The following is a 44,277-nucleotide window of genomic DNA, read 5'->3' as shown; positions in this document are numbered from 1 at the left end:
GCTCGCACTGGTCTCCACGGATGCATCAACATCCGTTTGCATATCGGTGAGGGACATTTTGCTCTCCTATCGCATGAACAGAAAGAGGAGCAGGATGATTGGAATCGGAACTCCGAGTAACCAAAGAAGAATGCCGCGGCCCATGAAAACCTCCTGTAGATTGCTTTTTGTCGTTACAATATTGCGGAGGACGCAAGGATGTCGTTTGGCCCGCCGCAATTCATAAAGGTTAGACAGGACAAATTGGTTCCCTTCGAAATGAACGCAGGGAGATGGAGTGATTGATTCCGCGTTCTTCCGCCGGGATGCTGAAGCGGTGGCTCGGGATTTGATTGGCACGTCGATGTTTGTCGAAAGCGTTGGTGGAAGCATCGGCGAGACTGAAGCTTGTTGTTAAGGCGACCCGTCATCTCACAGTTTCCGAGGCCTGGACCCTCAAAACAAGAGCATGTTCTTGTCGAACTGCTCCAGTTATCCGGCTTGCCGTCGCGGACGTTCGATCGGCGGTTCAGGAAAGCCTCTGGTTTTTCGCCGCTCGAGTATTCAATGGCTTCGGATCAAGGAAGCCAAACAGATGCTGGAACTCGAAAACACCCCGATCTAGGACATCGCGTTTGAGGTGGGATAGTCTGACCTTGCGTCTTTTCGTCGTCTATTCCGGAGGCTCGGGATTGACGCCGGGTGAGTATCGCAGATGCTTCAGGTCTCCAAGGTCATGAGTCCTGTTGAGAAAGACCTGCGGAACCAAGCATCATTCAACAAAAAGTTGAAAACGCATACAAGATTGGTGCAGCTATCAATAGCGCTGTCATTAGCAAACAACGCTGAAAGAGCCGCGTTCGCCGTTGGCCCGGTAAAACGATAGTCTAGAACATCAAGCCGACGCTCACGTCTGTATGTGTGCAACATCGTCCCACTTCCGTAAGTTCGTTGCGATTCGGTAATTTTGCGTGCTTGGTACAAATCGCGCAAGCACATAGATAGACCTAGTCGGGAACCCGACTGTGAAAAGGTCTCGCTGGGGGGTATTGTCAAAATCTCATGTTTGAATTGTTGATTGTAGGTTTTCTCATTGTACTTAATGGTGTTTTCGCGCTTTCTGAATTGGCCGTGGTCTCCGCCCGAAAAGCCCGATTGGAGATGTTGGCGGATAGGGGCGTTGCGGGTGCGCGTGCAGCGATGGCTCTTTCGGAGAATCCCGGAAAGTTCCTGTCGACGGTCCAAATCGGCATTACGCTTGTCGGCATTGTTGCCGGTGCGTTTTCCGGGGCGACCCTCGGATCGCGTATGAGCGTGTACCTGGCCAGTGCGGGCGTGCGTGCAGACATCGCAGAGGTCGGCGGTTATATTCTTGTCATCGGCATCATCACCTATCTCTCCGTGATCATCGGCGAACTCGTGCCCAAACACTTGGCGCTGAAGAATCCGGAGCGGATTGCCTGCTTTATCGCACGCCCGATGAACATTCTGTCGCGGGTTGCCGCCCCTGCCGTTTGGCTGCTCGATGCATCAACCAGGGGAGTGTTTAAACTGTTTGGTATTTCCACGGCCTCCGAAAGCGCAATTACCGATGAAGAAATCCTGACGATCATTGCCGAGGCCGGCAGTACCGGAGTGATCGAAGAAGCCGAACGCTCGATGATCTCGGGTGTCATCCGCCTTGGCGACCGCAGTGTCCGCGCCGTGATGACACCACGTACCGAAGTCGAAATGGTCAAGGTCAACGAAGATATCGCTTCTCTCAAGCGAAAGCTGGTCGCCAGCAATCATTCATGCCTGCCCGTCTTTGACGATGACCGTGACAACGTCATCGGTGTCATCATGCTAAGGGACATGATCGAGCCGTTGCTCTCGGCTTCGCAGGTTCTGATACGCGACCACATACGCAGTGCTCCCGTGGTTCCCGATACACTCGATGCGCTGGCAGCCCTGAAAGTCTTGCGCGACTCCGATGTGCCGATGGCGCTCGTTCATGATGAATATGGCCACTTCGAAGGTCTGCTGACGCCCGCTGACATCCTTGACGCGATAGCTGGTGCTTTCCGTTCGGACGAGGATCAGTCAGAACCGGAGGCCGTTCGACGTGATGATGGATCTTGGTTGCTCGCGGGGTGGATGCCAGCGGACGAAATGGCTGACCTGTTGGGCATCGACCTACCGAAGACCCGTCATTACGAAACCGTTGCTGGCTTCATCATCGATCGATTGGAACGAATTCCGGAAACGGGTGAGGCAATCGATTTCGACGATTGGCGCTTCGAAGTCGTCGACCTTGATCATCGGCGTGTCGATAAGGTTCTGGCGTCCCGCTTGCCATAGCGCGCTTGATTGAAGCGGCGATAAAGTCAGCGATGACCGCTTCGGATAGGGCGGGCTTGAAGTCTAATAAATCGCTCGGGTTTGGCACAAATTTGAGAGGCGGTTGGTTCTAGAACGTCAGTATCAAAACATGGAATGCTGATGTCTGGTTTTGGCGGCGCGAAGCCGACGGTCAAGCATAATAAGCTAGACGTTCTTGCTGCAGGTCGGCGATTGTTAACTTTTTTGGAACTAATCGGATTCGACTAGAAATCGGTATTATCGGCATTTTCAAACGAAGGGTTTCTCGGCCAGTTCCTGATTGAACAAAGATTTGCGGGTGCTGGCGAGTTCTTCTCGCTCATGCCGTTGATCAATTGCATCCTTATGGAGAGCCTGCTCCGCTGTGGCGGAAAGGATGCGGAACGGGGCAAGGGCGGTGCTGCTCAATCCAAGAACCTGACCGCAGCTGTTCGGTGACGTCTGTATCGCGTGCTCCGGATTCGATTACGTTGCGTCAGCCGCCGCTGACGTTCGAGACAGGAAGCGCTCATAAAAGTATTGGCGTGGGGCACAACAGGAGTATGGCTGACTTCTCCCCGATTTCTTGTCAGTCTCCATCGCGTAACCGGTCAAAAACCACTTCGGCGGTAACCTGGTCATGAATTGAGATTAGTTTCACAATCATAACTTTAGCCCTGATGCTGTAATTGACATACCATGGTAGTTGTCCGCTAACTGCCCACATGAAGGAACGTCCATTCCATATTACTGTGACCATCGAGCCCAAACTCGGCAGATTCCGCTACGTCAGATCCGCTGATGAGGCGCGCCGGGTACTGTTGCAGGAATGGAACGCGGTGAGGGGGCCGAAGTATTTCGCCGCTCTGGCCGCGCCCAAGGATAGTCTTTCAGGAAAGAAGACACCGTCTCACGCTAGGCGGGCATTCATTGCTGCTGCGATCGAGGCTCGGATACTGGCTAATGATATTGTTACGCCGATCGCTGATGCGCGGTTGACATTCATGTTCCGGCCTGCTGCCGAGTGATATAGCGGGGCCGCCGTCATTTGGGGCATGGTCGACAATGACCGGCATGCGGTGATTGGGATTGAGCTTGAGAAATTCAGGGGTGAATTGGTCGCCGCGCCCGATGTTCACCGGTACCAGTCTGTATGGTGTCTCGGTCTCCTCAAGGAAAATCGAAACCTTCTTGCCGTTTGGTGTCGGCCAATAATGAAGATCAATCATGTGCGATCCGTTCGTTTGGGTGTTCGGATTGGGCGCCATTTGTCATCGGACCTGCCCATTCCGGCGTGCCAGACGGGAAAAAATCCTGCCCGGCGGAGGTCCGGTGCAATGTATCAAGGGAGGAGACGCGCACGGACCTCGTTGCCTCCACGGGCTCACTCGCGTGGCAATGCATGCTCGCGCGACAGAGAAGTCCATTCAAAGAAGATTTTTATCTTTTGCCCGCCGATGGAGAAATAAAAAACTCGGCCGGCGCATTAAGCAGACAGTGGCGGGTATTCCAAAGGAGGACTGCGACACCTCGTTCAGGAGGTTAAGCAATGGCGCACTAAGGCAAGACACGTTCGAGGCGGATTATCTGTCGGCCAGGATTGTATGGAATTCGCTAGCCTTCTTTCGCGAATTCACTGCACAAGCGAATAGTTTTTCCCTGGTGTTTCACCGATTGAAACATTCGATCTCGAATACACGACTGGATCAGTAGACCATAACTTCCAGTACGAGCGGCTGTATTGTCGGTCCCTAGGAGTTTTCCATGACACAAAAGCCTCGCCAAATTCACCTCAATGCGTTTTTGCGAAATGTGGGTCAGCATGAAGCCGCCTGGCGACTTCCGGAAACCAGTGTCGCTGCCGTGACCGATATCGAGCACTATCGCAACCTAGCTCGCATTGCGGAGCGGGGCAAACTGGATGCGATTTTCTTCGCTGACCATCCCGTCTTGAAAGACAGATCGCAAGATCGCCCTTGGGATTCGCTCGATCCTTTTACCCTTGTCACTGCCCTATCGGGAGTGACAACCAGGATCGGATTGGTCGCCACGGCCTCGACGACGTACAATGATCCCTACGGTGTTGCAAGGCGCTACGCTACGCTCGACCATGTTAGCCAAGGGCGCGCCGGGTGGAACGTTGTGACAACGGCGAATGCCGAAGCTGCAGCTAATTTTGGGTTTGAGCACCATCCCGATCCAGATGCCCGGTATGCCCGGGCAGCGGAATTCCTTGATGTGACGCTCGCACTCTGGGACAGTTGGGAAGATAATGCCATCATCGGTGACAAGGAGGGTGGGGTCTTTGTTGACCCCGATGCGATCCGCCGCATCGATCACACCGGAAAGCACTTCAATGTCGCGGGTCCACTCGAGATTCCTCGTTCCCCGCAGGGCCGACCGGTTATATTCCAAGCGGGATCGTCTGAGCCCGGGAAAGATCTCGCGGCGCGCTACGCCGAAGCGATTTTTACCGCGCAGCCGATTATTGAAGACGCGCAGGCTTTCTATGCGGACGTCAAGAACAGGGTGAAAACCTACGGCCGCGATCCTGGGCGGGTCCTGATCCTTCCAGGCCTGTCGTTCTTCATTGGCGGTTCGGAAGAAGAGGCGCAAACCCTGCGCAACACGTTCGAAGATCTCACGCTTCCAACCTATGGTCTTGCCCAGCTCGCCAGGGTGACCGGCATCGACTATTCGGTACACGAGCTAGACAGCCTGGTGAAAGTGCCGGCGCGTGCGGAGCTCGAAGGCAATCTAAAGAGTCGTCATGATCTTGTGCATCGTCTGACAGCCACGGAGGATCTGACCCTACGTCAGCTTCTGCGCCGCCTGAGCGCGGGGCGGGGGCACCGGATTGCGACGGGAACGCCCGAGCAAGTCGCGGCAACCATTATCGAGTGGTTCGAAAATGGCGCCGCGGACGGGTTTAATCTCATTCCACCGGCCTTGCCGACATCGTTGGCCACATTCGTCGATCAAGTCATCCCGATCCTGCGATCTCGTGGTCTGTTCCGCGAGGACTATGAGGGCACGACACTCCGTGAGCATTTGGGATTGGACCGCCCCAAAGTGACGCGCGCCACGCGCTCGCCCTTCCACGCGGCGGCGGCAGAGTGAAGCTCTCGCTTGCTCTAGAACCAGCGACAGGAGATAACGCGTGACGCTGCTATCATTTTCAACACCTGGCGATTTCCTGCGTCACCGCACGAAGTCTGCTGAGACCGCCAAGGCTGTCAACCTTCTCCCCAAGCCACCCTTCCCGGCACAACGTCTCCTTGGTCCGGCCCTGGTACTCGTCCTTTGGTATGTCGCATCGGAGGCAGGGTGGATATCTGCGGCGAAGATGCCAGGACCCGACGCCGTCGTGACATCTCTTATAGAGATGGTCTCAAGCGGCACCCTGGCTACAGATATCGAGGCTTCGCTTCAACGGGCCGTTCTTGGACTGGCCATCGGCGTCGTTGCCGGCTTCGTTCTGGCCGTCGTTGCCGGACTGACGCGGCTTGGTGATGCTCTCATTGATGGCAACGTGCAGGTCAAACGATCAATCCCAAATCTTGCATTGATACCCCTGTTCATCATCTGGCTTGGTATCGGCGAGTCCATGAAGATCAGCATCATAGCGCTCGGAACAATGATCCCGATCTACATTAACACCCATGCTGCACTAAAGGGAATTGATCGGCGCTTTGTCGAACTCGGACAGACCGTTTCGCTTTCGCGCTACCGGTTCCTGCGCCATATCGTTTTTCCCGCGAGCCTCCCAGGTTTTTTCACAGGCCTGCGGATGGCTGTCACGCATTCCTGGACTGCACTCGTCGTGGTCGAAACAATCAATGCCACAAGTGGTATCGGTTTCATGATCACGCAGGCCCGTATCTACGGCCAGACTGATGTGGTGCTGGTTGGGCTTCTGCTTTATGGCGTGCTGGGCTTCGGATCCGACGCTCTTGTCCGCCTTCTGGAAAGGAGAGCTCTGTCGTGGCGCCAGTCTCTCGCCCAGTGAGCCAAGTGAAAGCCCCGGTCGTTCGTATTTCAGGACTTCGGCGCTCCTTTGGCGACAACGTCGTCCTCAATGGTGTCGATATCGAAATCGGCAAAGGTGAGTTCGTAGCGCTGCTTGGGCGAAGCGGTTCAGGCAAAAGCACGATCTTGCGGGCGGTTGCCGGTCTCGACAGTGATGCAGATGGCCAAGGTGTGATAGACGTACCGGAACGAAGATCCGTTCTCTTCCAGGATTCCAGGCTGCTGCCTTGGGCGAGTGTCATCGACAACGTTGTACTCGGTGCCTATGACGCCGACGCTCGGCAACGGGCAAAAGCAGCGCTCCGTGAGGTCGAACTTTCCGGCAAGGAAGACAGCTGGCCGAAGACCTTGTCTGGCGGCGAACAGCAGCGCGTTGCGCTTGCGCGATCCGTCGTTCGTGATCCCGCATTTCTTCTTGCTGATGAGCCCTTCAGTGCGCTCGATGCACTGACAAGAATACGGATGCAGAGACTTCTGCAACGCCTTTGCCAGCGTCATCATCCGGCAGTCTTGTTCGTCACCCACGATGTAGAGGAGGCGCTCCGGCTTGCCGACCGCATCATAATCATCGCGGATGGTCGGGTCTCGTACAACGAGCCCATTGCCGGCGTTACCGCTTCACCAACGCTTTTCGAAACCGCGCGAAACGACATTCTGGAGCGCCTCGGCGTTTCGAAAAGCTAGTTTCCCTAAAAAGGCAAAAGAACAATGTTTAAAAATCGATTGACGCCTCGTATCGCTGCCCTGGCTCTTATCTCCACCTTGCTGGTCGGCACGGCTAGCGCCGCAGACCAGGAGTTGGCGACGCAGGTACCTGAAGGCGTGAAGATAGTCCTCGCAGACGACGCCAACAATGTGGCCTCCTTACTAAAGTTATCTGGCGAACAAGTGAAGCTTGCCGCCGACATCTCATTCGCAAATTTCAGCAGTGGCCCTCTTCGGCTCGAAGCTATCAGGGCGGGAGCTGCTCAGGTTGGTGCTGTCGGTGATGTTCCCCCAATCCTGGCGCAATTCTCCGACGCAAATGTCGTGATTGTCGGTGCTGTCATCACCTCGGGAGCAAGCACCATATTTGCCACGGCACCTGGCTCCGGGATCACGCAACTTTCGGATATGAAGGGCAAACGCATTGGTATTAACGTGGGGACCTCGCAGCAGGCGACGGTGCTGCGCAACCTGCGCGCTTCGGGCCTCACGCTTGGCGACGTCCAGCCCGTCAATCTAGGCCTGGCTGAATTTGCTGATGCGTTGCGCGCCGACCAGATCGACGCTGCTGTGCTGAAACAGCCAGATCGCGCTCGCTATCTCAAGTCTGTTGTGGGTACGAGCGCAAAGGAAATTGCCGACGCACCGGGTGCCAGCACCAACCTGAAATATCTCTATGCCAGCAAAACGGCCCTTGCGGATCCCGCTCATGCTGCCGCTATCCGTGATCTCGTCGTCCACTGGTACCGCGCCCATCTTTGGAAAAATACAAACAGGGAAGTCTGGATCAGCGAGTACCTGATCAAGGATCAGCGTTTAAACGAAGCAGACGCCAAGGTGGTTGCCGACAGCGACGGTAGCAACAGCCGCATTCCTGGTCTGACCGCAGAGCTTCTGGCAACCCAGCAGGACACAATCGATCTCCTTCAGTCTGCAGGTCAATTCAAAGGCAAAGCGTTGCCCGCGGACGGCGAATTCGATCTGCGGTTTGCTGATCTCAATGAGAGGTCTCGCTCCGCCAAAGAGCTCGAAAACTAAGCATGAAGGACGTCGGCGACTTGATATGCGCTGTTTGTTTAAAGGATACTTCCAATGCCTAATCCGACCGTCGTCGGCCTTTCCGGTAATTTCCAGCGCCCCTCGAAAACGAGATCACTTGTCGCCAATGCGGTCGGCAGGATCAGCCATCAATATGGGCTTGCCTCTGACGTTTTCGATCTGGTGGATTTCGGTAACCTTGGCGCCGCCCGCTACGCCAAGGATCTTGACGCCCGCTCAGCGCAAATCGTTGAAAGGATCCTGGCGGCTGACGTTCTTGTGGTCGGAACTCCGACCTATAAAGGCAGCTACACGGGGCTTTTCAAGCACCTCATAGATTTGCTCGACCCGCTGGCCTTGCAGGGCAAGCCAATTCTCCTGACGGCCACGGGAGGGAGTGACCGGCATGCGTTGATTATCGAGCACCAGATGCGTCCGCTCTTCGGTTTCTTCGTGGCCCACACATTGCCGACAGGTGTCTTTGCCGTCGACCGTGACTTTCTGGACTATGAAATTGTAACCCCTCATATCAACGCACGGATCAGCCAGGCCGTGGCAGAAGTTCGGCCGTTTGTGGCGGCGGAAAGGTCCGTTCTTACTAGCGCAGCGGAATAACGGAACAGATCTCAGCATGCGTCATACGAGTATGAATAAGCTGGGGCATTCTATCCAGCGAAGCGGCGTGGAACCGGAATGTCGTAGAAACGTTTTTAGCGCATGATCAATTCATTCCGGCCGGTCACCATCGAAGCCGCCTGGCTGGGCAAGCCGACGAATATCTGTTCCGTCACGCAAGCAGCCGAGTTTCTGCTGACTAAATGGCCGAGACATGACGGACCCAAGTTAAAAATTGCCCGCCAGATATGTTTTGAAGCACTGGAAGGCAAAGCGAGTGCTGCCGACACGCACTCAGCATTATCGGCCCCAGTCTTGCTAGGCCGGAGGCTGCGCAAGCTCGTCGTGTTGGAGTTGCTCACGGCCGTTCTCACAACCGTGGTCCGCTGGGAGAGCCGGAAACATTCGGATCCCTTGCGGTCATGGGTAAGGGAAATTCGTACCCTTGGCTTACTCATTTTCACTGTCGCAAATTATATCCCGCTCAGCGTCCTTAGCTGCAAAACCCTTCCCGCCGCCAATTCGTTGAGGCGCACGATGAGGGATCACGATTTCCAGGTGGCAATGAGCTCCGGCTCGCCTCGCGACGGATGAGATAGCACTTGGACGACAGTGATTGCTTCAGGCGACATCTTCACCATGTGCAATGCGCCTGACTTCACCGGCGGCTGCGTCGAGAACTCCTCGCGATAAATCCTCTTCCTTAATGAGGCGCGATAGCGTGACAGCACCCACCATCAGAGACAATATCGCCATTGCCTTGCCGCTGGGACGGGAGCTCTTGACGTCGTCCACCAGCTCATTCAGGACCTCAAAATGAGCTCGGATCCCGTCCTCAAATGGACGTCTGACCTCTTCACGTTGCCGCGCCGCGTCGGCTCCCAACGCCACCAAAGGGCAACCGTCGGCCTTTTCCCCGACATGTCCCGGTGAGAGGTAGAACTCCATGACTGCTTCGAGGGGATTCGAGCTTGTCGCTGCAGCTGTCGACCATCTGCCCGTGGCGCTTTCCATTGCCCGCCTGGAGGCCTGCGCAGCTAGGTCGTCCTTGGACGCGAACTGCTTGTAGAACGCGCCTTGCGTCAGGCCGGCACCCTTCATCAGATCCTTCAGGCCGATCCCATCGAAGCCATGCTCTCGAAAGAGACGGCTCGCTACGTTGATCACCGTTTCGCGATTTTCCTCGGCCTGTGCGCGGCTCACTCTCATGTCGACCTCCGATTAGATTTCATTTGACATCTATAGCGTAATTAGATTTAGATCGCAATCTAATTCGTACAGATCGCTCGTCAAAGAGAGAATGTAAAATGAAGCGCAAATACGTCCTGACTTTTGTGGGTCTCCTTGGAGTGGCGGCCCCCGCCGGTTTTTTCCTCATTTCCGAAACCACTGAACGGAAAGCCGAAGCCGCAGATCCGAGGACGGTTGCACCGCTCGTAAGGGTGGCAGAGGCGAAAAAGACTGGAACGGCGGAACGGTCGTTCACCGGGAATGTCGCTTCGCGTGTGCAGAGCAATCTCGGGTTCCGGGTTCCGGGCAAGATCGTCCAGCGGATGGTCGATGTGGGTCAGCAGGTGAGACAAGGCCAGGCCCTCATGCGCATCGATGAAACCGATCTCCAACTCGCGCTTACAGCGAAGCGCAATACGGTCATCGCAGCGCGGGCTGTCCTGATCCAGGTACAAGCAGATGAGAAACGCTATGCGGCGCTGGTGAAGAATGGATTGGCTGCAACTCCACAGCGATATGAACAGGCGAAAGCGGCCCTCGACACGGCCTCGGCCCAGCTTGCTGCGGCTGAGGCTGACGCCAAGGTCGCAGAAAATGCGGCCACCTATACGGTTCTTCTTGCAGATTCGGATGGAACAGTCGTCGAGACGCTTGGAGACCCCGGACAGGTGGTGGCAGCAGGCCAGACGGTCGTTCAACTCGCGCAGGCTGGTCCGCGTGAAGCCGTTGTTTGGCTCTCTGAGACTTTGCGGCCCGATATAGGATCCGAAGCGCTGGCAAGTGTCTACGGAGGCGATGGTCTCAGCGGAAAGGCCCGCTTGCGACAGATCTCCGATGCCGCCGATCCGCAAACCCGTACTTACGAGGCGCGCTATGTTCTCGATGGGGGCGCCGCCTCTGCCCCGCTCGGTTCGACGGTGACGATTAAAATCCTGGACGCGAACAGGCAGTCGGAGGTCGCCGTTCCGGTAGGTGCCATCCTGGACGACGGTAGCCGGACAGGCGTGTGGGTTGTCAACGCTGCCACGTCCACTGTGAAGTTTACTCCAGTCGAGATCAAACGGATCGGTGAGGAGACGGCATTTGTCACCGGTATTGGCATTGGTGAGAAGGTTGTCGCTCTGGGCGCACATCTTCTGGAAAATGGCGCAGCCGTCAGATTTGCCTCGCAGCAAGAGGCGACAAAATAATGAGTTTCAATCTCTCAGCTCTCGCGGTTCGCGAACGCGCCGTTACCTTATTCTTTATCGTTCTGTTGGCGGCTGCAGGCGTCTACGCCTTCGTCAAGCTGGGACGAGCCGAGGATCCCTCCTTCACCATCAAGACTCTGACGGTTACTTCCGTTTGGCCGGGTGCCACTGCGCGTGAAGTGCAGGATCTTGTCGCCGAGCCACTTGAGAAGCGCATCCAGGAACTCACCTGGTATGACCGTGTCGAGACAACGACCCGACCTGGCTACGCCTTCCTTACCGTGACTTTGAAGGATAGCATGCCGCCGGCCGCCGTCGAAGAGGAGTTCTATCAGGCTCGCAAGAAGCTTAGCGACGAAGCCCGAAATCTCCCTCCCGGCGTCATGGGCCCCTTTGTCAACGATGAATATTCTGATGTCAGCTTCGGCCTTTACGCATTGAAGGCGAAGGGGATGCCGATGCGCGACCTCGTACGGCAGGCGGAGGTCGTCCGTCAGGATCTCCTGCATGTCCCAGGCGTCAAGAAGATCAACATCCTCGGGGAGCGCCCCGAGCAGATATTCGTCGAATTTTCCTATGCCAAGCTCGCAACCCTCGGAATATCAGCAACGGATATCGCCGCAGCGTTGCAGAGACAGAATACCGTCACGCCCGCCGGCTCCATCGATACGCGTGGGCCACAGGTCTTCATCCGTTTCGATGGAGCCTACAACAGCGTGCAGGCGATTGCTAATACGCCGATCGTAGCGGCTGGGCGCACGCTAAAACTTTCTGACTTGGCGGATATTCGGCGCGGGTATGAAGATCCGGCGACCTACATCATCCGCCATGAGGGCGAGCCGACAATCATGCTGGGTGCCGTGATGCAACAGGGCTGGAATGGTCTTGATCTCGGCAAGGCGCTTGAAGAAAGATCTGCTGCGATCGCGCAGACACTCCCGCTGGGCATGACGCTTACCAAAGTCAGCGATCAGGCCGTCAACATTGAGGAGGCGGTCGGCGAATTTATGCTCAAGTTCGCAATGGCGCTTGGCGTCGTGCTCTTCGTAAGCCTGGTTGCCCTCGGCTGGCGCGTTGGCATTGTTGTCGCGCTTGCCGTACCGCTGACGCTCGCCGTAGTCTTCCTCATCATGCTGGAAACCGGCCGGTTCTTCGATCGTATCACGCTCGGCGCGTTGATCCTTGCGCTGGGCCTCCTCGTGGACGACGCCATCATTGCCATTGAGGTGATGGTGGTGAAGATGGAGGAGGGCATGGACCGCATCAAGGCGGTCGCCTACGCCTGGAGCCATACGGCAGCGCCAATGCTGTCGGGCACCCTCGTCACAATCATTGGTCTGATGCCCGTGGGCTTTGCAAGATCGACTGCAGGTGAATATGCCGGCAACATTTTCTGGGTCGTCGGCTTTGCGCTGATCGTTTCGTGGTTTGTTGCAGTGATCTTTACCCCATACCTCGGCGTCAAGATGTTGCCGGACATCAAGCCGGTCGAAGGTGGGCATCAGGCCATCTATGATACTCCGAACTACCGCCGCCTGCGCTCCGTCATCGAATTAGCGGTTCGCCATAAATTTATGACGTGCGCAGTGGTTGGCATCACGATGGCCGTTTCGGTCGTTGGGATGGGAAGCGTAAAACAGCAGTTCTTCCCGACATCGGATCGGCCCGAGGTGCTGGTCGAAGTTCGTATGCCCGAGGGTACGAGCATCGAAACCACGACAGCCGCAGTGGAGAAAGTCGAAGGCTGGCTGCAAACCCAGCCGGAAACAAAAATCGTCACCAGCTATGTAGGGCAGGGTGCGCCGCGCTTCTTCTTTGCCATGGCGCCCGAATTGCCCGACCCTGCCTTCGCCAAAGTCGTTGTGCTGACGCCCGATGCGCATGCGCGCGAGGCGTTGAAGCATCGTCTGCGAACCGCCGTTTCGGAAGGGCTTGTTCCTGAGGCATCTGTGCGCGTAACGCAGCTAGTCTTCGGGCCCTATACGCCATTTCCGGTCGAGTTTCGGATCATGGGACCGGATCCGGATGAACTTTACAAAATCTCCGAGCAGGCCCTGGCAATTATCAAAAGTGTGCCCGATGTCCGGCAGGCCAATCGCGATTGGGGCAACCGAACTCCAGTGCTGCGGTTTGTCCCCGATCAAGATCGGCTCAATCTGATCGGTCTCTCACCCTCTGAGGCAGCCCAGCAGATGCAGTTGCTGCTTAGCGGCATCCCTGTCACCCAGGTGCGCGACAACATCCGCAACGTGCCCGTTGTCGCCCGTAGCGCAGGTGACAACCGGCTTGATCCTTCAAGGCTTGGCGATTTCTCGCTTATGAGCAGGGATGGCCGTCAGGTCCCTCTTGATCAGATCGGGCGTTCCGAGATCCAATTTGAGGAGCCGATCCTGAAACGCCGCGACCGCACGCCGGTGATCACGATACGCTCTGACATCAACGAGGCGACGCAGCCCCCGGAGGTCTCACAGCAGGTCATGAAAGCGCTTCAGCCGCTGATCGCATCGCTCCCCGTCGGATACCGCATCGAGATGGGCGGCAACATCGAGGAATCCCTCAAGGCCAATGTCGCACTTGTCAAGATATTCCCGGCCATGATTGCAGCCATGCTGATCGTCATCATCCTCCAGGTTCGCAGTCTGTCGACAATGACGATGGTCATGTTGACTGCGCCACTCGGACTTGCCGGGGTGGTCCCCACGTTGCTTTTCTTCAATCAGCCTTTCGGCTTCAACGCCATTCTCGGATTGATAGGATTGGCAGGTATCCTCATGCGCAACACGTTGATCTTGACGGAACAAATCAAGGAAAACAAAGCTGCCGGTCTCGATGACTATCACGCCGTTATTGAAGCGACGGTGCAGCGGACGCGCCCTGTCATCCTGACTGCACTGGCTGCCATTCTCGCCTTCATACCCTTAACTCATTCGGTGTTCTGGGGATCGATGGCCTATACGTTGATTGGCGGAACGGCTGCAGGCACCGTCATGATCCTGCTCTTCCTACCAGCTCTGTATGCTGTGTGGTTCCGGATCAAGCCAACGAAAGAAGACAGCCACGGGGAAACGATTGAAGAACTGACACCACCGACGGCAATGGCCGCGGAGTAGGGCTCCCTCCGGTTTTGAGTAGTTTTCTCATGCCTACCGACGTTTGCAGAGCTTTCACCGGCTATTGTGTTCGCTGCACCGCTGATCGCAATGCGACGAGGCTTTAGCTCCTCGGGAATTTCCTTTGTTAGCTCGACGATCAGTAAGCCATTGTCGAGACGCGCATCCGTACGCTCACATGGTCCGCAAGCTCGAAGCAGTGGGTAAATGGCCGAAGCGCCAAGCGGTGGCGGGACGCAACCAGACGGGCTAAATTCGTAGGGCCAGACGACGAAAGAGCACTGAAGGTCTCGTTCTTCTGGCCCTTTCATGGCGGCTATAAGCAAGAGCAAGCGGGACGATGACGCAGACCGCCATCATCAATCCCACCATTGCCAGCGAGACGTTCATCGCACCTCCAGCTTAGGTTGCCCCACCTTACATGGCACCGACGCTCCGGCACCAGTCTCCAAGTACAACCTCAATCTCAGCAGTAGGATCACCGTCGCGCTTGAACGCCCACCAGATAAGGGCTCCCTGCCATATGCTGGCCATTTGCCAGCCCATCCGCTCGGCAAGCACAGCTTCTTTGGTCAACCGCCTGCCCAAGGACTGAGCAAGATATGTACCCCAGGCGGACCCACGTGCCCGAAGCGTCGGAGATGGCGCATGGCCAAGATTCTCGGGTACATCGCAACCAGCCTCGACGGCTTCATTGCTACAGACGAAGACAGTCTTGACTGGCTGTTCATGTATAACGACCTTGAGCTTGGAGAGTACGATTACCGCCAGTTCATCAAGCGCATCAGGACGGTTGTTATGGGTCGAGGCACCTATGACTTTCTGGAAAAAGACGGCTCTCCCTGGGCCTACGGCGAGCAGCGCGTTCTGGTTGTCACTTCTAGGCCAATTGCCGCACCGACCATTGCGGAAAATATCACGCTGGCGCCCAGGACCGTAAAAAAATTAGACAAAGGCGCTGCGTTGAAACTTGCTCAGGCAGCTCTCGCCCAAGTGGGACTGGCTGAAAAAGCGGACAATTATCCGGAACAGCTTTCGGGTGGCCAACAACAACGTGCGGCCATTGCGCGTTCGCTCGCCATGCAACCGCAGGTGATGCTGTTTGACGAAGTGACCTCGGCACTGGATCCAGAACTCACGGGAGAGGTCTTGCGCGCCATTGAGGGGCTGGCCGCAGATGGCATGACGATGATCATGGTCACGCATGAAATGAGCTTTGCACGCAAGATCGCAGACAAGGTGATCTTCATGCATCAAGGAAGAGTTCGAGAGGAAGGACCATCAGACATTTTGGTCAATCCATCAACGCCTGAACTGAAGCAATTCATTGGCAACGAACTCTAACAAGTTAATTGAACTGAGACATCAAAAAGGGAGGAGTAAAGTATGAAACTGTTGAAAATTATCGCATGGACTACCAGCATGTTAATTCTGTCCAGCGCCACTATGGCATATGCCGATGCTTACAAGGATATAATGGCCGCCAAAAAAATCCGCATATCGACGGATCTGGCGATCCCACCATCGGGCATGCTGGACACCGCTATGAAGCCTACAGGTTCCGACGTGGAGACCGCGCAACAGCTTGCCAAGGATTGGGGGCTAGAGCTGGAATTCGTCCAGACGACGGGTGCAACCCGTATACCAAACCTTCAGACCAACAAGGCTGACATTGTGATCTCGACCTTGTCCGTCACGCCGCAGCGAGCAGAAGTTATCGATTTCAGCAAGGCTTACGCGGCGTTGCAATCCGTTGTAGGTGCTCCCTCTGCTTCCGGCATAGCGAGTTGGGAAGACACCAAGGCAAATCCATATCCGTGACCCGAGGCACAACTCAGGACACCGAACTGACAGCCATGGCTGCCGAGAAGGGTTTCAAGGTGGTGCGCTATGATGACGACGCCACTCTTGTAACCGCTGCAGTCAGCGGCCAGGCTGAAATGGTTGCGACGTCGGCAACAATTGTCGGTCAGATTGCCAAGCGTAATCCGACTCTCGATTTCAAACCAAAATTCGTGATCCGCACTTTCGATCTCGCAATCGGCGTTCGCAAAGGTGAACCGGAACTACTCGGCAAGCTAAACGAATGGGTGGAAGCGAATTTGAAGAACGGCAAGCTGAATGAGATATACACGAAGTTCCATGGGACGTCTCTTCCAGAGAAGATGTTGAAGTGATCAACATAGGTGGGTGCGATTAGTGCCCACCTATGCCTCTACACCGCCGCCACAAGTGGCCGCAAACGTGCCCCTATCGCAAAATCTTGCTGTTCAACGACCACAATCGTAAGAAAGTAAAGAGAAAACGCAGGTACTTTCGATGCCTTACCCGGATTCGGAGGGCAGGGACCACAATGTTAAGGCGCGGAGCCGAGAGAGACCTGACAAACTGCACCGCAACGAATTCAATGAATTGCCTCTTTTCAAATATGCCCAGAGATCATGTTCTCGATTTGTGCTTTGAATATCGCATAATGTCTCCAATGAAAGAACTCAGGGGGCAAAACACCTCCAATGGGCGGCTTTTCCTTGGGTTCGGTTCTGTTTTTGACCGGCATTGGTGCCGACCGGTGTAATTCTTCCTTGCGCGCGACAGGCATCTGTCGTTCGGTACGCAAACCATTCTCTATCCGTGACCCTGATGCCATCCTGGCTTCGGTCACATAGTGGCGTTCGGCTTCCGGCTTCCCATTCTCCTTCAAGAGCGCGTGCGGCGCTCCAATAGGAGCAGAAAGGGGAGGGACGTTCTCGGGCGTCGTGGCCCTGAAGCGGAAATCCGCATGAGGAGCAACAAAGCCGCCATCCAAGAACCCGAGTTCGGGTAACTGTCTTGGTGTCGTTGGCATCGTGCGTGCATCAAGGGCAAGACTGTATCGGCTTGGGCGCGATCAAGCGATGCGATGCTTGCGAAACGGTCGTAAAGCCCATTCTGAGCACATCCGGTTTTGTTCTGAACACGTGTGCGAGCGGTTAGGCCTGTTTCCGTGTCAAACAGAGATCCACTGCACCCAGCGATGTCGCTTGAGGCAGGCAGTGCTGGAGCATTGTCATCGGCGGTACGCCGTAGAAGGCAGCATGCCGACTGATCCAGGACGAAAGAATTTCGTCTGCTGCCGGCGGCAGCACGATCGGCAACTGTCGGCTTGTTGTTGCTTTTTGTATCACGCGAATGCCGCGTCAGCGTCGAAATCAGGTTCCCAATTGTCGACCGCCTCGTTCGGCGGGCGACTTCGGTTAACGACCATCCACCCCGACATCGGCAACGTCGCAGGCTCGACCGATCGTGTTGAAGGTGATCGGCAACGTTCTGCCTAGAGTAAGTATCGCAATATTTGACACGTCATGCTGGCGGTTTCGGCCAATCCGCAACAAAACTTCATATAACTTCACGCACGAAGCCCCTCCCGCATGAGATTGCACGATCATCGCTCAAGATCGAGTGCTGTTCTGGCATACGTACGCCATAAGGGGATCGCAATGAATTCCGTACCTGTTGCACCGTTTAATCAAACCATACGACTGAGAATAATCCAGTGTTTGGTTGTTTCCATCGTTCCGGTTATCGCATTCTCGACGTCCGTTTGGCCGACCAGCTCGTTCGTTGCGAACACGATGACCCTCGCGGGCCAGTTGTTACTTGCCATTTGCATATTGGGACGCCTCTGGTCCATTCTTTATACTGGAGGGCGGAAAAATCGCGAGCTCGTAGTGGAAGGTCCCTATTCTGTCTGCAGAAATCCCCTCTATTTGTTTTCAACTATTGGCGCTGTGGGAATCGGGCTGATGCTGCATAGCTTCATTCTGGCTTTTTGTTTGGGAATAGCCTGCGGAATGATTTTGCGCGTGACTGCTCAAGAGGAGGCAAAATTCCTGAGATCCAAGTTCGGAAGCCTTTACGAGGCCTACGCACAATCCGTCCCCGCATTCTGGCCAGATTTCAAGCTGTATTATGAGAGCAGAGAGGCAGTATTCAACCCTGCTATTCTCAGGAGAACTTTCTTTCACGCCTTGTATTTTTTGTTGGTCATTCCCTTGGTGGAAGTCAAGCAATTCCTGGTCCAGAATGGAGTGATGACAAGTTTCTTCCGACTTTTATAATTCAAGTGCGCGCGTACCTCTAACGGATTGAACTGCGTTCAGTGGGTGGCGAACAGTTCACTCCTACGAGCTAGCTATCTGTCAGCTGGTCTATCAGGCAACTTATGTCTCTTCAACCAAGGCAGTTAGCATGTATCCGCCAAGCCGCACAGTTTTAAAGAAAACCGGGTCCTTCGCATCCTTCTCAAACTTCTTTCTCAGGCGGCTCATGTGAACATCAACGCTCCTTTCAATCGGTCCAGCCAAACCCGCATGCGAGACAGCGAGAAGCTGTTCACGGGTCAGGACGCGACCGGGGTTCCTGCAAAAGGCAAGGAGCAGATCGAACTCGTGAGTGGTCATGGGCACTCGTGCATTGCTGGGATCGTGAACCTGACGGCGCAGAGGATCAATTCTCCATCCCTCAAAGCGGTACAACTTTGGTCGCTCTCGGGTCACTGGGGCGTACGACGCGCGGCGCAGGAGCGCCCGCACACGGGTGGTAACCTCACGGGCGCTGAATGGCTTTGTCATATAATCATCCGCGCCGATTTCAATACCAAGAATTCGATCGATTTCATGACCGAGGGCAGTCAACATGAGGATCGGAACAGTGGTATCGGTCCTCAAACGACGACAAAGGCTAAGGCCGTCCTCTCCTGGAAGCATCACGTCGAGTATGATCAGATCAAACACGTTCCTCGCACGCTGCGTGTCCATCTCTGACCCGTCAGATGCGATGTCCACGATCATACCGTTTTCAGTAAGTGTATCGGCTAGTAATTTGGCGATCTGGTTATCATCTTCGACAATCAGAATTTTGCTGCCTTCGCGGGCATTTTTCATGCGGGCCGTACCTCAGGAACGTTTCTTAGAGAACACTAAGGCCAAAACTGGTCGGTGATATTTCAAAATATTAAGTTTTGTTGCAGCCAGTCTGACGTGGACGGACGGGCATAATTGTGCCACTGCCCGCAACAAAACTTAATACAAAGTAACAATTCAACTCTCCGGGCTCATTAAACGTGGGTTACTGACACTACGATGTTGCCATGCTTTCGGGCGGAGCGCTCGAACAATTGGAGCCCTATATGTATCTTTTTCCGGCTTACCTACCAACGCGGGTTGTGTTGTCGCTCGCAAGCACAGCTTTGTTCGTTGTTGCTTCCTTTCCCGCGGCCTCTTGGGCGGTGGACGTACCAGATCCTTCAGACAGCAGCTCCGTTCCGCTCCCACCCCAACCTGATCCAGCGCGATACGGCCCAATCAGGACCAAATTGCACGATTGGGAATTAACCGTAGGTGGTGGAGCTATCTATGAGCCTTCATTTGAAGGCAGCGACAAAATGGAAGTTTCTCCGATCCCTTTCGTCTCAGCCAAACTGTTTGACCGCCTTACCATAGATCCGACCGGGTTGGAGCTGGATGCCTACAGGCATGGTCCGTTCACGTTCGGACTTTTGGTCGGATACGATACTGGACGATCCGAGGATGATGGCGACCATGGTTATCTGGACGGATTGGGTGACGTTGATTTTGGGGTCAATGTTGGCGCGAAAGCAGCAGTGGAGTACGGACCAGCGGAGTTCTACGGAACGATAAACAAAACGATCGGCGGAAGTGATGGCTTGCGAGGCAAATTTGGCGTTGAGGTCACCCAGCCACTGTCACAGAGGTTCATTGTCGGACTTGATGCCTCTGTCACGGTGGCCGATGAAAATTATATGGATTCCTACTTTAGTGTGAGTAGTAATCAGGCGGCCAAATCAAGGTTCAAGGAATATAAGGCAGATGCCGGGTTTCAACGTGCTGATTTTTCTCTGACTGCTACGTATCTGGTGACGGAAAATTGGGCTGTGCGTGGCAAGGCCGGCGTCGGTCTGCTTTTGGGCGATGCAGCTGATAGCCCCATAGTTCAGACGAAAACTCAGCCGGAATTCGGTCTGTTCGTCGCCTATCGCTTCTGACTTCGAGGGCGCACGGTGGCGGTCGACCGTCGCATCGGTCACTGATCCTGACGCCAGAGTCCCAAAACACTCACGTAACAAATTTGAGTTCTGTCAAAATGACCGCTGATATAAACAGTAAAGGCCGCATATGTGTAGCGCGTCAGAGGAGTTACTGGACAGCAATGACATCGGCCTTTCACAGATTTTTTCCGCATACAATGCGCGGGCAGATCATGCTGGTAATCCTCGTCGCCATTATTCTGGTCTTTGTGATTGGCGATTGGATAGGCGTGTTCCGAAAGTACATGGGTGTGCCGGACACGGACCTGCTCTATTCCAAGGCCGAAACCATTGCGCTGCTCGTTCAAAAAACGCCAAAAGACGAACGGTCCAGTTTGATCCAATGGTCGGGGAAGGCAGGGATCCCGCTGGAGATCATCACGACCGAATCCTTGGCAAGTCGCACAGCACCGGACGCATCGTTTCCCTCGATCCGATGGATTATCGGAAAGCTGTTTCCCGCAGATAATCCCCTGTCCGCAGGTGGTCGCCAGATTATGCTCGACGGCCGGCCTGCTCTGACATTTCCGTTGGATGGCGATATGGCGGTGGTAATCAGAGGCATGCCGGACACCCTAGTGACTTCAGATGTTGTGGGTCCACTTTCGTACTACGTCCTTGCTTTCGCAATACTCTTGGGCCTTTTTTCAGTTTACGCCTCACGGGCTCTCACGGCGCCACTTGCTTCGATCACCAATCGTCTCAAAGAAGAGAAAGGTGATTATCTGGCACCCGTCTTTGAGGAGCGCGGGACTGTTGAAATGGTTGCTCTCGCGCGAGCGCTGAATGAAATGCGGGCAAGGATCAAGAAGCTGATAGAGATCCGCACGCGGCTGCTTCGAAACGTCAGCCATGATCTTCGGACGCCCTTGACGAGGGTAAGGCTGCGAATCGAAAGACTTTCGCACGAGGGCAGTGAGGCCATACTGTCCGACCTCGATCATATTGACGCTCTTATTCAAGATACGCTGGATTATATGAACAGCGCCGTAAATACGGAAATGCTTGAGCGTACCGATATTGCCAGCTTGCTGCAGACAATATGTAATGAGTATTCCGATATAGGTAAGCCAATCGCATATGAAGGTCCTGACAAGCTGATAGGTCCCTGTAAATCATTGGCTCTCACTCGCGCAGTCAACAACCTTTGTGATAACGGCATCAAATTCGCGGAGAACCTAACAGTGCGTTTGACGCATCACGGATCCCACATCCGGATCGATGTCTGCGATGATGGTCAGGGCATTGCGCCAGGTCTGCGTGATCTCGTGCTTGAGCCATTCTTCAAAGCCGACCCCGCTCGTAAGACTCTGGGTGTTCATAGCGGCTTTGGTTTGGGTTTATCAATCGTGGCTGAGATCGTTGAGGACCATAACGGCAAACTGTCCCTTTCCGACAATCAACCGCGGGGTTTGATTGTGCGTATCGAAATTCCAGCAGCTGCTTAACCAACTTTATCACCGGGGCCGACGGCACATTATTTGTGGTTTAACAGTACTGCCAAGCCCCCCGATCTACCTGATTGCTGCGCGGCCATGCCGGCGAGGATAGAGCGCCGCGCGAGGCACTTTTGCTCTTGGCGCCATTCTCACCATAAAACAGAACCTATAAGGCATCGTCGCAGGACGTTGTGTTAACAAATCGCAACACAAGTTAGCGGCGTTCCACGTTCATTCGTGCCACAAAAATTCAAACGAATTCAGGCAAGATGGGGGCGTGTCATGATGAAATTCGCGGGCAGATTTATCTTGCTGTGGCTTCTTTGTCCTCTGATAGCTGCTGCCTCGTTTCGTTTTGTGTTCGGCGGTGTTGCCACAACCATGCCGGACTTTGTCTACCATGCGCACATGCGCCCTCTCGCATTTTATTCTCACATCATTCTTGCGTCATTGGCGCTAGCGCTTGTGCCGTTTCAGTTATGGGCGGGGCTCAGAAAGAGGCGAATTCATATCCATCGCGCGTTGGGTCGCGTTTATGGAGTCGCAGTTCTCGACTCTGGAATCGGTGGTTTCTGGCTGGCAGTGACCACGCAATCGGGTGGCGTTGCGGCGTGGGGTTTCGGATTTCTAGCAATCGTTTGGATTGGCGCGACATCCTACGGTATCCTGCTTGCCATGAGAGGAAATCCGGCTGCTCATCAACGCTGGATGGTTCGTTCCGCGTCGCTGACGATGGCCGCAGTGACACTGCGGGTTTATCTGGGACTGGCAGTTGTCGCCGGCCTTTCGTACGAAGACGTAAGCGGAGTGCTCGCATGGGTATGCTGGGTGCCAAATCTTGCTGTTGCCGAGTTCATTGCGCGCCAAAGCGTTCGAAAGCGGCAGATACCGATCACCTCCGAACGTTCTATGGCCCGCTCCACCTTTCTCGATCCTAGTAAGACACCGTCAGGTTTTGAAGATCCGCAGTGTCTCGAAAGCAACGCCTGCGATCGCCCAGAACGACCGCCTCTGGCGGGCGCGTAGCGGACATTCACCAAAGTCCGCTTAGCGCCCGCGCTTGAGAATCACAGAAAATGGAATGGTGACGAAAGATCGGTTTTCACACCATGCGGGGCTCTGGTATATCGGGCTAGCTTGCCCGGTATGCCCATGTTCCCGTTCTGTGCGTCGAAAATCGCATATTGGCTCATCCGGAACAGCAGGTTGTGGACGCCACGACGCACACACTGCTGGGTTGGTGAGAGCACAATGGCGGGGCGGAATCGGCGCGGGCGGTGGAGCAAGTTCGAAAGCAGACAGTCATGCCGCGTCCGAGACGCGGCATGACCTCGGCGCTGCTATCCCGCCGGCTCCAACGCCGCGCAGGCCTGTCCGTCGTCGCAATCGCCGGCAAGGCTCTTCTGGCCAAGCGCCACGATCGCCACCGCAATAGTGCCCGCCGCCACCGAGGCCCAGAAGCCATTCTGCGAACCATAGGTGTCGACCACCCAGCCCGAGACGAAGGCGCCCAGCGCCATGCCGATGCCGATGCCGGTCATCACCCAGGTCACGCCCTCCGTCAGCATCGATTCCGGCACGCGACGTTCAATTAGCCCGAAGGCAGTTATGAAGGTCGGTGAAATAGCTATGCCGCTAACGAAGACGGCGATGGCAAGCAGGGTCACCGAGCTGCCGGCGACGAGCAGCGGCAACGAGGTCAGCGCGATTGCCACGACCGCAATCAGTAGCTGACGGTGCAGGGCCATGCGCGGGTTAAGCGCTCCGAGGATCAGGCCTACCACGAAGGAGCCGACGGCATAGACGCCGATCACCAGGCTCGCGGCATTTGGCTGCCCGAGCTCCTTGGTGATCGCAACAGCACTCACTTCAGCCGTTGCAAAGATCGAGCCGACGAAGATCAGTGCGAGCGTGATGACCTGTACCGGACGCTGCCGAATCGCCGAGCCAACCGAAACGGCATTGGCGACGTGACGCACCTTCGGCTCGGTGCCGCGCTGCACAATGAAGGCGGCCGTTCCGAGCGCTAGGAAAGCTGTGCTTACCATCATGCCAGCTTCAGGAAATAATGCCACAGCGAGCCCCACCGACAGCGAGGCCCCGGCGATATAAACCAGCTCGTCCGCTGCGCTTTCAAACGCGAAAGCCGTGTTGAGCTCGGGCCGGTTGCGGAAAAGCTCCGTCCAGCGCGCCCGCATCAACGCCGGAATGCTTGGCATGGCGGCGGCGAGGAAGGCCGAAACGAACAGCGTCCAGACCGGCCAGTTCTGGTTGGTCGCCGTAATCAGCGCGATGAACGCCGCTACCGACACGGCAGTGGTCGGCACGACCACCGCCGTCTGGCCAACCCGGTCTACCGCCCGCGAAATCTGTGGCGAAATCAGCGCGTTGGTTAGCGCGTAGGTCGCCGAAACCGCGCCGGCGAGCCAGTATTCGCCATGCGTTTGGGAGAGCATTGCGACAATGCCGATCGGCGCCATGGCGATGGGAAGGCGCGCGAAAAAGCCGGCTGCGGAGAAGCCCTTGGCCCCAGGCGCCGCGAATATCTCTTTATACGGATTTGACATGGGACAGTCCTTTCAGGTATCCAATGGACAGCATGCATACGCAGCGTATGTAAATGATAATTGCATACGTCGCGTATGTCAAATGAAAAGACGCCGCGTATGTCAAAAGGAGACAAGATGGCCAAGCCGCGACAGGAGATGATCGCTGAGACCCGCGCAAAGCTCATCGCAGCCGGTCGGAATGCCTTCGGCACAATTGGCTATGCGGAAGCATCCATGGATGATTTCACCGGTGAGGCCGGCCTCACTCGCGGAGCCCTCTACCACCATTTCGGCGACAAGAAGGGTCTGCTCCAAGCCGTGATCATGGAAATCGACGCGGAAATGACCGAACGCCTCAACAAGGTCTCGGCATCAGCCCCCACCCGCTGGCAGGGTTTCGTCGACGAATGCGCCGCCTATATCGAAATGGCGCTCGAGCCCGAGATCCAGCGCATCATGTTCCGCGATGGCCCCGCGGTGCTGGGCGACATCTCGCAATGGCAAAACACCCCCGGCTGCATCGCCGCCCTCTCCCGCAGCATTGACTGCCTCAAGGCTGACGGCGAGATGATCGACATTGAGACCGAAACCGCAGCCCGCCTCATCAATGGCGCCAGCAGCCACATGGCTCTGTGGATCGCCAATGCAGAGAAGCCCGAGGCAGTGTCGAAAGTGGCGGTGACGGGGTTTAAGGCGATGCTGGAAGGGCTTCGCAAACGGCTGACGCCGTAAGCAGTCGGGAGAACCTCAAGCCTCGGCCGAGCTCCGGTACAGTCGCTAAGGCGGGAATGCTTCCGGACTATCAATGCCCGGATTTTGCCATGGCTCTCTCATTTACCACAGCAGGGTCTCGACGCGGCCATCGCCGCATCCATTGAGCCTAAAACGACAAAGATGAGCAATCTGATTTTGCTCTCATTCAATGGCATATGTTGGCACCCAGATTGTTGCAATATGCGCATTTGGTCAGAATGCCAACAATTTCGCCGGATTCAGGCGACCGCTGAGGAACCCTAGTGGACGCCAGAAAACAAAAAGCCCGGAAAACCGGGCCTTTTGTATAACTTCGGTACCGTATTGGACGGTGTGAAATGGGAATGTGGTGCCCAGAAGAGGACTCGAACCTCCACGCCTTGCGGCACACGGACCTGAACCGTGCGCGTCTACCAATTCCGCCATCTGGGCAGCGGGGTTCCATGTAAGGGGCGCTTCAGAGTCTGTCAATCCATTTGCCGGGGAATTCGTCAGCGATCGTCAGCTTCATGCCATGCCGGCCTGCAAACAGCGTTCTTCTGCGCTCCGGTGCTCGAAAACCATCGTTTTCGCCTGAATCTCAACAGACCTTGCGTGCCCGCCGGTCAGCCCTCGAGAACTTCCTTGGAAGCGACTGTCGAATCCGCGTTGAGCTTGTAGACGATCGGAACGCCAGTCGCGATCTCCTGCGCGACGATCTCCTCACCCGTCAGGCCCTCCAGCGCCATGACCAGCGAGCGCAGGGAATTGCCATGTGCAACAATGAGCACATTCTCACCGCGCAGAACATGCGGCTGCACGTCGTGCATGTAGTATGGCCAGACGCGCGCACCAGTATCGCGCAGGCTTTCGCCGCCGGGCGGCGGGACGTCATAGGAGCGGCGCCAGACGTGCACCTGCTCCTCGCCCCATTTGACGCGGGCATCGTCCTTGTTGAGGCCGGACAGGTCGCCATAGTCGCGCTCGTTCAAGGCCTGGTCGCGGATTGTTTCAAGGCCGGTCTGGCCGATCTCTTCGAGAATGTGATCGAGGGTCGCCTCGGCGCGCGAGAGCACCGACGTAAAGGCGATGTCGAAATGCAATCCCATGGCCCTCAGCCGCTGGCCGGCATCCTTGGCTTCTTCGTGGCCGAGCTCGGTCAACGCGGGGTCGCGCCAGCCGGTGAAGAGGTTCTTCAAATTCCATTCGCTCTGGCCATGGCGGACAAGGACGAGGGTTCCGGACATTGCAAATTCTCCTGTTGATCGAAGCTATTGATTGAGGCCGAGAACGTCGGCCATGGAATAAAGGCCAGGTTTGCGGCCTCTGCCCCAAAGCGCTGCCTTGACGGCACCGCGCGCGAATATCGTGCGGTCTTCTGCATGGTGCGAGAGGGTGATGCGCTCGCCCTGGCCGGCAAGGATGACGGAATGGTCGCCGACGACGGAGCCGCCGCGCAATGCGGCAAAACCGATCGCGCCATTTTCGCGTGCGCCGGTATGACCGTCGCGCACCCGGACGCTGTGCTGGCCGAGCCCGATGTCGCGGCCTTCGGCAGCGGCTTCGCCGAGCAGCAATGCGGTGCCCGAGGGCGCATCGACCTTGTGCTTGTGGTGCATTTCCAGAATCTCGATATCGAAATCATCCGCGCCGAGCGCACGCGCCGCCTGTTTGACGAGGACGGCGAGCAGATTGACGCCAAGACTCATATTGCCGGATTTGATGACGACCGCATGACGGGCGGTTGCGGCAATCTTTGCATCGTCGTCGCTTGTGCAGCCGGTCGTGCCGATGACGTGGACGATACGTGCCTGTGCCGCCAGCTCGGCAAACGCCACACTCGCAGCTGGCGTCGTGAAATCGAGCACACCCTCGACGCCGGCAAACGCTGCGGCCGCGTCATCCGTGATCGAAACGCAAAGATTGCCGACGCCGGCAAGTTCACCCGCATCACTGCCGATATGGGGTGAGCCGGGCCGTTCAATGGCTCCGGCAAGTATCGCGCCAGAGGTGGCGTGGATGACGCGGATCAGCGTCTGGCCCATGCGCCCCGCTGCGCCGACCACGGCGAGTTTCATTGGCGTCGTGGGCTGTTCCGCTGGGCTCATTCGGCTGGTCTCGCTATTCGATGGGGCATTTCTTCGCTGTCATCGACGATGGGCGACTCTTCCTTGCCCTGCAATTGGTAGAAGCGGGCATAGACCCCGTTGGGACGAGCGAGCAACGTCTCGTGCACGCCTTCCTCCACGACGCGTCCGGCCTCCATGACAACGATATGGTCGGCGTTGACGATGGTCGACAGGCGGTGGGCGATGACGATGGTGGTACGCCCTTGCATGACGCGCTCCAGTGCCTGCTGCACGCGCTTTTCCGATTCATTGTCGAGCGCGGATGTCGCCTCGTCGAGAAGCAGGATCGAAGCGTCGCGGACGATGGCACGGGCGATGGAAAGGCGCTGGCGCTGGCCACCGGAAAGGGTCACGCCGTTCTCGCCGACCTCCGTGCCGTAGCTCTGCGGCTGCTGGCGGATGAACTCATCGGCGTTGGCGAGCTTCGCGGCCTCGATGATGTCCTCATCGGTGGCATCCGGCCGGCCGTAGCGGATATTGTCGGCGATCGTTCCTTCGAAGAGATAGGGCTGTTGCGAGACATAGGCGATCGACTGGCGCAGCGAGCGCTTGCTGACATAGGCGATATCCTGCCCATCGACGAGGATACGCCCGCCATTGATATCGTAAAAGCGCTGGACGAGGCCAATCAACGTCGATTTTCCGGCGCCGGAAGCGCCGATGATGGCTGTGGTCTTGCCGGCTTCGGCCGTGAAGCTGATGCCATGCAGCACCGGCACGCCATTGCCATAGCTGAAGGTGACATTGTCGAATTGCACCTCGCCGCTCTGTACGGTGATCGGCACGGCGCCGATGCTGTCCGCCTGGCGCGGCTCGATGTCGAGGATCTCGTAAATCATGCGGGCATTCACAAGCGAACGTTCGAGCCCAACCTGGACACGCGCCAGCCGGCGCACGGGATCATAGGCAAGGAGCACCGCCGTCATGAAGCCGAACATGGCGCCGGGTGGCTCGGCATTATAGACAGCGCGGTAGCCCGTGTAGATGATCATCGAGGCGATGGCGATGCCGGCGATGAGTTCGGTGATCGGCGTCATACGCTCCGAAACGCGTGCTATCTTGTTGGCCCGCTCCTCGGCCCGCTTGATCAGCGCGCTGATCTTGATGCGCAGCTGGTCTTCCATGGTGAAGGCCTTGACGATGGCGATGCCCTGCGTCGCTTCCTGCATGGCCCCGAGCAGGTGCGAGTTCAACGTCACGGATTCACGATGGATGCTGCGCAGCCGTCTCGCCAGATAGCGGACGACAAGTATCAGCGGCGGCCCGACGAGTAGCGCGATCAGCGACAGGAATGGATCGAGCAGAACCATGCTCACGATGAGGGCGATCAGCGTGGGTACGTCCTTGGCAATGGTCGTGACGACGATATCCAAAAGCTCGCGCACGCCGCCGACATTCTGGTTGATACGGGCGGCAAGCTGGCCAGAGCGGGTATCATGGTAGAAGTCGAGGCCGAGCTTCATCAGGTGATCGAAGACACGGGCTTGATAACGCGCGACGATGTTGTTGCCGATTCTCGCCATGGTCACGGACTGGACGTAAGTCGCGATGCCACGAATGACGAAAGCACCAAGAATGCCGAGACTGATTGGGAGTATGAGGTCTTCGCGGCGTTCGTAATAGATCTTGTTGATCACGTCCTTGAAGATATAGGCGACGAAAGCCGTCGTGCAGGCAACCGCAAGCATGGCGACGATGGCAATGGCATAGGAAGAGCGGTGATCGCGGACATTTTCGCCAAGAACCCGGCCGATGACGCGCTTCGCCTCGGATGGATCGATTTTCTTTTTCCTGGTCTGTTCGCTCATTACAGGCGGCAACTCGCTGGTACTGAAAAATCCGGCAAGGCATTGCTCTTGCCGCTTATTCAGTCCCTATAGCGTTATTGATCCGGCTTGCCTATCGGTTTTGGCCGCGGTTTCGCAGGGAGTAGACGAGTGTTGCTCTTGTGCCGACCCTGGATTTAGTCGCGCCGCCAGCGCCGTCCTTCAATGGAAACCCCAAAGCGGGTCGGTGTGCGCGCGAACGCGGATAGGCCGCTGAGCGCCGCGAGCGGATGCGTGATGACATAAACCGGCGTCTCACGCAGGATATCTCCATGCGGCGCCTTGTCTTCGAAAGCCTGGCGGAACGTCGGATCCTTCAATGGCTCGATAATCTTCTGGACGATGCCGCCGGCAAGGTAAACACCGCCGCGGGCCATGAATGTCAGGGCGAAATCACCGGCAAGCCGGCCGAGATAGGTCACGAACAATGCCAACGTTTCCTTGGCTTCCGCAGATTCTCCGGAAAGGCCGGCCGAAGTGATGTCGGCGGGCGTCTGCAGTGTCGCATCGGTACCTGCAACCTTGCAGATTGCGCGATAGATATTCTGCAGACCACGGCCGCAGAGCAGTTGTTCGCCCGAAATGCGTCCCTCGATATGCTCGAGATGCGGGAAGATTTCGAGATCGCGTGGCGTGCGCGGCCCCATATCCACGTGGCCGCCTTCTCCCGGAACCGGAACCCAGCTCGAACGTGCGCGGACCATGCCGGCGACGCCAAGGCCGGTGCCGGGTCCGAGCACGGCGCGGCTGCCATGCGGATCGCCTGCGCCACCGCCAAGTTTTTCCAGATGCTTGGGTTCTAGCGAGACGACGGCGAGCGCCTGCGCTTCGAAATCGTTGAGCACGGTAATGTCGCGAAGGCCGAGCGTCTCCATCATCTGGTGCGGCTTGACCACCCAGGCGCAATTGGTGAGATCGATTTCGTCGCCTTCGACCGGTCCGGCGATGGCGAGGACGGCCGAACGCGGCTGGATCGAGGTATGGTCGAGAATTGCGTTCTGGATCGCCTCGTCGATAGTCGGATAATCGGCGGTCTGCAGAACCGGAAATTCCTTCGGGTCCGCATAGGCGTCGACCAGAATGGCAAATCGCGCATTGGTACCACCGATGTCACCAACCAGGATCGGAAACTTCATGATGTGGTCGGTATCTGCCTGTGTAACCATTATCGCTTCCCTGTTTTAGTGTTACTGCGATCTTTGCGTGTCCTAGGGAGCACGCGGCGCAGTAAGTGTATTTTCCGCTGCGTCATCGCGCAGCAAACCTCTCTTTTGCACCAGAACCTCGGCAGTCGCCCGGTTCAAGGCCATCGGAATATCGTAGACGCTCCCGAGCCGCATTAGCGCCTTGACGTCGACATCATGCGGCATGGGAGACAGCGGGTCGACAAAGAAAATCAATCCGTCGATCTTTCCCTCGGCAATCAATGCACCGATCTGCTGGTCGCCGCCGAGCGGTCCGCTCTTGACTCGCGTGATGGTCAGCGAAGGACAGGCTTCCTGAACGAGCCCGCCTGTCGTGCCCGTGGCAACGATCGTGCAAGGTGCAAGCAACCTTTCATAGGTGCGAGCAAAATCCACCATGTCGTCCTTTTTCTGATCATGCGCTATCAGCGCGAGGCGAAATGGTTGTGTCATGAAAACTCTGTATCGGGTCCAACCCTAAATCGATTGAAACCCTATACTCAATTCATGCCAGCATGAAAAGACCAAGACGAAAAAAGACCTGGGCTGCAAACGGTGGTTGCAGCGCCTATTGGCCCTGAACCGGTAGGTTGTCGGGCACCTCTTCGTCGTCCGGTTCCGCGACCGAAGCGGGCGGATTTCCGACCGACGCAGGCTGGGCCGCCTTGCCACGCACGCCATAGGTCACTTCCTCGACAGATTTCGGGCCGGGCGCTTCCAAAACCTGCGCGCACTGTTTCGGCAGAGCAGACAGCATCATGACCTTTGGCTTGACCGGCTTCTTCGGCGGCGGCGCCTTTCTCCATGGCTCATCGGTAAACCACCAGGCAAGGGGCTTGCCGCATCCATCATCATTGCCCGTCGGTTGCTGCGGCGTGCAATTGGGTGAACCCGGCTGGCATTTTATGCGGATATGGAAGTGGTAGAAATGGCCCCAATAGGGGCGAACCTTGGCAAGCCAGCTGCGATCACCCTGAACCGTGTCGCACAGTTGCTTCTTGATGCCGGGATGGACGAATATACGCTCGACCTCCGGATAAGTAGCGGCCGTCTTCAACAGGGCCGTGCGCGAGGCGGTCCATTTTTGCGGATCGACATAGAGTGTGTCGCCCTTGAGCATCGAGGTTGCGGAAACGGTTTCGCGCTCCTGATCGGTGAAGCGCCGCTTCGGCATCGGTGTCAGCCAGATATCGGCATCGAGGCCGATCTGGTGCGACGCATGGCCGGTGATCATCGGTCCGCCGCGTGGCTGCGAGATATCGCCGATCAGCAATCCGTTCCAGTTCGCCTTGACGGCGGCGTCGCGCGACAGTCTTTCGATCAGCCTGATCATGTAGGGATTGCCCCAGCGGCGATTGCGCGACAGACGCATGACCTGCCAGGTCGGACCGTCGGTCGGAAGGGCAACGCCACCGGCCAGGCAGCCCTTGGCATAGAAACCCACGGATTGCGCCTTGCCGACGGTGGGCAAGGTCTGCCCCCCGAACAATTGCTTGGCGGGACCGTCGACCGCCACGGCATCGACGGCGTTGGTAAGCGAAATGAGCAAGCCGAGCGCGAGACGCAACAGGGGTTTCGATGTCATGATTGCCATTCCCACAAGTGACCGCGATAAATTGAGTCGCCGATCCGGGCTTTATGATGGCCAGATTCGCGGCAAAGTCGCAATATAGTACGGTGAACAACTGCGAATCGAACGGAGCGTCCCATGAGAGCTGTCTTTTTCGAGCAATTCGGCGAGACGCCCGATGTGCGGACGGTTGAAGATCCCTCGCCAGCGACAACGGGCGTCGTCATCAAGGTCGAGGCGACAGGCCTGTGCCGCAGCGACTGGCATGGCTGGATGGGGCACGATGCCGATATCGTCCTGCCGCATGTGCCGGGACACGAACTGGCCGGGACCGTGCAGGCTGTCGGCAAGCATGTCACCCAATGGAAGATCGGTCAGCGCGTCACCGTGCCCTTCGTCGGCGGCTGTGGCCATTGTTTCGAGTGCAATTCCGGCAACCATCAAGTCTGTGAAAACCAGTTCCAGCCTGGGTTCACTGCCTGGGGTTCCTTCGCGGAATATGTCGCGGTGGATTTTGCCGATACCAATCTTGTCGCGCTGCCCGATACGCTGGATTTTGCCACGGCGGCAAGTCTTGGCTGCCGCTTCGTTACCTCGTTTCGTGCTGTGGTCGATCAGGCAAGGGTCAAGCCGGGTGAATGGGTGGCGGTGCATGGCTGCGGCGGCGTTGGTCTTTCGGCGATCATGATCGCGACGGCGATGGGTGCCAATGTTATCGCCATCGACCTGACCGAAGAGAAGCTTGCCTTCGCCCGCGAGCTTGGCGCTGTTGCGACGATAAATGGTCGCGAGACGCAGGATGTGGTCGGTGCTGTGCGGGAAATCACCAAGGGCGGTGCGCATGTCTCCATCGACGCGCTCGGCCATCCTTCGACCTGTTTCAACTCCATTGCCAATCTGCGCCGCCGCGGCCGGCACGTGCAGGTGGGGCTGATGCTCGGTGACCACGCGCATTCGCCGATCCCGATGGACAAGGTCATCGCGCATGAGCTTGAGATTTATGGCAGCCACGGCATGCAGGCATTCCGCTACAAGGCGCTGATGGACATGCTTGAAACGGGCAAACTGCATCCGCAAAAGCTGATCGGCAAGGAGATCACGCTGGATGAAGCCCCCGCCGCGCTAATGGCGATGGACCGCTTCGGGGGACTGGGGATCAACGTGATAACGCGGTTCTAGAGACCTTTGCCAATCCATCCTGACGGGCATCCCATGCGATTTTCTGCGCTTCCGGTGCTCATGGACCCAAAAGTCCACTGCGCTCCGGTTCTCGAAAACGGCACCGGCTGCCTCGTCAGGTTGAATTCTCAAAACGGTCTCTAGCGCAAGTAGTGCTATTTCCAACTTCCATCGCGCCACATGGTCGCAAAGGCGGTGCCGTAATCGGGATAGCGGAAGGAAAAGCCGAGCGCCTTGATGCGTTTATTGGAAACGCGCTTGTTCTCGCCATAGAACGAGCGTGCCATCGGTGTCAGCGGTGCTGTATCGAAATCGGCCTCTTCCGGCGGTTCGACGCCCATAAGCTCCGCCGCATAGGCGACGACGTCCTGCGGCGGTGCAGGTTCATCATCGGTTATGTTGAAAATACCGGCCTCATTGCGCAGGCTGAGAAAAACCAGTACACCGGCAATATCATCGACGTGGATACGGTTGAACACTTGCCCGCTTTTGTTCAGCCGCCGTGCGTTGCCGTTGGCGAGATTGACGAAAGCGTTGCGGCCCGGCCCATAAATGCCGGCAAGCCTCAGGATAGCGAGCGGAACGCCACGCTCATCCGCCAATTGCTGCCAGCCGCGCTCGGCATCGACACGTTCGACGGAACGGGCTGAGACCGGATGGCATGGCGTATTCTCGTCGACCCAAGCGCCGCCATGATTGCCATAGACGCCGACGGTGGAAAGGTAGCCGATCCATTGCAGTTTGGGCATGGCGTGACGAATGGTCTTGCCGAACTGTGCCAGCACCGGATCGCCGCTCTGCCCGGGGGATGTCGAGATGGCGAGATGCGTGACACCGGCGAGGACATCGACAATCTCCTGTGAGGCGTGGGTGCCGTGAAAGAGGAACGGCGTGATCCCATCCTTTTTAAGGTCTGAAAATTTGGCGCTATCGCGCGTCGTCCCGCCGATGAAATCCGCTTGACCATCAATGACTTTGGCAAAGGCGCGCGCCGAATAACCAGCGCCGAAGAGAAAAATGTTCATTATTGATTTTTCGCGGCTTTGTGCCACTCGGTCAAGACGCTCGCGTCATTTTCCTGCGCGGCTCCGTGCAGGCGCAGGGCTGCGAACCGGTCTTCATCCATCAATTCACTCAACGCCCACACGGCGGCACCGCGCACGAGTGGCGAGGGGGCGGCGAGATGCGTTTTGACGGTTTCGATCAGGCCCGGGTCGCCGGAATTGCCGCTGGCGATAAGCACATTGCGTATGAAACGGTCCCGGCCGATGCGCTTGATCGGTGAGCCCGAGAACATCGTGCGAAATGCCGCTTCGTCCAGCATCAAGAGCGATGCGAGCGACGGCGATTTCAGGTCATCGCGCGCCTGTAGTTTGGTTTCGCGCGCAGTCTCGGCAAATTTATTCCACGGGCAGACGGCGAGACAATCGTCGCAGCCATAGATGCGGTTGCCCATCGCCCTACGGAATTCGAACGGGATGGGCTCTTTGTGCTCGATGGTAAGGTAGGAGATGCAGCGCCCTGCATCGAGCTGATAGGGCGCGGGGAACGCGCTTGTCGGGCATACGTCGAGGCAAGCGTGGCACGAGCCGCAATGATCTGCCTCGCGTTCATCGGGCGGCAACTCCGCTGTGGTGAAGATCGTGCCGAGAAACAGCCACGAGCCATGGCTGCGACTGACGAGATTGGTGTGCTTGCCCTGCCAGCCGAGGCCGGCGGCCTCGGCCAGCGGCTTTTCCATAACCGGTGCCGTATCGACGAAGACTTTGAGGTCTTCGCCCGCGGCGCGGGAGGCGAAACGGCTGGCGACGCCCTTGAGTTTGCCTTTGATGATGTCGTGATAATCGCGGTTCTGTGCATAGACGGAAATCGCGGCCTTGTCCTTGTGCCGGAGGATTGCCAAGGGATCGCTGTCCGGTCCGTAATTCATGGCAAGCACGATGATCGAGCGCACCTCCGGCCACAGGTTTTGCGGACTGGCGCGGCGCTCTTCCGTTTCCTGCATCCAGTCCATGCTCGCGTGGCGTCCGAGCGCCAGATATTGGCGCAAGCGCTCTTCGGCGAACGGGATGGCATCCGGCCGGGTGATGGCGACCAGATCGAAGCCAGCCGCACGCGATTCCTCGAGGATGAACTGCTTCAGCCGTTGTTGTTGGTTTGAAACCATCTTGCATGAACCCTGTGCATGGTTCGACGCTAACTATCTCTCCCCTTGTGGGAGAGAAAGCGATTTCAGCATCTTAGCCTCTTTGCTAAGTGCTAGAAATCGCCAGACAGGAGATTTGCTTCACTGAACTACCCCCTCTCTTGGCTTTTCTAAGGATTTAGCGAAGAGGCTAATCCAAGAAAACCCTTTCTCCCCCCACCAGGGGAGATAAATCGGCGCTATCAAAAATCCAGATCGCCATAATGCGACGAAGGCGGCAAGCCGCGCACCCGATCCGACAGCAATGGCCGGAACGACGGACGCGATTTCATCCGCGTGTACCAGTCGCGCGCCGCTTTATATTCGCCCCATTTGATTTCGCCAAGATAGTCGAGAATCGAGATCGAAGCAGCGGCCGACATGTCCGCATAGCTCGGCGCCGGTCCGGCCAGCCAGTTGCGCGTTGCCGTCAGCCAGTCGATATATTTCATATGCTGGGTGATGTTCGTCCGGGCAGCACGGATAGCGCCTGAATCCGGCGCTCCACCACCCTGTTCGGCGGTCATGTGCAATTTGAAAATGCGTTCGCGCGCCATATGCCGGGTAACTTCATTTTCGAGCTTCGTAAGGAACCAGTCGACCAGCCGTCGCACTTCGGCGCGGTTGAGCGAATCTTCAGGAAACAACCGGCGGCTGCGCTTCAGCGCGCCGCGCGTTTCGTCGATATATTCGGCGATCACGGAAGCCCCCGAAACCGGAACATCGCCTTCCGCCAGGAGCACGGGCAGTGTTCCCGCGGGGTTGAGCGCCAAAAACTCCTTGCGGCGTGCCCAGCTGTTTTCTTCGATCAGCTCCACTTCAATGTCATATTCATTGAGGATAAGCCGGGTGTAGCGCGAGCCGGTGGACATAGGATGATGGAAGAGCGTCAACATGGCAGATTGGTAAATCTTTCAAACTGGTATTTTATCCGCACCGTCGTCTCGCGACAGCCGCGTCAGGCTTGCGCCAAACCTATAAGCGCAACCGTAGCACGAGACAAGTAAACAGGATTTCACCAACAGCCGGTTCTCCCAACCGGCACCCATCAAGAAAGCGGTAATCATGGAAACACAGACGATTGTCGAAGCGGCCTTTCTTGGCTTACTGGAAGGAATAACCGAATTCCTGCCGGTGTCGTCAACGGGGCATCTGTTGCTCGCGGGGCATTTCCTCGGCTTCGAATCGAATGGCAAGACGTTCGAGGTGTTGATCCAGCTCGGCGCTATCCTGGCGATTCTCAGCGTCTACTTCGGCCGCCTCATGAAGATTGCGCGCGATCTTCCAACCGATCCGAAAGCGCGCCGTTTCGTTACGGGCATCCTTATCGCGTTTCTCCCTGCTGCGGTCATCGGGGCGCTCGCCCACGACATCATCAAGACCGTGCTGTTCGAATCGCCCATGCTGATCTGCGTGATGCTCATCATCGGCGGGCTGATCCTGCTCTGGGTCGATAGGGTCGAACTGAAGCCGCGCTATACCAATGTCATGGATTTTCCGCTGGGTCTCTGCTTCAAGATCGGCCTGATCCAGTGCTTTGCCATGATTCCCGGTACGTCGCGTTCCGGTGCGACGATTGTCGGAGCGTTGCTGCTCGGAACTGACAAGCGCTCGGCAGCCGAATTTTCTTTCTTTCTGGCAATGCCGACAATGGCCGGTGCTTTCGCCTACGATCTCTTCAAGAACCGTCACATACTGACTTTCAACGATGCGTCGCTGATCATTATCGGGTTTATAGCAGCCTTCATCTCGGGCGTGTTCGTCGTCCGTTATCTGCTGGACTATGTCTCGCGCCACGGTTTTGCATTGTTCGCATGGTGGCGGCTCGTCGTCGGGACGCTCGGACTGGTCGCGTTGATTTTGATGCGGTGACGAGGCACTGCTCTTTACCCTCCTCCTTGTGGGGAGGGACGGACCGCAGGTCCGGGGAGGGGTTTCTTAAATGCCAAGGCGCGTCGGCGGGTGTTGAGTGGTGTAAAAAGACCCCTCCCTGCTGCTGCGCAGCCTCCCTCCCCACAAGGGGGAGGGTACAGGCCGCAACTCTCATCCCTAATTAAGCGGGTTTCTGGCTGGAATATTGTCCGTGCACACGGAAGCGCCAGAGATAGGACGGCAGGATCGTTTCGATCGTCTGCGGCCGGATACCAAGCCCTTCAAGGGTGCGGCCCGCTTCTTTTGCAGCGGGAGACACCACATTATCGTGCTGCAGGAGCAAGACCTGATCCTTTGTCAGAGGTGGCTTTGGCAGATAGCCAAGGATAGAGCCCTGAATTCTGGCGATCCAGAACGGGATCGATACGAACATGCGCTTGCGGCCAGTGACTCGCAGCACTTCCTCGAGGCATTGCTTGAAGGTCAGAACTTCACCGCCGCCAAGTTCGTAGACTTCGCCCGGCTTGAGGGTGCCATCGACCGAACGTGCAAAAACTTCGGCGACATCACCGACATAGACCGGCTGGAACCTGGTGTGGCCGCCGCCGATCAGCGGCAGAAAGGGCGAAATGCGCGCCATGCCGGCAAATTTGTTGAAGAAATTGTCCTCAGGTCCGAAGACGATGGATGGGCGAATGATGATGGCGTCCGGCAGCGTATCGTGCACAGCTGCCTCGGCGCGGCCCTTGGTGCTGGCATAGGCGGAATGAGAACGGGGATCTGCGCCAATCGCCGACATATGTGTCAGGGGGACGCCCGCCGCACGGGCCGCTTCCGCGACCGCGCGGGCACCGAATTCATGCACCGCGCTGAACTTCTGCTTGCCGCCTTCGAACAGCAGCCCGACGAGATTGATCACATGATCGGAACCGGCAACCGCACGATCCACGGAAGCGCGGTTGCGCAGATTTGCCTGTACGGCCTGGATCTGGCCAACGCCGCCAAGCGGCTGCAGGTCAAATGCGAGATCGGGATGGCGTACGGCAACACGAACGCGGTAGCCGCGCTTGGTCAGCGCACGCACGACATGACGACCGATAAAGCCGGAGCCTCCGAAAACGGTGACGAGTTTTGGCTTAATGATTGTCATCGAGCTCTCCTAAAATGCAAGCGGGCAACAGATGCTGTTTAATGCCTTTTGTCGCCGGCGCAAAGGGAATTGGAGCTCAAAATTCGCGGCGCGTTGCCGCGCTAAAGTATGCAGATGCATGGCTCGACAACGCTGCCGAACCACGCGCTTTGATTGATTACTGCAGCATTACCGTGCGCAATTCGTGTTCCTGCGCGCCGACAAGCACATTGTCGCGTTCATCGGAAAGCACGATCGGCTCGCCATTGGCCGCAAACAGCGCCCAAAGCTCGACGCCCGGCGTCATCGGCGGGAGTGCCGGAAAGCTCGTGGCGAGGTCATCGGTTTTGACCTTGCGCATATAAGCCACCTGGCCAGCGCCAAGGCGCGCAAATTCAAGCTCGGTCAGGAGATTCTTGTGATCGGTGGTTTGCATAATAGCCTCCATATTCGGACAGTCCATTCTTAGGCCCTGTCCAGTTAGAGCTACGACTAGTCCTGAACCGCAATGTTGATGCGTTTGACCAATCGTTCGGGTTCCGGCCGGTCGAGATCGATCGACAGAAGCCCATTCTTCAAAGTGGCGGTGCTGACGCGCATTCCATCGGCAAGAACAAAAATGCGCTGAAACTGACGTGCGGCAATGCCACGATGCAGATATTCGCGGGTCTCTTCTTCGGCCTGCCTGCCGCGAATGATCAACTGATTGTCTTCCGTGGTCACCTCGAGATCGTCATTGGAAAAACCCGCAACGGCGAGAATAATTCGAAGCTGTTCACGGTCATTGTTGCCACGGATACGCTCGATATTATAAGGCGGATAGCCGTCGCCGGACTTGGCGATACGCTCCAGCGTTTTTTCCATCGAATCGAAACCAAGCAACAAGGGGCTTGAAAACGGTGTCATTCGTGTCATTTGTGCAGTCCTTGAGAAAAGCGACCTAAAAGCAAAACCCGTGATGTTAAGGCATTTCACTTCTGTTCATTGATATGGCGATTGAACTGCAGACTTCAAGAGAGAGCCGATTTAAGGCCTAAAGAAAGTAAGAAATGACGCGTAAAATCATAATCGATACCGATCCCGGCCAAGACGACGCTCTCGCAATCCTTCTGGCATTCGCCAGCCCGGAACTGGAAGTCCTTGGAGTGACGGTTGTAGCCGGCAATGTGTCATTGGCTTTGACTGAATTGAACGCAAGGAAGATCTGCGAGCTTGCCGGCCGCCCTGACGCGCGAGTCTTTGCCGGCGCCGATCGCCCTTTGATGCGTCCGCTGGTCACAGCCGAGCACGTGCATGGCAAGACCGGTCTCGATGGGCCTGACCTGCCGGAACCGGCGATGCTGCTGCAAGATCAGCACGCGGTGGATTTCATCATCGAGACTTTACGCAAGGAGGAAACGGGAAGTGTTACACTCTGCGCACTTGGCCCTCTCACCAACATTGCCCAAGTCCTGATTCGCGCCCCGGAGCTTGCACCCCGTATCCAGGAAATCGTGCTCATGGGCGGCGGGTTCTTCGAAGGCGGCAACATTACACCGACGGCGGAGTTCAATATCTATGTGGATCCGCATGCGGCGCAGATCGTGCTCCGGTCGGGCGTTCCCGTGATCATCCTGCCGCTCGACGCAACCCACAAGACGCTGACAACCGCCAAGCGTATCGAGCGTTTTCGGGCAATGGGGACAAAGGCCGGTGCCGCCTCCGTTGCGCTTCTGGAATTCTTCGAGCGGTTTGACGAGGAAAAGTACGGCCGGGATGGCGGTCCGCTGCATGATCCGAATGTCATCGCCTACGTGCTGAAACCGGAGCTCTACCGAGGCAGGCATTGCAACGTCGTCGTCGACGCCACAAACGAATTGACGCTCGGCATGACTGTCGTCGATTGGTGGGGCGTGACCGATCGCCCCAAGAACGCGCTCTATATCCGCCATGTCGATGATGAAGGTTTCTTCGATCTCTTGACCGAACGCGTCGCGCGCCTGCCTTAAGCGTGACCTATCTTGTTGTTTATTCACGGAAAGTTGAAATCGCGTAAACCATCAATAAGTAATTCTCGGACAAAATCCCCTTGAGCGAGTAGTGTCCAAAGGATGGACAGCAGAGAACTTGGGGTTTGATATGCTGACACGGCGCGGTGTTCTTACCGGTATACTTGCAGCGGCGCTGGCGCCGCAGGCTGCGTTGGCGGCGCCAAAGAAGAAGAAAATCTTCGTCATCAATCCGGTATTCAGCCCACAATATGTATCGTACGATTCATCCTATGCGCCGGGCACAGTGGTGATCGACCCCCGTGGGCGGTTCCTTTACCTGATTGAAGACAGCTTCACCGCGCGGCGTTACGGCGTCGGGGTCGGACGGGCTGGCCGGGTCTTCCACGGCGTCGCGAAAGTCGGCCGCAAGGCCGAATGGCCGCGCTGGATCCCGACGAACGGTATGATCAGGCGTCAGCCGGAAAAATATGCGCGCTACGCCGGTGGGGTCGCAGGCGGTCCCCATAATCCGCTAGGTGCCCGCGCACTCTATCTTTATCGCAATGGGCGCGACACGCATTATCGCATCCACGGAACCACCGAGCCGTGGACGATAGGACGCGCTGTCTCCAATGGTTGCATCCGCATGGTCAACGAACACGTGATGGACCTGTATGCGCGGGTACCGGTTGGCGCGCGCGTCGTTGTAATCTAGGCTGCGACGCTCTCCCGCTGGGTGTCGGGAGCCAGGGTGATTTCGAGACCATTGAGCTCTGCAGTCATTATGAGCTGGCAGGAAAGACGAGAATTGTCCTCGACGTGAAAGGTCACGTCGAGCTGGTCGACTTCCTCGTCAAGCGGTTCAAAGAGCTTTTCTGACCAGTCCTGGTCGACATAGACATGGCATGTCCCGCAGGCGCAGGCGCCGCCGCATTCCGCCTTGATGTCGAGCCCCCAATCGCGAATGACTTCCATGACGCGGAAGCCTTCGAGGGCTTCCAGCGTATGGCGCTTGCCGTGCTGATCGGTGACGTGGATATAGAGGGACTCTGAGCTCATCAGGGTTGTTACCTATGCCGCCTTCAGTTTCTTCTGCAGGGAGGTGGAGGACGTCGTGTACTGGAAGATGATCCGTTCGCCTGGCGAAACAATGCGTTTGGCTGCCTGGCTCATCAGCGCGGCTTCATGGAAACCGGAGAGGATCAGCTTCAACTTGCCGGGATAGGTGTTGATGTCGCCAATCGCGAAGATACCCGGCTCGGAAGTCTCGAATTTCTCCGTATCGACGGCGATCAGGTTCTGATCGAGATTGAGGCCCCAATCGGCAATCGGACCGAGCTTCATCGTCAGGCCGAAGAATGGCAGAAGACGACCGGCGTCGAGGATTTCTTCGCCCTCGGCGCCCTTGAGGATGACCTTTGACAATTGGCCGTCCGCGCCTTCCAGACCGCTGACCTGCCCCATGCGGAACTTGACGCGCCCGTCCTTCTCCAGCGCCCACATCTTGTTGACGCTGTCAGGCGCGGCGCGGAATTCTGGCCGGCGATGCACTAGGGTAACCGATTTGGCAACCGGTTCGAGGTTGAGTGTCCAGTCGAGGGCGCTATCGCCGCCGCCGACGATAACCACATCGTGGCCGCGGAAAGCCTCGATCTTGCGCACAGCGTAGTGAACGCTGACGCCCTCGTAGAGCTCGATTTCCGGCACGGGCGGGCGCTTGGGCTGGAAGGAACCGCCACCAGCCGCGATGACGATGACCTTGGTGATGAAAACTTCGTCCGCATCGGTCTCGACGCGGAAACGTCCGTCCTCAAGCTTCTCGAGCGCGGTGACCATGGTGGAGAAATGAAACTGCGGATCGAAAGGCGCGATCTGCTTCAAGAGATTGGTGGTGAGGTCCTGGCCGGTGACTTCGGGCAAACCGGGAATATCGTAGATCGGCTTTTCCGGATAAAGCTCGGCACACTGGCCGCCCGGACGATCGAGAATATCGATCACATGGGCGCGCAGGTCGAGCAAACCAAGCTCGAACACGGCAAAGAGGCCGACCGGGCCGGCGCCGACAATAACCACATCTGTTTCAATCAATTCGGACATAAAAGTGCCTTCTGGATAACGAATTCGAGTTCTTTGTGGAGGTTCACGCCCCGGGAACGCGGCGCCAGCTATAGGTGCCGGACGCTGTGTGCGAGCCTCGTCCCGGCTGGTAGTAACCGGGAACATCGTGAAGATTATGACCGGCAAGACGGTTCAGTGTCACCGCGTGGTTGACCTTCATCGTGTCGAAGCCGGTGCGCAGCATATAGGCGACCTGATCGATCAAAACATCCCCAACGGCGCGTAACTCACCCTTGAAATGATGCTGGTTCTTGATCAGTTCGGCCTTCGAATAGGACCGCCCATCGTTGAATGCCGGAAACTGCAGCGCAATAACCGGAATTGAATCCAATAATGGCAATAGTGGCTCAATGCTTTCACCCGGCGCGACCAGAACGCCGATTTTGCGATTGGAGGCATTGCGGGTCTCTTCCGTGAGACCGAGCCATGCGCCCAGCGGCAGGATCACAGCAGGTGCATCACCGGCTTCCTCCAGCGTTTCGGCTGTAACGTAGGGATCCTCACGGAACCCTTCACGGCCCCAAAGCTCACCGGCAGGTTGTTCAATGTCACTCATAAACTCGAATCCGTCAGCGAGATGTTGCTCAGTTCGTCGGTGAGTCCGGTCAGGTGAATGCCGCACTCTGTCTTGTCGGAGCCAGCCCAACGGCCAGCGCGATCGTCTTCGCCGTCCTTGACCGGCGCGGTGCAGGGCATGCAGCCGATCGACCGGTAGCCTTCGGCGACCAGCGGGTGCGGCGGCAGATCATGCGCGGCCATATACGCCTTGAGATCGGCAGAGGTCCAGTGTGCAAGTGGGTTGATGCGGACACGCGCGCCCACAGACTCGAACACGGGGAGTGCCGTACGTGTCGATGCCTGGAATTGCTTGCGACCCGTCATCCACGCGCGATAGGGCGCGACGGCACGGGCCATCGGCTCGACCTTGCGGATATAGCAGCAGCGATCCTTGTTGGTCATCGACAGTGCGCCGAACGGGTCCTCATCCTTGAGGCTCTGCTTCAGCGGATGGATATCATGCACGTCCGTCATGCCGAGCTCAGCGATGATCTGGTCGCGATAGCGCAGTGTTGCCGGAAAATGCTTGCCGGTCTCAAGGAAAAGCACCGGCGTCGCGCGGTCGATCTGCGCAATCATGTGCAGCATCACTGCGCTGTCGGCGCCGAAAGAGGAAACAACGGCGATCTCCTCGTTGAAGAGGTGATCGACCGCAAGCTCGATGACATCCATTGGCTCGAGGTTACCGTAGCGGGCCTGAAGCGCGCGCGCCTCATCCGCCACGGTCTGATCATTGATTTCAAGCAGCATTTGCAACCTCGCTATAGAGCGCATCCTTGAACGGTGCCGCGCCCACGCGCCGGTAGGTGGCAAGGAAGGTCTCTTCCTTGTCGGTTCTGATTTCGAGATAACGATCGACGATCGTCTCGATTGCATCGACAATTTCTTCTGATGAGAAGCCGCGGCCGGTGATGTCACCGATCGTGCAAATCTCATCGCCCGATCCACCGAGGGAGATCTGATAGAGCTCTTCACCCTTCTTCTCGACGCCGAGAATGCCGATGTGGCCGACATGGTGATGGCCGCATGCGTTGATGCACCCGGAGATCTTCAGCTTGAGTTCGCCGATATCTGCCTGACGCTCCGGATTGCCGAAGCGTTCGGAAATGCGCTGCGCGACGGGGATCGAACGCGCTGTTGCCAAAGCACAATAGTCGAGACCGGGGCAGGAGATGATGTCGGTGATCAAGCCGGCATTGGCCGTTGCCAGACCATCCGTCAAAAGCAGATCGTATACGATGCGCAGATCGGCAATCGCCACATGCGGCAGAACGAGGTTCTGCTCATGGCTGACGCGAATCTCGTCATAGGAGAATTTCTCGGCGATATCGGCGACCAGGTCCATCTGCGCGTCGGTGGCATCGCCCGGAATACCACCGATCGGCTTCAGCGAAATGGTCACGACGCCGTAGTCTGGATTCTTGTGCGGTGTCACGTTCTGGTCGACCCAGGCGGAGAACGCATGATCTGCCTTGCGCGCGGCCGCCAGCCCGGACCAGCCTTCGGGACGCTGGAC

General features: G+C 57.0%; 43 protein-coding genes, 1 tRNA gene and 2 pseudogenes (1 of these 46 cut by a window edge). 21 read left to right on the top strand and 25 right to left on the bottom strand.

All coding sequences use genetic code 11. The annotated features are described in order from the left end of the window. Positions 1–1,041 precede the first annotated feature (1,041 nt). On the top strand, positions 1,042–2,319 hold the full coding sequence (locus PHA01_RS24805; RefSeq protein ID WP_271898950.1) for a hemolysin family protein: 1,278 nt from the start codon (positions 1,042–1,044) through the stop codon (positions 2,317–2,319). Positions 2,320–2,589: 270 nt separating this feature from the next. Here PHA01_RS24805 and PHA01_RS24800 read toward each other — a convergent pair whose 3' ends face one another. Then, the gene (locus PHA01_RS24800; RefSeq protein WP_271898949.1) at positions 2,590–2,748 is read right to left on the bottom strand and encodes a hypothetical protein; all 159 of its coding nucleotides are present in this window, start codon (positions 2,746–2,748) and stop codon (positions 2,590–2,592) included. Between the two features lie 296 nt (positions 2,749–3,044). On the opposite strand from PHA01_RS24800, the gene PHA01_RS24795 reads away from it, so the two are divergent. Then, complete coding sequence (locus PHA01_RS24795; RefSeq protein WP_271898948.1) at positions 3,045–3,347, top strand: DUF982 domain-containing protein; 303 nt, start codon at positions 3,045–3,047, stop codon at positions 3,345–3,347. Here the strand turns inward: PHA01_RS24795 and PHA01_RS24790 are convergent. Next, a pseudogene (locus tag PHA01_RS24790) lies at positions 3,342–3,548 on the bottom strand (glutathione S-transferase N-terminal domain-containing protein); the annotation flags it as partial. The gene PHA01_RS24795 and the pseudogene PHA01_RS24790 sit on opposite strands and share 6 nt — an antisense overlap. Positions 3,549–4,083: 535 nt before the next feature. On the opposite strand from PHA01_RS24790, the gene PHA01_RS24785 reads away from it, so the two are divergent. The 6 genes from PHA01_RS24785 to PHA01_RS29505 all read left to right on the top strand — a co-directional run bounded on the left by PHA01_RS24785 (position 4,084) and on the right by PHA01_RS29505 (position 9,300). Next, positions 4,084–5,439, top strand: a complete 1,356-nt coding sequence (locus PHA01_RS24785; protein WP_271898947.1) for an LLM class flavin-dependent oxidoreductase — start codon at positions 4,084–4,086, stop codon at positions 5,437–5,439. Positions 5,440–5,479: 40 nt separating this feature from the next. Beyond that, a complete protein-coding gene (locus PHA01_RS24780; RefSeq protein ID WP_271898946.1) occupies positions 5,480–6,328 on the top strand; it encodes an ABC transporter permease in 849 nt (282 codons plus the stop codon). Further along, on the top strand, positions 6,304–7,032 hold the full coding sequence (locus PHA01_RS24775) for an ABC transporter ATP-binding protein (protein ID WP_417021033.1): 729 nt from the start codon (positions 6,304–6,306) through the stop codon (positions 7,030–7,032). Before PHA01_RS24780 ends, PHA01_RS24775 begins: the two co-directional genes overlap by 25 nt. A gap of 24 nt (positions 7,033–7,056) precedes the next feature. Next, positions 7,057–8,091 carry an ABC transporter substrate-binding protein gene (locus PHA01_RS24770; protein ID WP_271898945.1) on the top strand — a complete coding sequence of 345 codons (1,035 nt, stop codon included), beginning with the start codon at positions 7,057–7,059 and terminating at the stop codon, positions 8,089–8,091. 54 nt (positions 8,092–8,145) lie between these two features. After that, on the top strand, positions 8,146–8,706 hold the full coding sequence (msuE, locus tag PHA01_RS24765) for an FMN reductase (RefSeq protein ID WP_271898943.1): 561 nt from the start codon (positions 8,146–8,148) through the stop codon (positions 8,704–8,706). Between the two features lie 102 nt (positions 8,707–8,808). Then, the gene (locus PHA01_RS29505; protein ID WP_417021032.1) at positions 8,809–9,300 is read left to right on the top strand and encodes a DUF982 domain-containing protein; all 492 of its coding nucleotides are present in this window, start codon (positions 8,809–8,811) and stop codon (positions 9,298–9,300) included. A gap of 27 nt (positions 9,301–9,327) precedes the next feature. Here the strand turns inward: PHA01_RS29505 and PHA01_RS24760 are convergent, their stop codons facing one another. After that, entirely contained in the window at positions 9,328–9,915 is a 588-nt protein-coding gene (locus PHA01_RS24760; protein ID WP_271898942.1) for a TetR/AcrR family transcriptional regulator, read from the bottom strand. Positions 9,916–10,013: 98 nt separating this feature from the next. Between PHA01_RS24760 and PHA01_RS24755 the strand changes: the two genes are divergently transcribed. From PHA01_RS24755 to PHA01_RS24735, 4 genes and pseudogenes are all read left to right on the top strand, one after another. Further along, positions 10,014–11,126 (top strand): efflux RND transporter periplasmic adaptor subunit, encoded by a 1,113-nt coding sequence (locus tag PHA01_RS24755; protein WP_271898941.1) that lies wholly within the window; start codon positions 10,014–10,016, stop codon positions 11,124–11,126. Continuing rightward, positions 11,126–14,236 carry an efflux RND transporter permease subunit gene (locus tag PHA01_RS24750; RefSeq protein ID WP_271898940.1) on the top strand — a complete coding sequence of 1,037 codons (3,111 nt, stop codon included), beginning with the start codon at positions 11,126–11,128 and terminating at the stop codon, positions 14,234–14,236. The genes PHA01_RS24755 and PHA01_RS24750 overlap by 1 nt, the downstream gene beginning before the upstream one ends. 648 nt (positions 14,237–14,884) lie before the next feature. Next, positions 14,885–15,580, top strand: coding sequence for an ATP-binding cassette domain-containing protein (locus PHA01_RS24740; RefSeq protein WP_271898939.1), 696 nt, complete (start codon positions 14,885–14,887; stop codon positions 15,578–15,580). A 42-nt stretch (positions 15,581–15,622) separates the two neighbouring features. After that, positions 15,623–16,413, top strand: a pseudogene (locus tag PHA01_RS24735) (transporter substrate-binding domain-containing protein). 245 nt (positions 16,414–16,658) lie between these two features. Here PHA01_RS24735 and PHA01_RS24730 read toward each other — a convergent pair. Together PHA01_RS24730 and PHA01_RS29500 are read right to left on the bottom strand one after the other, a co-directional pair. Beyond that, positions 16,659–17,081 (bottom strand): hypothetical protein, encoded by a 423-nt coding sequence (locus PHA01_RS24730; protein ID WP_271898938.1) that lies wholly within the window; start codon positions 17,079–17,081, stop codon positions 16,659–16,661. 124 nt (positions 17,082–17,205) lie between these two features. After that, complete coding sequence (locus PHA01_RS29500) at positions 17,206–17,361, bottom strand: TniQ family protein (protein ID WP_417021035.1); 156 nt, start codon at positions 17,359–17,361, stop codon at positions 17,206–17,208. Between the two features lie 351 nt (positions 17,362–17,712). On the opposite strand from PHA01_RS29500, the gene PHA01_RS24725 reads away from it, so the two are divergent. After that, complete coding sequence (locus PHA01_RS24725; RefSeq protein ID WP_271898937.1) at positions 17,713–18,333, top strand: methyltransferase family protein; 621 nt, start codon at positions 17,713–17,715, stop codon at positions 18,331–18,333. Between the two features lie 102 nt (positions 18,334–18,435). Here the strand turns inward: PHA01_RS24725 and PHA01_RS24720 are convergent, their stop codons facing one another. Further along, positions 18,436–19,158 carry a response regulator transcription factor gene (locus tag PHA01_RS24720; protein WP_271898936.1) on the bottom strand — a complete coding sequence of 241 codons (723 nt, stop codon included), beginning with the start codon at positions 19,156–19,158 and terminating at the stop codon, positions 18,436–18,438. Positions 19,159–19,403: 245 nt separating this feature from the next. Between PHA01_RS24720 and PHA01_RS24715 the strand changes: the two genes are divergently transcribed. The 3 genes from PHA01_RS24715 (at position 19,404) to PHA01_RS24705 (ending at position 22,786) form a co-directional block, all read left to right on the top strand. Continuing rightward, the gene (locus PHA01_RS24715; RefSeq protein ID WP_271898935.1) at positions 19,404–20,279 is read left to right on the top strand and encodes a MipA/OmpV family protein; all 876 of its coding nucleotides are present in this window, start codon (positions 19,404–19,406) and stop codon (positions 20,277–20,279) included. 164 nt (positions 20,280–20,443) lie between these two features. After that, positions 20,444–21,769 carry a sensor histidine kinase gene (locus PHA01_RS24710; protein ID WP_271898934.1) on the top strand — a complete coding sequence of 442 codons (1,326 nt, stop codon included), beginning with the start codon at positions 20,444–20,446 and terminating at the stop codon, positions 21,767–21,769. A 273-nt stretch (positions 21,770–22,042) separates the two neighbouring features. After that, positions 22,043–22,786, top strand: a complete 744-nt coding sequence (locus PHA01_RS24705; protein ID WP_271898933.1) for a DUF2306 domain-containing protein — start codon at positions 22,043–22,045, stop codon at positions 22,784–22,786. 314 nt (positions 22,787–23,100) lie between these two features. Here the strand turns inward: PHA01_RS24705 and PHA01_RS24700 are convergent, their stop codons facing one another. After that, positions 23,101–24,327 (bottom strand): MFS transporter, encoded by a 1,227-nt coding sequence (locus tag PHA01_RS24700; protein WP_271898932.1) that lies wholly within the window; start codon positions 24,325–24,327, stop codon positions 23,101–23,103. Positions 24,328–24,444: 117 nt separating this feature from the next. On the opposite strand from PHA01_RS24700, the gene PHA01_RS24695 reads away from it, so the two are divergent. Further along, positions 24,445–25,041 carry a TetR/AcrR family transcriptional regulator gene (locus PHA01_RS24695; RefSeq protein ID WP_271898931.1) on the top strand — a complete coding sequence of 199 codons (597 nt, stop codon included), beginning with the start codon at positions 24,445–24,447 and terminating at the stop codon, positions 25,039–25,041. A gap of 368 nt (positions 25,042–25,409) precedes the next feature. Here PHA01_RS24695 and PHA01_RS24690 read toward each other — a convergent pair. The 7 genes from PHA01_RS24690 to mepA form a co-directional block, all read right to left on the bottom strand. Then, positions 25,410–25,494 (bottom strand) — tRNA-Leu (locus PHA01_RS24690). A gap of 173 nt (positions 25,495–25,667) precedes the next feature. Continuing rightward, positions 25,668–26,288: a 2,3-bisphosphoglycerate-dependent phosphoglycerate mutase gene (locus PHA01_RS24685; protein WP_271898930.1), complete on the bottom strand. Its 621-nt coding sequence runs from the start codon at positions 26,286–26,288 to the stop codon at positions 25,668–25,670. 24 nt (positions 26,289–26,312) lie between these two features. Next, the gene (gene dapB, locus PHA01_RS24680; RefSeq protein ID WP_271898955.1) at positions 26,313–27,119 is read right to left on the bottom strand and encodes a 4-hydroxy-tetrahydrodipicolinate reductase; all 807 of its coding nucleotides are present in this window, start codon (positions 27,117–27,119) and stop codon (positions 26,313–26,315) included. 26 nt (positions 27,120–27,145) lie between these two features. Next, positions 27,146–28,978 (bottom strand): ABC transporter ATP-binding protein, encoded by a 1,833-nt coding sequence (locus PHA01_RS24675; RefSeq protein WP_271898929.1) that lies wholly within the window; start codon positions 28,976–28,978, stop codon positions 27,146–27,148. A 155-nt stretch (positions 28,979–29,133) separates the two neighbouring features. Then, positions 29,134–30,162 (bottom strand): glucokinase, encoded by a 1,029-nt coding sequence (locus PHA01_RS24670; protein WP_271898928.1) that lies wholly within the window; start codon positions 30,160–30,162, stop codon positions 29,134–29,136. A gap of 42 nt (positions 30,163–30,204) precedes the next feature. Beyond that, positions 30,205–30,633 (bottom strand): methylglyoxal synthase, encoded by a 429-nt coding sequence (locus PHA01_RS24665; RefSeq protein WP_271898927.1) that lies wholly within the window; start codon positions 30,631–30,633, stop codon positions 30,205–30,207. A 115-nt stretch (positions 30,634–30,748) separates the two neighbouring features. Continuing rightward, positions 30,749–31,765: a penicillin-insensitive murein endopeptidase gene (gene mepA, locus PHA01_RS24660; RefSeq protein WP_271898926.1), complete on the bottom strand. Its 1,017-nt coding sequence runs from the start codon at positions 31,763–31,765 to the stop codon at positions 30,749–30,751. Between the two features lie 123 nt (positions 31,766–31,888). Here mepA and PHA01_RS24655 point away from each other — a divergent pair, with 123 nt between their 5' ends. Beyond that, a complete protein-coding gene (locus PHA01_RS24655) occupies positions 31,889–32,929 on the top strand; it encodes a zinc-dependent alcohol dehydrogenase family protein (protein ID WP_271898925.1) in 1,041 nt (346 codons plus the stop codon). Between the two features lie 155 nt (positions 32,930–33,084). On the opposite strand, the gene PHA01_RS24650 is transcribed toward PHA01_RS24655, so the two are convergent. From PHA01_RS24650 to PHA01_RS24640, 3 genes are all read right to left on the bottom strand, one after another. Then, a complete protein-coding gene (locus PHA01_RS24650) occupies positions 33,085–33,954 on the bottom strand; it encodes an SDR family oxidoreductase (protein WP_271898924.1) in 870 nt (289 codons plus the stop codon). Then, the gene (queG, locus tag PHA01_RS24645) at positions 33,954–35,096 is read right to left on the bottom strand and encodes a tRNA epoxyqueuosine(34) reductase QueG (protein ID WP_271898923.1); all 1,143 of its coding nucleotides are present in this window, start codon (positions 35,094–35,096) and stop codon (positions 33,954–33,956) included. Before queG ends, PHA01_RS24650 begins: the two co-directional genes overlap by 1 nt. A gap of 221 nt (positions 35,097–35,317) precedes the next feature. Then, a complete protein-coding gene (locus tag PHA01_RS24640; RefSeq protein ID WP_112529538.1) occupies positions 35,318–36,010 on the bottom strand; it encodes a glutathione S-transferase family protein in 693 nt (230 codons plus the stop codon). 169 nt (positions 36,011–36,179) lie between these two features. Here PHA01_RS24640 and PHA01_RS24635 point away from each other — a divergent pair, with 169 nt between their 5' ends. Continuing rightward, complete coding sequence (locus PHA01_RS24635; protein ID WP_271898922.1) at positions 36,180–36,986, top strand: undecaprenyl-diphosphate phosphatase; 807 nt, start codon at positions 36,180–36,182, stop codon at positions 36,984–36,986. Between the two features lie 181 nt (positions 36,987–37,167). On the opposite strand, the gene PHA01_RS24630 is transcribed toward PHA01_RS24635, so the two are convergent. The 3 genes from PHA01_RS24630 to PHA01_RS24620 form a co-directional block, all read right to left on the bottom strand. After that, positions 37,168–38,136: a complex I NDUFA9 subunit family protein gene (locus PHA01_RS24630; RefSeq protein WP_271898921.1), complete on the bottom strand. Its 969-nt coding sequence runs from the start codon at positions 38,134–38,136 to the stop codon at positions 37,168–37,170. A 157-nt stretch (positions 38,137–38,293) separates the two neighbouring features. Continuing rightward, entirely contained in the window at positions 38,294–38,551 is a 258-nt protein-coding gene (locus tag PHA01_RS24625; RefSeq protein ID WP_112529544.1) for a BQ00720 family protein, read from the bottom strand. A 56-nt stretch (positions 38,552–38,607) separates the two neighbouring features. Further along, positions 38,608–39,030 carry an Hsp20 family protein gene (locus PHA01_RS24620; protein WP_271898920.1) on the bottom strand — a complete coding sequence of 141 codons (423 nt, stop codon included), beginning with the start codon at positions 39,028–39,030 and terminating at the stop codon, positions 38,608–38,610. Positions 39,031–39,164: 134 nt separating this feature from the next. Between PHA01_RS24620 and PHA01_RS24615 the strand changes: the two genes are divergently transcribed. Further along, positions 39,165–40,103: a nucleoside hydrolase gene (locus PHA01_RS24615; protein WP_271898919.1), complete on the top strand. Its 939-nt coding sequence runs from the start codon at positions 39,165–39,167 to the stop codon at positions 40,101–40,103. 130 nt (positions 40,104–40,233) lie between these two features. Further along, the gene (locus PHA01_RS24610; RefSeq protein WP_271898918.1) at positions 40,234–40,800 is read left to right on the top strand and encodes a L,D-transpeptidase; all 567 of its coding nucleotides are present in this window, start codon (positions 40,234–40,236) and stop codon (positions 40,798–40,800) included. Here the strand turns inward: PHA01_RS24610 and PHA01_RS24605 are convergent. The 5 genes in view from PHA01_RS24605 to PHA01_RS24585 are tightly spaced (at most 43 nt apart) and all read right to left on the bottom strand, a layout consistent with a single transcriptional unit that may run on beyond the window. Further along, positions 40,797–41,144, bottom strand: coding sequence for a 2Fe-2S iron-sulfur cluster-binding protein (locus PHA01_RS24605; protein WP_112551609.1), 348 nt, complete (start codon positions 41,142–41,144; stop codon positions 40,797–40,799). The two genes, PHA01_RS24610 and PHA01_RS24605, sit on opposite strands and share 4 nt — an antisense overlap. 12 nt (positions 41,145–41,156) lie before the next feature. Further along, the gene (locus tag PHA01_RS24600) at positions 41,157–42,182 is read right to left on the bottom strand and encodes an NAD(P)/FAD-dependent oxidoreductase (RefSeq protein WP_224511503.1); all 1,026 of its coding nucleotides are present in this window, start codon (positions 42,180–42,182) and stop codon (positions 41,157–41,159) included. Positions 42,183–42,225: 43 nt separating this feature from the next. Next, positions 42,226–42,759: a DUF934 domain-containing protein gene (locus PHA01_RS24595; protein WP_271898917.1), complete on the bottom strand. Its 534-nt coding sequence runs from the start codon at positions 42,757–42,759 to the stop codon at positions 42,226–42,228. Continuing rightward, on the bottom strand, positions 42,756–43,511 hold the full coding sequence (locus PHA01_RS24590; RefSeq protein ID WP_271898916.1) for a phosphoadenylyl-sulfate reductase: 756 nt from the start codon (positions 43,509–43,511) through the stop codon (positions 42,756–42,758). The genes PHA01_RS24595 and PHA01_RS24590 overlap by 4 nt, the downstream gene beginning before the upstream one ends. Beyond that, positions 43,501–44,277 carry the 3' end of a nitrite/sulfite reductase gene (locus PHA01_RS24585; protein ID WP_271898915.1) on the bottom strand. 894 nt of this gene lie beyond the right edge of the window, so the window shows 777 of its 1,671 coding nt (coding positions 895–1,671); its start codon lies off the right edge, out of view — the gene reads right to left on this strand; it ends in the stop codon at positions 43,501–43,503. The genes PHA01_RS24590 and PHA01_RS24585 overlap by 11 nt, the downstream gene beginning before the upstream one ends.

This window comes from Candidatus Phyllobacterium onerii, from assembly GCF_028331445.1.
GTDB classification, from domain to species: domain Bacteria; phylum Pseudomonadota; class Alphaproteobacteria; order Rhizobiales; family Rhizobiaceae; genus Phyllobacterium; species Phyllobacterium onerii.
Note: the sequence above shows the minus strand (reverse complement) of the source record. Positions and strands in the feature narration are given on the sequence as shown.

Excerpts from the sequence above, each read along its gene's own strand:
- PHA01_RS24710 (WP_271898934.1), top strand. The coding sequence starts at position 20,444 with ATGACATCGGCCTTTCACAGATTTTTTCCGCATACAATGCGCGGGCAG.
- PHA01_RS24725 (WP_271898937.1), top strand. The coding sequence starts at position 17,713 with ATGAATTCCGTACCTGTTGCACCGTTTAATCAAACCATACGACTGAGA.
- PHA01_RS24695 (WP_271898931.1), top strand. The coding sequence starts at position 24,445 with ATGGCCAAGCCGCGACAGGAGATGATCGCTGAGACCCGCGCAAAGCTC.
- PHA01_RS24705 (WP_271898933.1), top strand. The coding sequence starts at position 22,043 with ATGATGAAATTCGCGGGCAGATTTATCTTGCTGTGGCTTCTTTGTCCT.
- dapB (WP_271898955.1), bottom strand. The coding sequence starts at position 27,119 with ATGAAACTCGCCGTGGTCGGCGCAGCGGGGCGCATGGGCCAGACGCTG.
- PHA01_RS24750 (WP_271898940.1), top strand. The coding sequence starts at position 11,126 with ATGAGTTTCAATCTCTCAGCTCTCGCGGTTCGCGAACGCGCCGTTACC.
- PHA01_RS24640 (WP_112529538.1), bottom strand. The coding sequence starts at position 36,010 with ATGTTGACGCTCTTCCATCATCCTATGTCCACCGGCTCGCGCTACACC.
- PHA01_RS24730 (WP_271898938.1), bottom strand. The coding sequence starts at position 17,081 with ATGCCAACGACACCAAGACAGTTACCCGAACTCGGGTTCTTGGATGGC.
- PHA01_RS24720 (WP_271898936.1), bottom strand. The coding sequence starts at position 19,158 with ATGAAAAATGCCCGCGAAGGCAGCAAAATTCTGATTGTCGAAGATGAT.
- PHA01_RS24675 (WP_271898929.1), bottom strand. The coding sequence starts at position 28,978 with ATGAGCGAACAGACCAGGAAAAAGAAAATCGATCCATCCGAGGCGAAG.
- PHA01_RS29505 (WP_417021032.1), top strand. The coding sequence starts at position 8,809 with ATGATCAATTCATTCCGGCCGGTCACCATCGAAGCCGCCTGGCTGGGC.
- PHA01_RS24625 (WP_112529544.1), bottom strand. The coding sequence starts at position 38,551 with ATGCAAACCACCGATCACAAGAATCTCCTGACCGAGCTTGAATTTGCG.
- mepA (WP_271898926.1), bottom strand. The coding sequence starts at position 31,765 with ATGACATCGAAACCCCTGTTGCGTCTCGCGCTCGGCTTGCTCATTTCG.
- PHA01_RS24755 (WP_271898941.1), top strand. The coding sequence starts at position 10,014 with ATGAAGCGCAAATACGTCCTGACTTTTGTGGGTCTCCTTGGAGTGGCG.
- PHA01_RS24605 (WP_112551609.1), bottom strand. The coding sequence starts at position 41,144 with ATGAGCTCAGAGTCCCTCTATATCCACGTCACCGATCAGCACGGCAAG.
- PHA01_RS24630 (WP_271898921.1), bottom strand. The coding sequence starts at position 38,136 with ATGACAATCATTAAGCCAAAACTCGTCACCGTTTTCGGAGGCTCCGGC.
- PHA01_RS24650 (WP_271898924.1), bottom strand. The coding sequence starts at position 33,954 with ATGAACATTTTTCTCTTCGGCGCTGGTTATTCGGCGCGCGCCTTTGCC.
- PHA01_RS24610 (WP_271898918.1), top strand. The coding sequence starts at position 40,234 with ATGCTGACACGGCGCGGTGTTCTTACCGGTATACTTGCAGCGGCGCTG.
- PHA01_RS24615 (WP_271898919.1), top strand. The coding sequence starts at position 39,165 with ATGACGCGTAAAATCATAATCGATACCGATCCCGGCCAAGACGACGCT.
- PHA01_RS24700 (WP_271898932.1), bottom strand. The coding sequence starts at position 24,327 with ATGTCAAATCCGTATAAAGAGATATTCGCGGCGCCTGGGGCCAAGGGC.
- msuE (WP_271898943.1), top strand. The coding sequence starts at position 8,146 with ATGCCTAATCCGACCGTCGTCGGCCTTTCCGGTAATTTCCAGCGCCCC.
- queG (WP_271898923.1), bottom strand. The coding sequence starts at position 35,096 with ATGGTTTCAAACCAACAACAACGGCTGAAGCAGTTCATCCTCGAGGAA.
- PHA01_RS24600 (WP_224511503.1), bottom strand. The coding sequence starts at position 42,182 with ATGTCCGAATTGATTGAAACAGATGTGGTTATTGTCGGCGCCGGCCCG.
- PHA01_RS24685 (WP_271898930.1), bottom strand. The coding sequence starts at position 26,288 with ATGTCCGGAACCCTCGTCCTTGTCCGCCATGGCCAGAGCGAATGGAAT.
- PHA01_RS24655 (WP_271898925.1), top strand. The coding sequence starts at position 31,889 with ATGAGAGCTGTCTTTTTCGAGCAATTCGGCGAGACGCCCGATGTGCGG.
- PHA01_RS24620 (WP_271898920.1), bottom strand. The coding sequence starts at position 39,030 with ATGACACGAATGACACCGTTTTCAAGCCCCTTGTTGCTTGGTTTCGAT.
- PHA01_RS24795 (WP_271898948.1), top strand. The coding sequence starts at position 3,045 with ATGAAGGAACGTCCATTCCATATTACTGTGACCATCGAGCCCAAACTC.
- PHA01_RS24665 (WP_271898927.1), bottom strand. The coding sequence starts at position 30,633 with ATGACACAACCATTTCGCCTCGCGCTGATAGCGCATGATCAGAAAAAG.
- PHA01_RS24715 (WP_271898935.1), top strand. The coding sequence starts at position 19,404 with ATGTATCTTTTTCCGGCTTACCTACCAACGCGGGTTGTGTTGTCGCTC.
- PHA01_RS24785 (WP_271898947.1), top strand. The coding sequence starts at position 4,084 with ATGACACAAAAGCCTCGCCAAATTCACCTCAATGCGTTTTTGCGAAAT.
- PHA01_RS24805 (WP_271898950.1), top strand. The coding sequence starts at position 1,042 with ATGTTTGAATTGTTGATTGTAGGTTTTCTCATTGTACTTAATGGTGTT.
- PHA01_RS24595 (WP_271898917.1), bottom strand. The coding sequence starts at position 42,759 with ATGAGTGACATTGAACAACCTGCCGGTGAGCTTTGGGGCCGTGAAGGG.
- PHA01_RS24635 (WP_271898922.1), top strand. The coding sequence starts at position 36,180 with ATGGAAACACAGACGATTGTCGAAGCGGCCTTTCTTGGCTTACTGGAA.
- PHA01_RS24590 (WP_271898916.1), bottom strand. The coding sequence starts at position 43,511 with ATGCTGCTTGAAATCAATGATCAGACCGTGGCGGATGAGGCGCGCGCG.
- PHA01_RS24670 (WP_271898928.1), bottom strand. The coding sequence starts at position 30,162 with ATGGTTACACAGGCAGATACCGACCACATCATGAAGTTTCCGATCCTG.
- PHA01_RS24770 (WP_271898945.1), top strand. The coding sequence starts at position 7,057 with ATGTTTAAAAATCGATTGACGCCTCGTATCGCTGCCCTGGCTCTTATC.
- PHA01_RS24760 (WP_271898942.1), bottom strand. The coding sequence starts at position 9,915 with ATGAGAGTGAGCCGCGCACAGGCCGAGGAAAATCGCGAAACGGTGATC.
- PHA01_RS24740 (WP_271898939.1), top strand. The coding sequence starts at position 14,885 with ATGGCCAAGATTCTCGGGTACATCGCAACCAGCCTCGACGGCTTCATT.